Source organism: Streptosporangium sp. NPDC053982 (assembly GCF_055585205.1).
Window position 1 is genome coordinate 29,320 of record NZ_JBVJKQ010000002.1, and the last position, 55,250, is coordinate 84,569.

The 55,250-nt window shown below is 70.6% G+C and carries 55 protein-coding genes, 1 tRNA gene and 1 pseudogene; 24 read left to right on the forward strand and 33 right to left on the reverse strand.

From position 1 onward, the window contains the following. Window positions 1–103: 103 nt before the first annotated feature. Window positions 104–640 carry a peptidylprolyl isomerase gene (locus ACZ6W9_RS02915; RefSeq protein WP_470116618.1) on the reverse strand — a complete coding sequence of 179 codons (537 nt, stop codon included), beginning with the start codon at window positions 638–640 and terminating at the stop codon, window positions 104–106. Between the two features lie 262 nt (window positions 641–902). On the opposite strand from ACZ6W9_RS02915, the gene ACZ6W9_RS02920 reads away from it, so the two are divergent. Further along, on the forward strand, window positions 903–1,388 hold the full coding sequence (locus tag ACZ6W9_RS02920; protein WP_362946966.1) for a hypothetical protein: 486 nt from the start codon (window positions 903–905) through the stop codon (window positions 1,386–1,388). 188 nt (window positions 1,389–1,576) lie between these two features. Here ACZ6W9_RS02920 and ACZ6W9_RS02925 read toward each other — a convergent pair whose 3' ends face one another. From ACZ6W9_RS02925 to ACZ6W9_RS02935, 3 genes are all read right to left on the reverse strand, one after another. After that, entirely contained in the window at window positions 1,577–2,557 is a 981-nt protein-coding gene (locus ACZ6W9_RS02925; RefSeq protein ID WP_470116619.1) for a GNAT family N-acetyltransferase, read from the reverse strand. 198 nt (window positions 2,558–2,755) lie between these two features. Further along, entirely contained in the window at window positions 2,756–4,036 is a 1,281-nt protein-coding gene (locus ACZ6W9_RS02930; protein WP_389961781.1) for a hypothetical protein, read from the reverse strand. Next, the gene (locus ACZ6W9_RS02935; RefSeq protein WP_389961779.1) at window positions 4,036–4,545 is read right to left on the reverse strand and encodes a SigE family RNA polymerase sigma factor; all 510 of its coding nucleotides are present in this window, start codon (window positions 4,543–4,545) and stop codon (window positions 4,036–4,038) included. Before ACZ6W9_RS02935 ends, ACZ6W9_RS02930 begins: the two co-directional genes overlap by 1 nt. A gap of 113 nt (window positions 4,546–4,658) precedes the next feature. On the opposite strand from ACZ6W9_RS02935, the gene ACZ6W9_RS02940 reads away from it, so the two are divergent. The 4 genes from ACZ6W9_RS02940 to ACZ6W9_RS02955 all read left to right on the forward strand — a co-directional run bounded on the left by ACZ6W9_RS02940 (window position 4,659) and on the right by ACZ6W9_RS02955 (window position 8,067). After that, a complete protein-coding gene (locus ACZ6W9_RS02940; RefSeq protein WP_470116620.1) occupies window positions 4,659–5,231 on the forward strand; it encodes a GNAT family N-acetyltransferase in 573 nt (190 codons plus the stop codon). A gap of 159 nt (window positions 5,232–5,390) precedes the next feature. Then, window positions 5,391–6,086: a hypothetical protein gene (locus ACZ6W9_RS02945; protein WP_470116621.1), complete on the forward strand. Its 696-nt coding sequence runs from the start codon at window positions 5,391–5,393 to the stop codon at window positions 6,084–6,086. A 107-nt stretch (window positions 6,087–6,193) separates the two neighbouring features. Further along, window positions 6,194–7,402 (forward strand): sensor histidine kinase, encoded by a 1,209-nt coding sequence (locus ACZ6W9_RS02950; RefSeq protein ID WP_470116622.1) that lies wholly within the window; start codon window positions 6,194–6,196, stop codon window positions 7,400–7,402. Continuing rightward, the gene (locus ACZ6W9_RS02955; RefSeq protein WP_362946984.1) at window positions 7,399–8,067 is read left to right on the forward strand and encodes a response regulator transcription factor; all 669 of its coding nucleotides are present in this window, start codon (window positions 7,399–7,401) and stop codon (window positions 8,065–8,067) included. The genes ACZ6W9_RS02950 and ACZ6W9_RS02955 overlap by 4 nt, the downstream gene beginning before the upstream one ends. A 24-nt stretch (window positions 8,068–8,091) precedes the next feature. On the opposite strand, the gene ACZ6W9_RS02960 is transcribed toward ACZ6W9_RS02955, so the two are convergent. Beyond that, window positions 8,092–8,469, reverse strand: coding sequence for a VOC family protein (locus tag ACZ6W9_RS02960; RefSeq protein WP_389961771.1), 378 nt, complete (start codon window positions 8,467–8,469; stop codon window positions 8,092–8,094). Between the two features lie 154 nt (window positions 8,470–8,623). Continuing rightward, a complete protein-coding gene (locus tag ACZ6W9_RS02965; protein WP_470116623.1) occupies window positions 8,624–9,562 on the reverse strand; it encodes an LLM class flavin-dependent oxidoreductase in 939 nt (312 codons plus the stop codon). 75 nt (window positions 9,563–9,637) lie between these two features. On the opposite strand from ACZ6W9_RS02965, the gene ACZ6W9_RS02970 reads away from it, so the two are divergent. After that, window positions 9,638–10,489, forward strand: coding sequence for an MmyB family transcriptional regulator (locus ACZ6W9_RS02970; protein WP_470116624.1), 852 nt, complete (start codon window positions 9,638–9,640; stop codon window positions 10,487–10,489). A 61-nt stretch (window positions 10,490–10,550) separates the two neighbouring features. Here ACZ6W9_RS02970 and ACZ6W9_RS02975 read toward each other — a convergent pair whose 3' ends face one another. From ACZ6W9_RS02975 to ACZ6W9_RS02985, 3 genes and pseudogenes are all read right to left on the reverse strand, one after another. After that, entirely contained in the window at window positions 10,551–10,970 is a 420-nt protein-coding gene (locus ACZ6W9_RS02975) for a hypothetical protein (protein ID WP_389961765.1), read from the reverse strand. A 1,134-nt stretch (window positions 10,971–12,104) separates the two neighbouring features. Next, window positions 12,105–13,328: pseudogene (locus ACZ6W9_RS02980) on the reverse strand (RNA polymerase sigma factor); the annotation flags it as partial. Window positions 13,329–13,637: 309 nt separating this feature from the next. Next, on the reverse strand, window positions 13,638–13,970 hold the full coding sequence (locus tag ACZ6W9_RS02985; RefSeq protein ID WP_389961761.1) for a YciI family protein: 333 nt from the start codon (window positions 13,968–13,970) through the stop codon (window positions 13,638–13,640). A gap of 330 nt (window positions 13,971–14,300) precedes the next feature. On the opposite strand from ACZ6W9_RS02985, the gene ACZ6W9_RS02990 reads away from it, so the two are divergent. The 4 genes from ACZ6W9_RS02990 (at window position 14,301) to ACZ6W9_RS03005 (ending at window position 17,849) form a co-directional block, all read left to right on the forward strand. Beyond that, entirely contained in the window at window positions 14,301–15,050 is a 750-nt protein-coding gene (locus tag ACZ6W9_RS02990; RefSeq protein WP_389961759.1) for a DUF998 domain-containing protein, read from the forward strand. A 158-nt stretch (window positions 15,051–15,208) separates the two neighbouring features. Next, window positions 15,209–15,865 (forward strand): class I SAM-dependent DNA methyltransferase, encoded by a 657-nt coding sequence (locus ACZ6W9_RS02995; protein WP_389961757.1) that lies wholly within the window; start codon window positions 15,209–15,211, stop codon window positions 15,863–15,865. Window positions 15,866–16,025: 160 nt separating this feature from the next. After that, on the forward strand, window positions 16,026–16,775 hold the full coding sequence (locus ACZ6W9_RS03000; protein WP_238681319.1) for a DinB family protein: 750 nt from the start codon (window positions 16,026–16,028) through the stop codon (window positions 16,773–16,775). Between the two features lie 171 nt (window positions 16,776–16,946). Next, window positions 16,947–17,849 carry a transposase family protein gene (locus ACZ6W9_RS03005; protein ID WP_470116765.1) on the forward strand — a complete coding sequence of 301 codons (903 nt, stop codon included), beginning with the start codon at window positions 16,947–16,949 and terminating at the stop codon, window positions 17,847–17,849. A 202-nt stretch (window positions 17,850–18,051) separates the two neighbouring features. Here the strand turns inward: ACZ6W9_RS03005 and ACZ6W9_RS03010 are convergent, their stop codons facing one another. Together ACZ6W9_RS03010 and ACZ6W9_RS03015 are read right to left on the reverse strand one after the other, a co-directional pair. Beyond that, complete coding sequence (locus tag ACZ6W9_RS03010; protein ID WP_470116625.1) at window positions 18,052–19,620, reverse strand: serine/threonine-protein kinase; 1,569 nt, start codon at window positions 19,618–19,620, stop codon at window positions 18,052–18,054. 103 nt (window positions 19,621–19,723) lie between these two features. Next, complete coding sequence (locus ACZ6W9_RS03015) at window positions 19,724–20,581, reverse strand: DUF72 domain-containing protein (RefSeq protein ID WP_362940403.1); 858 nt, start codon at window positions 20,579–20,581, stop codon at window positions 19,724–19,726. Between the two features lie 418 nt (window positions 20,582–20,999). On the opposite strand from ACZ6W9_RS03015, the gene ACZ6W9_RS03020 reads away from it, so the two are divergent. Further along, entirely contained in the window at window positions 21,000–21,596 is a 597-nt protein-coding gene (locus tag ACZ6W9_RS03020; protein WP_470116626.1) for a dihydrofolate reductase family protein, read from the forward strand. 104 nt (window positions 21,597–21,700) lie between these two features. Here ACZ6W9_RS03020 and ACZ6W9_RS03025 read toward each other — a convergent pair whose 3' ends face one another. Continuing rightward, the gene (locus ACZ6W9_RS03025) at window positions 21,701–22,003 is read right to left on the reverse strand and encodes a hypothetical protein (protein ID WP_389961748.1); all 303 of its coding nucleotides are present in this window, start codon (window positions 22,001–22,003) and stop codon (window positions 21,701–21,703) included. 367 nt (window positions 22,004–22,370) lie between these two features. Here ACZ6W9_RS03025 and ACZ6W9_RS03030 point away from each other — a divergent pair, with 367 nt between their 5' ends. From ACZ6W9_RS03030 to ACZ6W9_RS03055, 6 genes are all read left to right on the forward strand, one after another. Continuing rightward, window positions 22,371–23,021: a DNA alkylation repair protein gene (locus ACZ6W9_RS03030; RefSeq protein WP_389961857.1), complete on the forward strand. Its 651-nt coding sequence runs from the start codon at window positions 22,371–22,373 to the stop codon at window positions 23,019–23,021. A gap of 366 nt (window positions 23,022–23,387) precedes the next feature. Beyond that, the gene (xynC, locus tag ACZ6W9_RS03035; protein ID WP_470116627.1) at window positions 23,388–25,088 is read left to right on the forward strand and encodes a glucuronoarabinoxylan endo-1,4-beta-xylanase XynC; all 1,701 of its coding nucleotides are present in this window, start codon (window positions 23,388–23,390) and stop codon (window positions 25,086–25,088) included. A gap of 405 nt (window positions 25,089–25,493) precedes the next feature. Next, window positions 25,494–26,123 (forward strand): thermostable hemolysin, encoded by a 630-nt coding sequence (locus ACZ6W9_RS03040; RefSeq protein ID WP_470116628.1) that lies wholly within the window; start codon window positions 25,494–25,496, stop codon window positions 26,121–26,123. Window positions 26,124–26,261: 138 nt separating this feature from the next. Next, a complete protein-coding gene (locus ACZ6W9_RS03045) occupies window positions 26,262–27,851 on the forward strand; it encodes an AMP-binding protein (RefSeq protein WP_389961742.1) in 1,590 nt (529 codons plus the stop codon). A 3-nt stretch (window positions 27,852–27,854) separates the two neighbouring features. Beyond that, window positions 27,855–28,808 carry a TauD/TfdA family dioxygenase gene (locus ACZ6W9_RS03050; RefSeq protein WP_362940388.1) on the forward strand — a complete coding sequence of 318 codons (954 nt, stop codon included), beginning with the start codon at window positions 27,855–27,857 and terminating at the stop codon, window positions 28,806–28,808. Further along, window positions 28,808–29,530 carry a class I SAM-dependent methyltransferase gene (locus ACZ6W9_RS03055; RefSeq protein ID WP_389961740.1) on the forward strand — a complete coding sequence of 241 codons (723 nt, stop codon included), beginning with the start codon at window positions 28,808–28,810 and terminating at the stop codon, window positions 29,528–29,530. The genes ACZ6W9_RS03050 and ACZ6W9_RS03055 overlap by 1 nt, the downstream gene beginning before the upstream one ends. Before the next feature lie 199 nt (window positions 29,531–29,729). On the opposite strand, the gene ACZ6W9_RS03060 is transcribed toward ACZ6W9_RS03055, so the two are convergent. Next, window positions 29,730–30,425 carry a trimeric intracellular cation channel family protein gene (locus ACZ6W9_RS03060; RefSeq protein ID WP_362940380.1) on the reverse strand — a complete coding sequence of 232 codons (696 nt, stop codon included), beginning with the start codon at window positions 30,423–30,425 and terminating at the stop codon, window positions 29,730–29,732. Window positions 30,426–30,565: 140 nt separating this feature from the next. Here ACZ6W9_RS03060 and ACZ6W9_RS03065 point away from each other — a divergent pair, with 140 nt between their 5' ends. After that, window positions 30,566–31,816: an amidohydrolase gene (locus ACZ6W9_RS03065; protein ID WP_389961739.1), complete on the forward strand. Its 1,251-nt coding sequence runs from the start codon at window positions 30,566–30,568 to the stop codon at window positions 31,814–31,816. Between the two features lie 144 nt (window positions 31,817–31,960). On the opposite strand, the gene ACZ6W9_RS03070 is transcribed toward ACZ6W9_RS03065, so the two are convergent. Continuing rightward, window positions 31,961–32,539 carry a TetR/AcrR family transcriptional regulator gene (locus ACZ6W9_RS03070; RefSeq protein WP_470116629.1) on the reverse strand — a complete coding sequence of 193 codons (579 nt, stop codon included), beginning with the start codon at window positions 32,537–32,539 and terminating at the stop codon, window positions 31,961–31,963. Between the two features lie 67 nt (window positions 32,540–32,606). Here ACZ6W9_RS03070 and ACZ6W9_RS03075 point away from each other — a divergent pair, with 67 nt between their 5' ends. Then, window positions 32,607–33,395 (forward strand): ABC transporter ATP-binding protein, encoded by a 789-nt coding sequence (locus ACZ6W9_RS03075; RefSeq protein ID WP_389961735.1) that lies wholly within the window; start codon window positions 32,607–32,609, stop codon window positions 33,393–33,395. After that, window positions 33,392–34,717, forward strand: coding sequence for an FtsX-like permease family protein (locus tag ACZ6W9_RS03080; protein ID WP_470116630.1), 1,326 nt, complete (start codon window positions 33,392–33,394; stop codon window positions 34,715–34,717). The genes ACZ6W9_RS03075 and ACZ6W9_RS03080 overlap by 4 nt, the downstream gene beginning before the upstream one ends. Window positions 34,718–34,799: 82 nt before the next feature. Here ACZ6W9_RS03080 and ACZ6W9_RS03085 read toward each other — a convergent pair whose 3' ends face one another. Further along, window positions 34,800–35,711, reverse strand: coding sequence for an RNA polymerase sigma-70 factor (locus ACZ6W9_RS03085; RefSeq protein WP_470116631.1), 912 nt, complete (start codon window positions 35,709–35,711; stop codon window positions 34,800–34,802). 149 nt (window positions 35,712–35,860) lie between these two features. Continuing rightward, entirely contained in the window at window positions 35,861–36,712 is an 852-nt protein-coding gene (locus ACZ6W9_RS03090; protein WP_470116632.1) for an SDR family NAD(P)-dependent oxidoreductase, read from the reverse strand. A gap of 321 nt (window positions 36,713–37,033) precedes the next feature. Here ACZ6W9_RS03090 and ACZ6W9_RS03095 point away from each other — a divergent pair, with 321 nt between their 5' ends. After that, entirely contained in the window at window positions 37,034–37,462 is a 429-nt protein-coding gene (locus ACZ6W9_RS03095; protein ID WP_470116633.1) for a DUF6463 family protein, read from the forward strand. 162 nt (window positions 37,463–37,624) lie between these two features. Here the strand turns inward: ACZ6W9_RS03095 and sigJ are convergent, their stop codons facing one another. Further along, window positions 37,625–38,566 carry an RNA polymerase sigma factor SigJ gene (gene sigJ, locus ACZ6W9_RS03100; RefSeq protein ID WP_470116634.1) on the reverse strand — a complete coding sequence of 314 codons (942 nt, stop codon included), beginning with the start codon at window positions 38,564–38,566 and terminating at the stop codon, window positions 37,625–37,627. A gap of 113 nt (window positions 38,567–38,679) precedes the next feature. Between sigJ and ACZ6W9_RS03105 the strand changes: the two genes are divergently transcribed. Beyond that, window positions 38,680–39,042, forward strand: a complete 363-nt coding sequence (locus tag ACZ6W9_RS03105) for a hypothetical protein (RefSeq protein ID WP_470116635.1) — start codon at window positions 38,680–38,682, stop codon at window positions 39,040–39,042. A 35-nt stretch (window positions 39,043–39,077) separates the two neighbouring features. Here ACZ6W9_RS03105 and ACZ6W9_RS03110 read toward each other — a convergent pair whose 3' ends face one another. From ACZ6W9_RS03110 to ACZ6W9_RS03125, 4 genes are all read right to left on the reverse strand, one after another. Further along, on the reverse strand, window positions 39,078–39,872 hold the full coding sequence (locus ACZ6W9_RS03110; protein WP_389961722.1) for an ArsR/SmtB family transcription factor: 795 nt from the start codon (window positions 39,870–39,872) through the stop codon (window positions 39,078–39,080). Window positions 39,873–40,056: 184 nt separating this feature from the next. Then, window positions 40,057–40,185 (reverse strand): hypothetical protein, encoded by a 129-nt coding sequence (locus ACZ6W9_RS03115; protein WP_362940346.1) that lies wholly within the window; start codon window positions 40,183–40,185, stop codon window positions 40,057–40,059. Further along, window positions 40,178–41,116, reverse strand: a complete 939-nt coding sequence (locus ACZ6W9_RS03120) for an SMP-30/gluconolactonase/LRE family protein (RefSeq protein ID WP_470116636.1) — start codon at window positions 41,114–41,116, stop codon at window positions 40,178–40,180. Before ACZ6W9_RS03120 ends, ACZ6W9_RS03115 begins: the two co-directional genes overlap by 8 nt. 71 nt (window positions 41,117–41,187) lie before the next feature. Next, window positions 41,188–42,069, reverse strand: coding sequence for a helix-turn-helix domain-containing protein (locus tag ACZ6W9_RS03125; protein WP_470116637.1), 882 nt, complete (start codon window positions 42,067–42,069; stop codon window positions 41,188–41,190). Between the two features lie 269 nt (window positions 42,070–42,338). On the opposite strand from ACZ6W9_RS03125, the gene ACZ6W9_RS03130 reads away from it, so the two are divergent. Then, complete coding sequence (locus ACZ6W9_RS03130) at window positions 42,339–42,875, forward strand: hypothetical protein (protein ID WP_389961715.1); 537 nt, start codon at window positions 42,339–42,341, stop codon at window positions 42,873–42,875. Window positions 42,876–43,510: 635 nt separating this feature from the next. Here ACZ6W9_RS03130 and ACZ6W9_RS03135 read toward each other — a convergent pair. Then, window positions 43,511–44,038, reverse strand: a complete 528-nt coding sequence (locus ACZ6W9_RS03135; RefSeq protein WP_389961713.1) for a cupin domain-containing protein — start codon at window positions 44,036–44,038, stop codon at window positions 43,511–43,513. A gap of 112 nt (window positions 44,039–44,150) precedes the next feature. Between ACZ6W9_RS03135 and ACZ6W9_RS03140 the strand changes: the two genes are divergently transcribed. Continuing rightward, entirely contained in the window at window positions 44,151–44,795 is a 645-nt protein-coding gene (locus ACZ6W9_RS03140) for a TetR/AcrR family transcriptional regulator (RefSeq protein WP_389961711.1), read from the forward strand. A 543-nt stretch (window positions 44,796–45,338) separates the two neighbouring features. Here the strand turns inward: ACZ6W9_RS03140 and ACZ6W9_RS03145 are convergent. From ACZ6W9_RS03145 to ACZ6W9_RS03195, 11 genes are all read right to left on the reverse strand, one after another. Next, window positions 45,339–45,944, reverse strand: coding sequence for a hypothetical protein (locus ACZ6W9_RS03145; protein ID WP_470116638.1), 606 nt, complete (start codon window positions 45,942–45,944; stop codon window positions 45,339–45,341). A 978-nt stretch (window positions 45,945–46,922) separates the two neighbouring features. Next, entirely contained in the window at window positions 46,923–47,585 is a 663-nt protein-coding gene (locus ACZ6W9_RS03150; RefSeq protein WP_470116639.1) for a M15 family metallopeptidase, read from the reverse strand. 161 nt (window positions 47,586–47,746) lie between these two features. Next, window positions 47,747–48,952: an ABC transporter permease gene (locus ACZ6W9_RS03155; RefSeq protein ID WP_389961705.1), complete on the reverse strand. Its 1,206-nt coding sequence runs from the start codon at window positions 48,950–48,952 to the stop codon at window positions 47,747–47,749. Further along, window positions 48,949–49,638 carry an ABC transporter ATP-binding protein gene (locus ACZ6W9_RS03160; protein WP_389961703.1) on the reverse strand — a complete coding sequence of 230 codons (690 nt, stop codon included), beginning with the start codon at window positions 49,636–49,638 and terminating at the stop codon, window positions 48,949–48,951. The genes ACZ6W9_RS03155 and ACZ6W9_RS03160 overlap by 4 nt, the downstream gene beginning before the upstream one ends. Then, the gene (locus ACZ6W9_RS03165) at window positions 49,635–50,750 is read right to left on the reverse strand and encodes an efflux RND transporter periplasmic adaptor subunit (RefSeq protein WP_470116640.1); all 1,116 of its coding nucleotides are present in this window, start codon (window positions 50,748–50,750) and stop codon (window positions 49,635–49,637) included. Before ACZ6W9_RS03165 ends, ACZ6W9_RS03160 begins: the two co-directional genes overlap by 4 nt. Beyond that, window positions 50,747–51,247, reverse strand: coding sequence for a hypothetical protein (locus tag ACZ6W9_RS03170; protein ID WP_389961699.1), 501 nt, complete (start codon window positions 51,245–51,247; stop codon window positions 50,747–50,749). The genes ACZ6W9_RS03165 and ACZ6W9_RS03170 overlap by 4 nt, the downstream gene beginning before the upstream one ends. 244 nt (window positions 51,248–51,491) lie before the next feature. Next, window positions 51,492–52,754, reverse strand: a complete 1,263-nt coding sequence (locus ACZ6W9_RS03175; RefSeq protein ID WP_389961697.1) for an ATP-binding protein — start codon at window positions 52,752–52,754, stop codon at window positions 51,492–51,494. A gap of 1 nt (window position 52,755) precedes the next feature. Beyond that, window positions 52,756–53,484 (reverse strand): two-component system response regulator CseB, encoded by a 729-nt coding sequence (cseB, locus tag ACZ6W9_RS03180; RefSeq protein WP_389961695.1) that lies wholly within the window; start codon window positions 53,482–53,484, stop codon window positions 52,756–52,758. Window positions 53,485–53,932: 448 nt separating this feature from the next. Next, window positions 53,933–54,008 (reverse strand) — tRNA-Ala (locus ACZ6W9_RS03185). 181 nt (window positions 54,009–54,189) lie between these two features. After that, complete coding sequence (locus tag ACZ6W9_RS03190) at window positions 54,190–54,906, reverse strand: HAD family hydrolase (RefSeq protein ID WP_389961693.1); 717 nt, start codon at window positions 54,904–54,906, stop codon at window positions 54,190–54,192. A 56-nt stretch (window positions 54,907–54,962) separates the two neighbouring features. Then, complete coding sequence (locus ACZ6W9_RS03195; protein ID WP_229811953.1) at window positions 54,963–55,082, reverse strand: DLW-39 family protein; 120 nt, start codon at window positions 55,080–55,082, stop codon at window positions 54,963–54,965. Window positions 55,083–55,250 lie beyond the last annotated feature (168 nt).

Here is a 55,250-nt window from a genome sequence, read left to right on the forward strand (position 1 = left end):
ACAACCGTCTCCACAACCGCGTTGGGGGGGGGGGGGGGGGGGGGTGGGGGGGGGCCGCCCCCCGGGGGGGGGGGGCCGCCGCCCGCCTCACGGTCCCGCCGGATCAGCCCTGCACGCGGTCGATGGTGACCGACTCCAGGACGACCGGCTCCGTGGGCCGGTCACGGGCGTCGGTGTCGGTCTTGGCGATGGCGTCGACGACGTTCTGGCCCTCGATGACCTCACCGAAGATGGTGTGGCGACCGTTGAGGTGCGGCGTGGGCACCACGGTGATGAAGAACTGCGAGCCGTTGGTGCCGCGACCGCCCTGGATGCCGGCGTTGGCCATGGCCAGCAGGTAGGGGCGGTTGAAGAACAGCTCCGGGTGGATCTCGTCGTCGAACTTGTAGCCCGGCCCGCCGATGCCCTGACCCAGCGGGTCGCCGCCCTGGATCATGAAGCCGTCGATGACGCGGTGGAAGACCGTGCCGTCGTAGAGCTTGTCGTTGGTCTTCTGGCCGCTCTCCGGGTGCACCCACTCACGGGTGCCCTCGGCCAGCTCGACGAAGTTGCGCACCGTCTTGGGCGCGTGGTCCGGGAAGAGCTGAACCTTCACGGTGCCGCGGTTGGTGTTCAGGGTAGCGATCAACTTCTCAGCCACGAGGGACTGCCCCCTTCGGGTCTCATTCTCAGTCTGTGCGAGGTGCTGTTTTGTGGTCTTGTGATGGCTGCGGCCGGAGCCGGTCCATCTAGCATCCTCCCACGGCCGGTAATGATTGAGCCGCCTTCGAGCGGGAAGGGGACGCAACGGGGCCCCGACGACTGGGGAGGTTGATGTGCCTCTTGAACTGCTGAGAAAGCGAAAGATCGAGAAGATCATGCCGACGGATGCACGGCTGATGACGCAGATGAAGCTGAATCAGATGAAGTCTCAGGTCGCGAGCGCCGCCGACAGGATGGCGCCGATGGCCGCCCAGGCCAGGGACGTGGCGCAGGACAGGCTCTACGTGGCGCGCGAATGGGCCGCGCCGAGGCTGGACGCGGCCGCTCACTCCGTGGAGGAGCAGCTCGCGCCCAGGGTCAGCGCGATGTTGTCCCAGGCCGCGGCCAAGGTCGATCCCGCACCCAAGGGAAAGTCACGCAGCTGGCCCGTGTTCCTGCTGCTCGCGGGTATCGCGGTCGGAGCCGCCGGCTTCGCGATGTACCGCAAGAACTCCGAGCAGTGGACCGACATGCTGAAGGAGAACGCCTCCGACGCCTCCCGCTGGATGAGTGAGAAGGCTCACACCGGAACACAGAAGATCAGCGAGATGACGGAGAAGACCACCTCCAAGACCGGCCCCGAGGCGGGCGGGCACGCCGACAAGAGCGAGGCCCAGGCGGACCAGGCTTCGAACAAGCTGCCCTGAGTGACGCGAGTGCGGCCTGCCCCCTTGTGGGGCAGGCCGCACTCGCGTTCTCCGAGCGGGCGGCCAGGCGGCGGATCCCGGTGTTCTCCGAGCCGCGGACCGCTGACGGTCTCACGTTCTCCGCCTGCGAACCGCCCACGGCGGACTTTCACGTTCTCCGAGCCGCGACCGCCGGCGGCGGACCGCGGTCAGCCGGCGGGCGTCTCCCCGACGAGCCGGCGCATGTAGGTGGTCGCGCGCTTCTCCGTCTCGAACCCGGCGCGGGTGTAGACGCCCAGGGCGCCGGTCGGGTTGTCGGCGTCCACACCCAGGGCGGCCCGCTGGTAGCCCCGCTCGCGGAACCCCGCGAGGGCGTGGGCCAGCAGTGCCCCGGCCACTCCTCTGCCCCGCCACTCGCGCAGCGTGCCGATGATCTGGATCCACGCCTCGCGGATCCCGGTGGCCCTGGTGTCCGCCTCGTAGTAGTGGGTGATCAGCACGGCCACGCTCCGGCCCGACCCGTCCTGTACGAGGTGGGAGACCTCCGGCCGGAAGGCGTGCACGCCGACGATGCTCCGCTCCCAGCTCTCCGGGGTGTGCGGGACGCTGCCCCAGTGGTCGGTGAAGGCGGCGTTGCGCACCTCGCGGGCGGCGTCGGCGAGGTCCGCGCGGTAGGGGACGATCCGCAGGCCGGCGGGCAGGGCCACCGGACGGATCTCGGCGGCCAGGTCGCGGCCCATGGTGCGGAACCATCGGACGGGGGTCATCCCCACCGCCCGCATCAGCGCGTCCGCGCCCTCGTTGCCGTCGAAGACGCTGGCGTGGAACTCGAGGGGACGCCCTGGGTGACGCCGCTCGTGCAGCACCGGCGTGTTGCGGATCGCCCAGTCGAGCACGTGACGGCCGAGACCCCGGCGGCGGTATCCGGGGTGGACCGCGCCCCACAGGTGCATCGGGTGGACCGGGTCCGCGGCGTTGGCGCACGGAGTCACGCCGAAGGCCGCCATCCGGTCACCGTCCCAGGCGGACAGGGTGCCCTCGGCCAGGTCGAGCAGGGGGTTGTCGAGGTCGTCGGCGAGGTCCTCGACCCCGTAGTTCTCCCCCGCCCGGTCCGCCTTCTCGACCTCCGCGAGCAACTCCGCCCACCGCTCGACGTCGTCCTTGGTCAGCGGTCGCCACTGGAGGGTCATGGGTCGCACCCTAAAGGACGTCATCCCGCACCGCGAGACGTTTTCCACCGTACGGCCCGCGCCGCTATACGGCCCGCACCACCGCACGGCCCGCACCGCGCACCGCCGTACGGCCCGCACCGGGGCATGCGGACCGTACGGCGAGAGCGGCCGGCTCAGTGACGGAAGAAGACCTGTCCGGCGGCGGGAGCGGCCGGCTCAGCGGCGGGAGAAGACCGGCACCCAGGCTCCGGGCCGCTGGCTGTTCTCCCGGTAGCCGGTGAGCGGCACGACCGCGCCGCCCTGGACGTCGACGAGGAGCAGCCGGTTGCGGAACTCGCTCTTCACACAGCCGTCGGTCCCCTTGAGCTCACACGCCCAGGCGATCACGTGCTCGTCGTCGGCCCAGGCGGCGAGCTGCTCGATCCAGTAGCCGTCGATCGGCTTGAGCGGCCTGACCTCGCCGGTCCTCATGTCCTTCAGCGCGGTGACCGCGGTCCGGTCCGGACTGTCGGACGCGAGCCACCGGCCGCCGGGCGACAGCCCGGCCTGCTGCCTCTGGCCTCGGCCCACCGAATCGTCCGGGGGCACGGAGCGTGGGGCACCGTCCGGGCCGTAGAACTTCCGGGGATTCCGGTCGGGGCCCCCGTCGGAGGGGGCGCCGTTGTTCCACTCCCAGATCAGGGTGCCGTCCGCGTTCCAGAAGAAGTCCCGGCGGCTCACCGACCCACTGTCCCCGGCCGCGATCGGGCGGAAGTCCTGCCGTCCGGCGGCGGGGTCGATGAGGGTGAAGCCGGTCCGGGTCGCCGGGACCACGTTCCAGCTGTCCTTCCCCGTGACCTCGACCTGGTCCGGGTCGTCGTCGTAGTTGGTGACCAGCAACCGCGTGCCGTCCGGTGACCACGACAACGCCCCCGCGGGGTGTTCGAGGTCGAACCACCGCACTTCACCGCCCCGTACGGTCACCACCCCGACCCGGTTCGCCGGGATCGACTCCAGCACCGCGGCGGACTCCCCGCCCGGCGCGGGGTCGAGCCACGCCCAGGGGGTCTTCTCGTAGGTTCCCGAGTCGCCGTCGTGGAGGTACCAGGTGAGCCGGCGTGCCTCCCGGTTGCCCACGACCTTCTCGTTCCTCCAGGTGTAGTAGGCGTAGACCGCCGTGTCCCCCGCGGCCACCAGGGTCTCCGGCGTCGCGGAGTCCGCGTCCCCCAGGGTCTCCCGGGTCCCCGCGGACGGGTCCGGCGCGGTGGACGGGTCCGATCCGGTGGCGACGGCGACGGCGGGCTCGGTGCCGTCCGGTCCCGGAACGCCTCCGGCGACCAGGCCCGGGACCGCGAACGCTCCGGCGACGACGGCCGCGGTCGCCCCCGCGACCACCGCGAACGTCCGCACCCTGGAACGCCGCCGCCTCCCCAGCGCCCGCGACGCCAGGTCGGCGGGGTCCCGCGCCTCCTCCGACCAGTCGCGGAGGGTCCGCCTGACGAGCTCGTCGATGGTCATCACTTCGCCTCCCCGAAGATCATGTACGGCTCCCGCAGCTCGGGCGCGAGCTGCCGCAACCTGGCCAGGGACCGGTGGGCGGTGCTGCGGACCGTGCCCACCGAGCAGCCGAGGATCCCGGCGACCTCGGCCTCCGGCAGGTCCTCGTAGTACCTCAGGACCAGGACGGCCCGCTGTCTCGCCGTCAGCCTCGCCAGCGCGCGCCGCATGACGATCCGCAGCTCCACCCCGTCCGAGCCGTCGGCCGCGGCCCGGTCGGGCGGCTCGGGTACGGCCGTCTCCCGGTGCCGCCGCCACCACGAGACCTGCTGGCGGTACATCACCTGGCGGACGTACGCCTCGGGCGTGTCCACCGTCCGCCACCTGGTGACCGTCCTGGCCAGCGCGCTCTGCAGCAGGTCCTCCGCCGCGTGCTGGTCGCCCCCGGTCAGCAGGAAGGCCAGGCGCATCAGCGCGGGGGATCGCGCCGAGACGAACTCGCGGAAACGTCGCTCCTCTGCGGCGTCCACGACCACCTCCACTGTTGGTTACGCCCTACAGACGCGTCCGGGACGCCCCGCTATGCTCCGCGCCGGGGCAAAACGATTGGCGGGGCCGGCTCCCGTTGGACGACGATGAGACCGTGAAGATCTTTCTGGAGACCGACCGGCTGACGCTCCGCGAGCTGACCGGGGCCGACGCGGACCACCTGTTCGAGCTCGACGGCGACCCGGAGGTCATGCGCTACCTCAACGGGGGAAAGCCCACCCCGCGCGAGGAGATCCTGGACCGGGTGCTTCCCCGGATGCTGCACCGCCACGACGTCTCCGGGCATCCCGGGTACTGGGCGGCCGAGACCCGGTCCACCGGGGAGTTCATCGGATGGTTCGAGTTGAGGCCACTGGTGGAGGAGGAGGCTCCGGAGTCCGTCGAGCTGGGTTACCGGCTGCGCCGTACGGCCTGGGGGAAGGGTTACGCCACCGAGGGGGCGCGGGCGCTGGTTCGCGAGGGCTTCGCCGGGCTCGGGGTCGAGCGCGTCGTCGCGCGGACGATGGCGGTCAACACCGGCTCGCGGAACGTGATGGAGAAGGCGGGCCTGCGCTTCGTCCGCACCTTCCACGCCGACTGGCCGGAGGCCATCCCGGGCAGCGAGCACGGCGAGGTGGAGTACGCGCTGACCAGGGACGAGTGGCTCGCGACGACCGGCAGGGCCTGACCCGGCCCGCGAACATCCCGTCGGATCCTTCTCCGGGGTCTCCCTCGAACCGGCGCTCCCCCGCGGGAGGGAGCGCCGGAATCGCTCTTCCCGGCGATCCCCTCCGGACCGCGGACGACCAGGATCGACGCAGGAAAACGCCACCGAGGAGCCCTCCCGATGAGATCCCGCACCCCTGCCCCCGCCGTCTCTGCCCCCGCCGGCTCCGCCGTTCCCGACGGGTCCGGCTCCGTCCCCGCTGCCTCCGCCGTCCCCGGCTCCTCCTTCTTCCGGGTCGCGTTCGTCGCCGCCCCGCTGCTCGTCTTCGCCTACGGGGTGATCCGGATCCTCGACGGGCTCGACGGCAGCCGCGGCCCCGGTCTCGCCTGGACCTCCGGGCACCTCGCCTTCATCGCCGCCCTCGCGCTGTTCGTCCCGATCTTCTGGCGGATGCGCCGGATGGCGGGCGGGAAAGCCCTGGCCACGGCGAGCGCGGTGACCGGGACGGCCGGCGCCCTCGCCCTTCTCGCGCAGTTCGCCATCGACATCGCGGTCGGCTTCATGTCCGCCGATCACGCGGCCATGAGCCCGCTGTTCGAGCAGGTCAAGGCGGTTCCGGGTGTCTCCCCGATGGTTTACGACGGCGGGCCGTTCCTCTTCTACCTCGGTCAGCTCGCGCTCGTCGTCCAACTCGCCGTCCTCGGCCGCGTCAAGGTCTGGACACCGCTGCTCGTCCTGCTCGACCTCAGCGTCCCGTTCGTCAGCAAGGACCTCATCCCCCTCGGTGCGGTCTTCCTGCTCGTGTCGTTCCTTCCCCTCGCCAGGGAGGCGGCCCGGCCCGTCCGTGCCGCCCGGCCCGCCCACACCCTCCCGTGAGGAACGTCCCGCACGCGGACGACGCCCCGCGCGCGAAGGAGACCCCGCGACGGCTTCGGCCGGCCGGGGTGTCCGGGCCCCGGTGGGAGAGGGCAGGATTGGGATCTGTGCCGGTTCCGTCCCTCCTCGGTCCTCTCCGTGATCGTCTGAGGTCGCTGCCGCCCCTGTGGGCGGACGCGACGCTCGCCGTAGCGGTGCTGGTCGTGCAGCTGTGGCCGCTCCTCTCCCGGGACGCCCCGCGAGGCGGGCAGTGGAGCTGGTGGGGGTACGCGGTCGTGGTGGCCGCCGTCGTGCCGCTGGTGTGGCGGCGCCGCGCGCCCATCGCCACCCTGCTGGCCAGCCTCACGGCGACCTCCCTCTACGACCTCTCGGACAACGTCGCCTCCCAGCCCATCTGGTACGGCGGGCTCGTCGCGACCTACACGGTCGCCGTCCACTCCCCCCGGTGGCCGCGCGTCGCCATCCTCTTCGGCACCCTCGTCGGGGGCGTGCTGCTGGTCGGCTCCTCGGAGACCGCGCTGCGCGGCATCGTGCTGTTCGTCGCCGCCTACGCGATCGGCCGCGCCTCCGCCACCTCCCGCGCGTACGCGGCCGCCCTGGAGGAGCGGGCCGTACGGCTGGAGCGTGAGCGCGTGGTCGAGGCCGAGCGGGCCGCCGAACGCGAACGGGCCCGGATCGCCCGTGACATGCACGACATCCTCGCCCACGCGGTCAGCCTCATGGTCGTGCAGGCCGAGGCCGGTCCGGTCGTGGTCAGGAGCGACCCGGCCCGCGCCGAGGCGGCCTTCGACGCGATCGCCGCCGCCGGGCGCGACGCCATGGTGCAGCTCCGCCGGACGTTGAACGTGCTCAAGGAGGAGGCGGGACCGCGCGCTCCGCAGCCGACCGTCGCCGCCCTGGCCGAACTGGCCGAGCAGGTCTCCGGCGCCGGGATCGAGGTGGTCTGCTCCGCCTCGGGGGAACCGGGCCCCCTGCTCCCCGACGTCGAGGTCGCCGCCTACCGGATCACCCAGGAGGCTCTCACCAACGTCGTCAAGCACGCGGGCGCCACCCGCGCCGACGTCCGGCTCCGCTGGGAGGACGACGCGCTCGTGATCGACGTCACCGACGACGGCCGCGGTTCGGCGTCGTCGTTCCCCTCCGGCGGGAACGGCCTGGCCGGCGTCCGCGAACGCGCCGAGTCCTGCGGCGGCTCGGCCGTCGCGGGACCCCGTACGGACGGTCCCGGCTTCCGGGTGACCGCGCGGCTGCCACTGGCGGCCGGACGAAGAAGAACCGGGACGCGGCAGAACAGGGAGAACGGAGTGACGGCATGACGGTGAAGGTCGTGGTGGCCGACGACCAGGAGCTGGTGCGGGCCGGGTTCGGCATGATCCTCGGCGCCCAGCCGGACATCGAGGTCGTCGCCGAGGTCGGGGACGGCGCCGCGGCCGTCGCGGCCGTCCGCGAGCACCGGCCGGACGTGGTCCTCCTCGACATCCGGATGCCCGTGATGGACGGCATCGAGGCGGCCGGGATCGTGTGCGCGGAAAGCGACTGCCGGGTGCTGATGCTCACCACGTTCGATCTGGACGACTACGTCTACGACGCGCTGCGCGCGGGCGCGAGCGGGTTCCTGCTCAAGGACGTCCGCCGCGACGACCTCGTGCACGCGGTCCGGGTGGTCGCGGCCGGGGACTCGCTGCTCGCCCCTGCCGTCACCAGGAAGCTGATCACCGAGTTCGTCTCCCGGACGGCTCCGCGTCCCGCCGCGCCGTCCGCCGAGCGGCTCTCCGTGCTGACCGCCCGGGAGCGGGAGACGCTCCGGCTGATCGCGCGCGGGCTGTCCAACGCCGAGATCGCCGGGACCATGGTGGTCAGCGAGCACACGGTCAAGACGCACGTCAGCAACGTGCTGACCAAGCTGGGCCTGCGCGACCGCGTGCAGGCGGTGATCGCCGCCTACGAGACGGGCGTCGCGGTCCCCGGCGGCCCGGCGTGAGAGGGCCGTGGTGACCGGTCCCCGCTAACGCTTCCACAGGCAGAACGGGTGACCGGCGGGGTCGAGGTAGACCCGCACGTCCTCCTGCGGCTGGTAGGTCGCGAGGGCGGCCCCCGCGGCGACCGCGTGCGCCCCGGCGATGTCCAGGTCGTCCACCTCGATGTCCAGGTGCATCATCATCTGCTGGTCACCGGGCCCCGCAGGCCATATCGGCCGGACATGGTCCTTCTCGGTCTGGAAGGACAGCCCGGCTCCGCCGCCGGGTGCGGCGAGCGAGACCCAGTCGGGCGAGTCCTCGCGGACCTCCCACCCGAGCAGCCGCCGGTAGAAGGCCGCCAGCTCCCGGGCGTCGGGCGCGCCCAGCACCGTGGCCGTCAGCGTCATCCGCAGCGTCTCCGTCATCCGGCCTCCTCATGGTCCTCCGGCCTCCGGGCATCGTGCCGATGCCCGGCCACCGGCCCGCACGAGCCGCTCGGGCCGGTCGGTGATCCGTCGCCATACCCGGGGCGGTCGACTCCTCACCTGGAACCGTACGGCTCCGCGTCCCGGCCGGTCATCACCCGGCCGGGACCGGGTGGACGATCTGGGCGACCCGTTCCAGCTGCTCGGTCTGCGTGGACATGTCCGGCGCGGCGAGGCGGCAGACCAGGTGCTCCGCACCCGCCTCCAGGTAACGGCCCAGCGTGGCGGCCACGTGCTCGGACGGGCCCGCGACCATCGCCTGGATCGTCCGCGCCACCTCGTACGGCACGCCGTACGTGGCCCGGCAGTAGGCGTCGAGCTCCCGTTCGCCCCGCGCCACGTCGTCTGTCACCAGGACCGTGACGAACAGCGCCGGGGTGACCGCATCGGCGGGCCGCCCCGCCTCCGCGGCGGCCCGCCGTACCGTGGCCAGGCCGGTACGGTAGCCGCCCGGGTCGGGCGGGTAGGGCAGCCAGCCGTCGTAGAGCCGCCCGGCGTGTTCCAGAGCCGACGGGCTCGTCCCGCCCAGCCAGATCGGCGGGCCGCCGGGCCGGTGGGAGGGAGTGGGTTCGGGCAGGTCGTCGAAGCGCAGCACCGCGCCGTGGAACGCCCGCTCACCCGACCACAGCGCCCGCCACAGCGCGACCGTGTCGTGCAACCGGCCGAAGCGGCGTTCCCAGGGCACCTCCGACGCGGCGTACTCGGTCTCGGACCGGCCGGGGAAGCCCGCGCCCACGGTGACGACCAGCCGGCCCGCCGACAGGTGGTCGACGGTGGCGAGTTCCTGTGCGGCCAGGACAGGGCGGCGGAAGGCGGGCAGCAGTGCCGCGGTGCCGAGCGTGACCCGCTCGGTCACCGCGGCGAGCGCGGAGAGCGTGGCCAGCGGCTCGGCACGCGCGCCGATCAGGGTGTCGTTGGCCCAGACCGAGTCGTATCCGAGCCGCTCGGCGCGGCGCCCGAAGTCGAGGAGCCGCCGGGCGTCCTTCCACTGGCTGTACTGGGTGGGGAGCAGGACCCCGAGTCGCGTGTTCACAGCGGGGATCGTGCTCTCCATAGGGAATCGCGGCAATTCCCCCGAGGGAATGGACGGCTTGGGCACACTGGATGTGTGGACTTCCCCCAGACGCTGCGCGCGGCACGGCGACGCCGGCATCTCAGCCAGCTCGACCTCGCCCTGCGCGCCGGCACGACACAGCGGTACCTGAGCTTCATGGAGAGCGGCCGTTCCCGGCCGGGCCGGACCATGGTGGTACGGCTCGGCGAGTCGATGGAACTGCCGCTCAGGGAGCGCAACGAGCTCCTGTCCGCGGCCGGTTACGCCCCCGTCTACCCGCGGACCCCGCTCTACGACCCGGGCCTCGCGCACGTGCGCACCGCGCTGGGGCACATCCTGGCCGGCCATCTTCCCTATCCCGCGGTCGTCGTGGACGCCGATCACGAGCTGGTGCTGGCCAACGACGCGTTCGGCCTGCTCACCGAGGGGGTCGCCGGGCACCTGCTGCGTCCGCCGGTCAACGTGCTACGCCTCTCCCTGCACCCGGAGGGTCTGGCGCCGCGCATCATGAACCTGGCGCAGTGGGCGCGGCACATCATCGACCGCGTTCCCCCGGGTGAGCTGCGCGAGGAACTGTCCGGCTACGTGCCGCACGCCGAGCCGGGACACGATCACGTGGGCTTCGCCGTACCGGTGCGGCTTCGCTCGGCGCGCGGCGAGCTGCGGCTGACGACCACGATCACGACGTTCGCGACCGCGCTCGACGTGACCGTGGCGGAGCTGAAGCTGGAGGCGTTCCTGCCCGCCGACGCGGCCACCGCGGCGGCACTGGCCGACGGCTCCCGGACGGCGCGCCGGGCCGGCGCCCCGGGGAGCGCGCACCGGCCGGAGGACTCCCGGACGGATGACTCCCGGACGAGCGGTTTCCGTACGGACGGCTCCCGGACGGACGCGCCGGCACGGTGAGCCCGCCGCCCCGCGGACCGGCGCCGGTGTCCGGCCATCCGCGAAGCCGGCGGGCCGGCCGTCACCCCGGGAACTGGTAGTCGGCGGCGATGCGGCCCTCGCCGTCGAGGACGAGGATCTCCAGTCCGCCGCCCAGCGCCTCACCTCCGCCCGCGGGCGCCATCTCCCAGGTCAGCTTGACGACGTCGTCCAGGCGGACGGACTCGCCTCCCTGCCGGAAGACGAACTCACCGGGGGCGACGAACTCCTCGTAGGCCCGGCTCACCCGGACGTCGATCTCGTCGTGTCCACGGGCCTGGAGGGTCGAGTGGTCGAAGCCCAGCTTCGCGGCGGTCTCCCGGATCTCCTGGGGCGGTTGCAGGACATGGACGCCGTCCTCGGTCCACAACTCCTCGATCATCTTGCGGCGCAGCCCGCCGTCCGGCTCGTTCCAGAGGGCGACGTAGCGTTCGGTCAGCTCCCGGACCCGGATGTCGGTCACCGTTCCTCCTCGGCTGGTGTGTCGGTGTTCTCGTGTTCCGGTCCCACCCTGCGGCCGGGGCCGCGGACCGGCAATTCCCGGCGGGGAATGAGGGAGTGGCACGGCTCGGCGAAACCGGCCGGGAGCGAGGCGGGCGACCCGTCCGGACGAACGGCGCATGAAGCGGGCGACTCATCCAGAAGACGGGCGGCTCATCCAGAAGAACGGTGCACGAAACAGGCGGCCCGTCCGGACGGACGGCACGCGAGACGGTGCGCGCCGCCGCTACCTGGCGCGGAGCCTGCCGAGGGTGTGACCGGTGGCCTGCTTGAACAGGTACTCGGCACGCTCGTAGGAGAGCCTGCGACGGCCGGTCTCGGGGCACAGGTCGCCGGGGGCGGGGGGACGGCCGGGACCGGGCCGGCGGTCGGACAGGAACAGCGGGCCGCGGCGCCGGCCCGCGACGAGCCCGGGGAGCAACTCGGCGGCGCCGTCCCCCCAGTGGATCCAGCCGGACCCGCCGGCCGTACGGGCACGTCTTCCGTGCAGGTCGAGGTCCTCGACGTTGAGCGCGAGCACCGCACCGGCGCCGGCCGCGCTCTCGTGGATCAGCAGCCACAGGGCGCGTTCCCGGGGGGCGAGATCGGCGCGCCCGCGCAGCGCTTCGACCTGCGGCCGGTCGAGGGGACGGGTGCGTCCCCGGGGTTCGAACCGGCGGGGGACCCCGGCGGCCAGGTCACCGCCCGCACCACCGGCAGGACCGGCCGCGGAGCCTCCACCGACGCCGCCCGCCGGACCCCCACCCGAGCCACCCGCCAGACCTCCGGCCGAACCTCCATCCGGATCACCGGCCGAGTCGTCGGCCGGCCGGTACCGGATCGCGGCCCAGGCGGAGAAGGAGCGGACCGCGCCGCGGTGACGGTTCCACGTCGCCGCCGCGGCGTTTCCCCAGGCCGCGGCGAAGACCTCGGCCACCCGCCCCGCGCAGACGTCCGCCAAGGGGACGTCGTCGCCGATCTCGCGGCGCAGGCGGCCCATGGTCTGGCCGTAGGAGCGGACGGTCGCGGCGTCCAGGTCCTCGCGGGCGAGGAAGGCGTCCGCCGCCGCGCCCAGCGTGACGGACCCGCCCGGAGGCACCCGCACGGCCGCCGCCGCGTCGGCACAGGCCGCCGCGCGTTCCAGGAGGACCGTGCGTTCGGGCACGTTGCGGGTGAGCGCCGCGGCGCGTTCGAACTCGTGCCGGGCCTCCTCGTGGCGACCGAGCCTGGCCAGCAGGTCACCGCGCACGCTGGGCAGGCGATGGTAGCCGCTGAACGCCGGCTCGCCGGCCAGCGCGTCGGCGGCGGCCAGGCCCGCCTCGGGACCGTACGCCATGGCCAGCGCGACCGCGCGGTTGAGCCGCACGACGGGTGTGGGCAGCACCCGGATCAGCACCTCGTACAGGGCGGCGATCTGCCCCCAGTCGGTCTCCTCCGCCGTGGCCGCCCGCGCGTGGCAGGCGGCGATGCCGGCCTGGAGCACGTACGGTCCCAGAGGGCCGCCGCACTCCCTGGCGCGCAGCAGGGCCTCGAAGCCGCGGTGGATGAGGAGCCGGTCCCAGCGTCCGCGGTTCTGCTCGTGCAGCGCGAGGGGCCGGCCGGACGGGTCGTTCCGGGCGGCCAGCCGGGACGTCTGAAGCTCCATCAGCGCGACCAGGCCGTGCGCCTCGGCCTCGCCCGGCGCGAGCCCGGCCAGCAGGCGGCCCAGGCGCAGCGCCTCGTGACAGAGGTCCCTGCGCGTCCAGTCCTCGCCCGCGGTCGCCGCGTACCCCTCGTTGAAGACGAGGTAGACGACCTCCAGTACGGACGACAGACGCGCCGCCCGGTCCGGGCCCTCCGGGACCTCGAAGGGGATCCGGAGGTCGGCGAGGGCGCGTTTGGCCCGTACGACGCGCTGCGCGACGGCCGCCTCGGAGACGAGGAACGCGCGGGCGATCTCCTCGGTGCGCAGGCCGCCGATCAGTTTCAGCGTCAGGGCCACCCGGGACTCGGTGGACAGCGCCGGATGGCATGAGACGAACATCAGGCGGAGGACGTCGTCGCCCACCTCGCCGTCGAGTGCTCCCAGGGCCTCGTCGACCCCGCTCCCACCGGTGTCCGGCCGGGTGGCGAGGTCGTGCGCGAGCAGTTCGTTGCCGCGCTCGTGCCGCTCGCCGCGCCGCAGGTGATCGACGGCACGGCGTTTGGAGACGGCCATGAGCCAGGCGCCCGGATTGTCCGGCACGCCCGACCCGGGCCACTGTTCGAGGGCGGCGAGGAGCGCGTCCTGGGCGAGCTCCTCGGCCAGTCCCACGTCGCCCACCATCCGGACGAGGCCGGAGACGATCCTCGCCGACTCCATCCTCCAGACCGCGCCGACCACGCCGTGGACGTCGCCGCCCCCGCTGCCGGCTCCGGCCCGGCTCCCGTCGCCGGCGTCGTCTCCGTACCCGTTCCCGGGGGCCGCACGCCCGTCCCCGTCCCCGTCTGGGGAGGGCACCCGCACGTCCTCGTCCCCGTCCGGGGAGGACACCCGCACGTCTCCGTTCCCGTTCCCGGACGTCATGTGCCCGATCATCGGCGGTGCCCGGTCCGGCGCGCAAGCGCGGGACCGGCAGCGGGACCTGGGCGGCCCCTCTCCGCCGGGGACGGCCGGCGCGCGGGCACGGGGTCAGTCCTCCGGGCCGAAGACCTGCTGGATGTGGCCCTCGCCGTCACCGACGATCTTCCAGAAGCGGCGGGACAGCTCGACGGCCTCCTCCACGGAGCGCGTCTCGACGAGCGCGAAGCTCACGATCGCCTCCTTGGCCTCGGTGAACGGCCCGTCGGTGACGGTGATCTTTCCGCCGGACGCCGAGATGTGGACGCCGGCCGGGTCCAGGCCGCCGGTGGCGAGCAGCACGCCCGCGCGGGTCATCTCCTCGACGAAGGCGGCCATCTCGGCCATGGTCTCCTGGGTCGGAGGAGGCGCGTCGGCGCCCTTGGTGGTCATCAGGAACCGCATCGTCGTATCTCCCTTGTTCACCGGGCTGTCGTGCCTGGCTTTCGTACCGGACTCCGCCGGGGTGACCGATTCTCTCCGGTCTCCGGCTACGCGTCGAGCGAGGCGGACGGATATCGACATCCGGTTCCCGACCTGGGGGATCGTGCGATGTGACAGGGAACGCGATGTGACAGGGAACGCATGATGCGGCAGGTCAGCGTGGGTTCGAGGCATGACGGCGCGACGGTGTCGAATCCGGGGCGCCCCGTTCGACGCGTCAGCGAGGCCGGACGGAATCCGGCCACCGGAACACCGCGGCGGGAAGCCCGCCGCAGGAGAGGAAGAAGCAGCATGACCGCCGTCCAGCCCGGCCCCTCCACCCCCGCCCGACGCGCCGCCCGCACCGACGCCTCCCCCGCCACCCGCACCGCCCGCCTCGGCACCGCCGAACAGCCCGGCACCGCCGTCCCGGCCACACGTCTCCTGCTCGCCTGCCTGGTGGCCGCCACACCCGTCTTCGGGTTCGTGTCGCTGGCCCAGGTCTTCACCCGTGAGGGCTTCGACCTGCTCCGCCACCCGCTGAGCATGCTCAGCACCGGCGACCTCGGCTGGATCCAGATCACGAACTTCCTGGTCTCCGGCGCGCTGACGATCGCCGGGGCGGCCGGGCTGCGCCGCGTCATGCGCGGCACGCCCGGCGGGACCTGGGCTCCCCCGCTGCTTGCGGTCAACGGCGTCATGCTGGTCGTCGCCGGGGTGTTCGTCATGGATCCGGGCGACGGCTTCCCGGCCGGCACCCCGCTGGGACAGCCGACGACGATGAGCTGGCACGCCATGGCGCACATGGCCGCCGGGTCCATCGCGTTCGCCGCGCTCATCGCCGCCTGCTTCGTGCTGGGCCGCCATTTCTCCCGTGCCGGCCGTACCGGTTTCGCCGTGGCCTCGCGGATCAGCGGCGCCGCCCTTGTCCTCGGCAACGGCTGGGCGATGTCGGGCGGCCGGGCCGGCTCCCTCACCCTGTGCGTCGGCGTGCTGGTCGCGATGGCATGGACCGGCGTGGCCGCGGCGGACCGGCTGGCCGCGCTCCGGCGAGTCGTCTGAAGCGGAACCCAGGGACCGCCGGCCGTACCGGGGCCGGGATCCGGGACGTCCCGGATCCCGGCCCCGGTACGGCCGGCCCATGTCCGAACGACCCGTATCCGGCCGATCCGAGTACGGCCGGCCCGCGCGGGCGGGGGGCGGGGCTACGATGGCCGACCATGATCGAGCCGAGCTTCCTGAGCGCCACCCGCACCGCCTACGACGCGATCGTCGACCGCTACGCCGAGTTCGCCGGCGCGAAGTTCGCGGAGATGCCGCTGGTCCGTGCGATGCTCACGCCGTTCGCCGAGCTGGTCGGGGCCTCCGGCGGGCGGGTGGCCGACCTCGGCTGCGGACCCGGCCACGTGACGGCCCACCTGAGCACCCTCGGACTGGACGTCCTCGGCGTCGACCTGTCACCGGAGATGGTCGCGCTGGCCCGCCGTACGTATCCGGGCCTGCGGTTCGAGGAGGGGTCGATGTTCGCCCTCGACCTGCCGGACGGCGCACTCGGCGGCGTCCTGTCCAACTACTCGATCATCCACACCCCGCCGGAGCGGATTCCGGAGGTGTTCGCCGAGTTCTCCCGGGTGCTGGCTCCGGGCGGTCATCTGCTGATCGGCTTCCAGGCCCACGAGGACCCCTCGGCGTCGCCGGAGGCGTTCGACCACGTCGTGGCACTCGCCTACCGCTGGCCGCCCGACCGCATCGCCGGCCTGCTGCGCGAGGCCGGGATCGCCGAGGTGGCCCGCATGGTGATCGCCCCGGAGGAGGACGAGAAGCGGGGGTTCCCGCACGCGTTCGTGCTGGCCCGCAAACCGGCCGCGCTCCCCTAGATCGTTGACCGGTATTTCTCCTCTTCACTCGTGCCACTACTATCTCCTCCGCTCCCGGTCAATGGTCCCGAATGGAAGCCCTGTCCGGAAACCTCCGGGCAGCCCAATGCTGGGATCTTGATTTGGTGGTCTTGTCGTACCGGGCCCCTACGATGTGCCGATGACGCGATTCGTGCAGCAGCCCGACTACGAGGGTGCGGAGTTCATCGACCTGTCAATGGCCAGCGCAACCTTCCGCGAGGTGGATCTCAGCGGCGCCCGGATGCGTGGCGTGCTGCTGTTGGACGCCGACATCGACGGGGCGATCGACGGCCTGCGCGTCAACGGCGTGGAGGTCATGCCATTGATCGAGGCCGAGCTGGATCGCCTGCACCCCGAACGGCTTCGACTGCAGCCAACCACACCCGAGACGATGCGCGATGCGGTGGATGTCATCGAGGAGCTGTGGCAAGCGACGCTGCGACGCGCAAGCGTGCTGCCAGAGGAAGCCGTCCACAGATCAGTGAACGACGAATGGTCGCTCGCCCAAACCCTGCGCCACACGATCTTCGTCGTGGACGCCTGGTATGGCCACGCGGCGGCCCTTCGCCCGAACCCGTTCCATCCGATCGGCGTACCCGCATCGTTCACCACCAACGGCACCGAGTTCGGCATCGACGAGTCGGCCGCGCCCACCCTCGGCGAAATCCTCGCCGTGCGCGCCGAGCGGATCGCCGATCTGCGCGCATATCTGGCGCAGGTCACGCAGGAGGAGCTGGACCGCGTGCGGGGGCCGAACACCGCGATCGGCTGCCCGCCGCCCGCCGAACGTACGGCGGTCAAGTGCCTGCAAGTCATCTTCAGCGACCAGTGGGCGCACGTGCAGTTCGCCGACCGCGACCTGGCCATCCTGGAACAGGAGTATGCGTGATGCTCCGGGAGGTCCACTGCTACACCGTCCGCGTACTCGTTTGATAGGCCAAACGCAGAATTCGCCGGTGGTGTTGATGTGGTAGGTGTGACACGTCGCGGTGGTTGCGCGACAGACGGATGAAGGGTGTCCAGGATCGACGTTTCCACACACGTCGACCGTGAGGCCTACATGATCGCCGACCTGGACACCCTTCTCATCGCACTGTACGTGGAACTGGTCGATCACATCATCCCCGCCCACCAGCCGCGCCGGTCGGGACCGGGCCGCCCACCTCAGGTCACCGACGCCGAACCGGTCTGCCCGGCGGTCGCGCAGGTCCTGCTGCGGTACAACGATGAACGGCACTGGCTGCGGGCAGCGTCGGCCCGGGTGGGCCACCTGTTCCCCCGGCTGCTGGCGCAAAGCGAGTACAACCAGCGTCTCAAGCAGGCCGCCACGCTGATGGAGGCCGCGCTGCGGTGGCTGGCCGAACACACCGATGCATCCGCTGAACCGCTGCGCCTGATGGACGCCACCCCGATCCCCTGCGGGCAGTCACGCACCACCAGCCAACGCTCGGATCTGTTCGGCTGGGCCGGCTACGGCTACGAGTCGGCGCACAGCCGCTGGTACTGGGGGGTCAAACTGTTGCTGATCACCACCGCCGACGGCACCGTCACCGGGTTCGGCCTGGCCAACCCCCAACTGTTCGGCGAACGCGAAGCGACCCGCCAGATCCTGACCCGCCAGCCCGCTAACCAGCCCGCCCCGGGCACCACCGTGGTCACCGACAAGGGCTTGTCCGGCCAGGGCAGCGAGCAACTGTTCACCGACCTGGGCCTGCTACTGATCCGCCCGGCCCGCAAGGACGAGAAAACCCCCAGACCCTTCCCGAACTGGCTACGCCAACGCATCGAAGCGATCATCTGGACGTTGAAGAATCAACTCGGCCTGGAACAACACGGCGGGTGGGTACCGGCCGGCCTATGGACCCGTGTCCTGCAACGCCTGCTCGCCCTCAACGCCGCGATCTGGCACAACTGGACCATCGACGCACCCGTCAAACGCTCCTTGATCGCCTACGACCATTGATGACCTGCCCAGAATTACCGGTCAACGATCTAGGCGGATCTTTTCGTCTGCTGCGGTCGCCCAGGCGAAGATCCACGAAACAGAACCTGGGGACGACCGGGTACGACGCCTCCACGGGCCGGGCGCCTCGCGAGGGGACCGGCCCGGTCCGTGTTCCCTGGCCCATGCTCCCCCGCCCGTTCCTTCGGCCGGTGCTCCCCGGTCAGTCCCGCGGCGTCATCCGCAGCACCTTGCCCTTCGCGCTCGCCGCCAGGTAGGCGCCGCCGTAGTCGTCGGAGACATAGACGAGGAGGACCGGTTCGCCGCCCGCGAAGACCCAGCCGCCCTCCGCTATCACGTAATGGCCGGTCGGACGGGTGATGCCGAGTTTCCGGTCCGCCGTGCGCAGCAGCGCCGGAAGAGCCTCCCAGCGGAACGACTCCGGCCGCACCGGCTTCTGGAGCGGTGTCACGGTGCTTCCCTTGACCTTGCTGACCTTCCCATCCCGATAGGTGTAGATGTCGTAGAGCTTCTTCTCACCGGGGACGAGGGCCTGGGCGACCACGTAATCGTCGTACACGACGAATCCCACGAAGTCGGTGCCGCCCGTCGCCTTCCTCAGCACCTTGGTCGCCTCCCTGACCCGGGCCGGGTCCAGCAGCGTTCCGGAGCCGGCGTTCGCCTTCGGTTCCGGGGCGGTGCTCTCCTTGGGCTCGGGGGCCGCGCTCTTTCCCGACCGCTTCGCGCCGCCGGTGACCGAGGCGCTCGCGGAGCCGCCGGTGGGCTGCGACGCCCCCGGCGTCGTGCCGTCTCCGAACACGCCCGGAACGTTGAGGAGGACCACGGCGGTGAGGGCCACGCTGAGCGTGACGGTCCCGGCGACCGTCGCGGCACGGAACCGGCCTGAGCCGCCGCGCCGGCCTGAACCGCCGCGCGGCACCGGACGCCCGGGGTTCGTGTCCGAGGCAGGGTGGGCCGCCCAGCCCAGCATCCGGTCGAGTTCCACGGCCGGCGGGCGGGCGGCGGGATCCTGCGTCAGCAGGGCCGCCAGGACGGGCGCCAGCGGTCCGGCCCGGCGCGGAGGCGGGACCTGGCCGTTCAGCACGGCCGCGAGCGTGGCCATGGTGGTCTCGCGGCGCAGGGGGTGGTACCCCTCCACCGCCACGTACAGCAGCATGCCCAGCGACCACAGGTCCGAGGCCGGATCGCCCTCCCGTCCGCGCAGCCGTTCCGGCGCGATGTACTCGGGCGAGCCGACCAGCTGACCGCTGGCCGTGAGACTGGGCGCGTCGTGCAGCGCCGCGATGCCGAAGTCGGTGAGCACCGGGCTGCCGTCCTCGCGCAGCAGGACGTTCGCCGGTTTCACGTCGCGGTGGCAGATGCCCGCCGCGTGAGCGGTCCGCAGAGCGGCCAGGACGCCTCTCCCCAGGTGCGCCGCCTCCGCCGGCGTCAGCGGCCCCTCCGCCAGGCGGTCCTGCAGCGAACGGCCGCGCACCAGTTCCATGACGATCCACGGGTGCTCCGTCTCGCCCGTGTCCACGATGTGGTGGATGGTCACCACGTTGGGGTGGCTGAGCCGGGCCAGCGCCCGCGCCTCGCGCAGCACCCGTTCGCGCAGCATCCGCGCCCTGCCCGGATCGTCCTCCGCCGCTCCCGACGGACGGACCTCCTTCAGGGCGACCTCCCGGTGGAGGGCGAGGTCGTGGGCGCGCCACACCGTGCCCATTCCACCGCTCCCCAGCCGCTCCAGCAGCTCGAAACGGTTGTCGATCACAACCCGCCCGGACGTCACGGCAGACAGCCTAGAGCCCCTGTAAGCGGTCGGAAGGGGCGAATGGTCGCTGTCGCCGTGCCGGATCCGCCGACGGGCACGGGCGGCGTGGGAGGTACGGCGGTCAGAAGAGGGTCAGCGGCTCCGACGGCATGGGCTCGGGGAGCGGCTCGACCTCGGGCAGGAGGGCCCGTACCTCGTCGTGGAAGCGGCGGGCGAGCATCAGCGCGTCGGCGTTGTCGGGCGTGTGGATGAACACGGTCGGCGAGCGGCCTTCTCGCAGCCATTCGACGACCGCGCCGACCCACGGCCGCCAGCCCTCGACCGTGTGCCCGGCCGAGTCCCGGCCGAGGTAACGGATGATCGGACGGTCGGTGAGGGCGGCCGCCCGGCGCGGCAGACGCGGTTTCCTCGTCCACGCCTCCCGCTCGGCATCGCTGGTCGGCGGGCTCCGGAACAGGACGGTCGTGTCGAACGGGACCCACTCGGCTCCCACGCCGCCGAGGACCCTTTCGAGCAGCCGCCCGGCGCGCTCGTCCTCGAAGAACGCGCGGTGCCGTACCTCGACGGCGTATCGGTGCGAGCGGGGGAGCCCGCGGAGGAAACCCGCCAGGACGCCGAGGTCGGCGGGGCCGAAGGACCCGGGAAGCTGGACCCAGAGTGCCTCGGCCCGCGGCCCGAGCGGCTCGATCGCCTCCAGGAACGCCCCCAGCTCCTCGTCGGCGCCGGGACCGGTGAGGCGGCGCTCGTGCGTGATCGACTTGGGCAGCTTGACCACGAAGCGGAAGTCCGGGGAGGTCTGCCGCGCCCACGACTCCACCGTGCTCCGCGCCGGGGTCGCGTAGAACGTCGTGTTGCCCTCCACCGCGTCACACCAGGTCGCGTAGGCCCGCAGGCGCTCGCCGGGCGGAAGCGGGTGGGGCAGGAAGCGCCCCTGCCATGGCGCGTGGGTCCACATCGCGCATCCCACATGAAGCCGCATGCCCCGACGCTATCCGAGATGCGTCCCGGGAACCGGGCCGGGGCGGGGAAAGGGAGGCGTCGGCGGAGGTCTCCGGACGTGTGGGAGGCGGCCGCCGCCGAAACCGTCAGAAGTGACGGTACGGTGCGGCCCGGCCTCCGCCTCGACGCGTGGACCCACGGCCGCGCATCCGCACGAGGCCGCGTGCCCCGGCACGCTCCCGGCCCGGCGCCGTCCCCCGGGACTACCGACAATCATTTCCTCCTTGACAATAAAAATTGTCGGCCTTAGTCTGAGATCACGCGGAACGCCGCAGCCGGGAAACCGGCCGACGGGGCTCCGCCGGACCCACCGGGCCGGACCTCGCGACCGGAACGGCCGCGGCCCATCCGGCGGAGAACCCGCCATCCGGACGACACAACCCGAAGGAGCACCTCCCATGCGCATCCTGGTCAGCGAGTTCATCAGCCTCGACGGCGTCGTGCAGGCACCGGGCGGACCCGACGAGGACACCGACGGCGGCTTCGCCCACGGCGGCTGGACGCACCCGTTCTTCGACCCGGAGGTCGTGGGCGGCTTCTTCGACGACACGATGAGCAACGCCGACGCCCTGCTGTTCGGACGCCGTACCTGGCAGACGATGGCGGCGGCGTGGCCCGGTCAGGCCGGCGACCCGTTCGCCGACCGGATGAACTCCGTCCGGAAGTACGTCGTCTCCGGCACGCTGGGCGAGGACGACCTGACGTGGAACAACACCACGCTCCTCCCCGGCGGCGAGGCCGTCGCCCACCTCAGGAAGCTGCGTGAGACCGAGGGCGGCGACGTGGTCGTCATGGGGAGCGTCACGCTCGTGCGCACCCTCCTGAGCGAGGGCCTGGTCGACGAACTCCGGCTCGTGGTCATGCCGGTCATCCTCGGCGGCGGCAAGAAGATCTTCCCGGACGACGGCGTGCTGCGCACGTTCGAACTGGCCTCCACGGCCACCAACGCCGCGGGCACGAACGTGTGCGTCTACCGGGCCGTCACCGCGGGGTAGACCGGACCGGACGGCGTCCGCTGAAGAAACCCGGGAGAGGCGACCGCGCCTCCCCCGGGTTTCTCATGTCCCAGGCGGCGCCCGGGCGGGAGACCCGCCTTCGCTCAGTCCTCGCCGCGGTAGGCGCGCAGCTCGCGGCGGGCCAGACGGCGGTTGCGGCGGCGCTCCTGACGCCGGAAGCGGTACCACTCCCGGTTGCCGCCCTTGGTGAGGTTGCCGAACACGTAGGGGACGGGAGCACCCCAGTGGCAACCGCTCGTAAGGCGGTTCAGGGACGCGCTCCCGGGGGTGATCTCCTCGGGCAGCGTGCAGGGCCCGAACCGGTGGTCGTGCACGGGGAGGCTGGTCGCCATCGGCGCGTCGGCCATCCGCACCCACCAGGGCCGGGTCTTGTCGGTCTTGCTCATACGGTCACCTTTCGGCTCCGTGACGCCCCGGGATGGGGCCGTCACAAGACCGGATGCACCGTGATCACCTCCGAGGTCGTGCATGACGCGGCGGAAGCGCGCCCTTCCCGCGACGCGCCGGACGTGGAACCGGCCGAGCCGGCCGCATCGGTCGAGGCGACGGCGACGGCCGATGCGATGTACGACGTCCTGGAGCCAGGCTACATCCGGCGTCCCGACCTAGTTCAGCCTTGCCTTATATAAGCCTTGGGTGAGACCGTTGGCCCCGTACGCGCGATCGATCCGTGGCGGGGCGGATCCCGCACGGGACGGACAGGAGACCGAGGTGGCCGAGACGACGCCGACCGGGACGACGGTGGCCGAGGTGATGACCGAGCTGGCCGGGCTGGAGGACCCGCGGGCACGCGAGGTGAACGAGAGACACGGTGACGACCACGGCGTGAACCTCGGCAGGCTGCGCGCGCTCGCCAAGAGGCTGAGGACGCAGCACGAACTCTCGCGCCGGCTATGGGACACGGATGACACCGCGGCGAGGCTGCTGGCCCTCCTGATCTGCCGCCCGAAGGCGTTCGGGCGCGACGAACTGGACGACATGGTGCGCCAGGCCCGCACGCCCAAGGTGCACGACTGGCTCGTGAACTACGTGGTGAAGAAGAGCCCGCACTCCGAGGAGCTGCGCCTGGCCTGGTCCGCCGATCCGGATCCGGCGGTCGCGGCCGCCGGCTGGGCCCTGACCGCCGAGCGGGTGACGAAGAACCCCGGGGGCCTCGACCTGGCGGGACTGCTCGACGTCATCGAGGCGGAGATGAAGGACGCCCCGGACCGCCTGCAGTGGGCGATGAACGACTGCCTGGCCCGGATCGGGATCGAGCACGCCGGGCATCGCGCCCGGGCGATCGGCATCGGTGAACGTCTGGGGGTGCTCAAGGACTACCCGACCTCCCCGGGCTGCACGTCTCCGTTCGCGCCCGTCTGGATCACCGAGATGGTGCGGCGGCAGGGCGGCGAGGCGTCGTGAGCGGGGCCATCGGGGCGGCGGCCCGCGCCGATGGCCGCGGCGGGCGAGGCGATCCACCGGCCGGAACCCGGGCCGCGGGTTCCCGAGGTGAAATTTTCACGGTCCGGCGGGCCGTTCACGCAGTTCGCCCGCCCGCCGGGCCGTCTCCCGCTTGACCCCCGCCGAGGGCCGGAACCACACTCCGCCGGAGCGTCACCCTCCACGCGACCACGTGAGCGGTCCCCGCCCTCCTCGTTCTCGCGTGCCGGGCCGCCGAAGTCCTGTTAACGCTAACAACAGCGGGAGCCGATCAGAGCCGGAATGCCGTCCGCGACGCCGGCCGGGCCGGGAGACGCGGATCGGCGCCGGCAGCCAGGAGGAGAAGACATGACGCAAGGCCAGAACGAGCCCGTGAGCGGCGAACGAAGACTGCTGAGCAGAAGAGCCGTCCTGGCCACGATGGGAGCCCTGCCGGTCCTCACGGCCACGGCGTCGGTCCTGGGGGCGTCGGAGGCCGCGGCCGCGACGGCGGTCATCGACCCGTCGGTGCGGCGGCAGACCATCCGGGGCTTCGGCGGCATGGCCCACGCGGCCTGGATCGGCGACCTGACGGCCGCCCAGCGGGACACGGCGTTCGGCACCGGCGAGGGCCGGCTGGGGTTCTCCGTACTGCGGATCCCCGTCGGCGAGAGCCAGTCGGACTGGAGCCGCGACCTGGCGACGGCGAAGCGCGCGGCCGAACTCGGGGTGACCGTCTTCGCGTCGCCGTGGAACCCGCCCGCGAGCATGATCGAGACCTTCACCCGCGGCAGCCAGACCAACGCGAAACGCCTGCGGTACGACCAGTACGCCGCCTACGCCCAGTACCTGAACTCCTTCAACGCCTACATGCGGGACAACGGGGTGAACCTGTACGGCATATCCGTGCAGAACGAGCCCGACTACGCGCACGACTGGACGTGGTGGACGCCCACGGAGATGGTGCGGTTCCTCCGGGAGAACGCCGGTTCGATCAACACCAGGGTCATCGCCCCCGAGTCCTTCCAGTACCTGAAGAACATGTCGGACCCGATCCTCAACGACCCCGTGGCGCTCGCCAACGTGGACATCATCGGGGCCCACCTCTACGGCACGGCGTACTCGAACTTCCCCTACCCCCTCTTCCAGCAGAAGGGCGCGGGCAAAGAGCTCTGGATGACCGAGGTCTATCACCCCAACAGCAGCGACTCGGCGGACCTGTGGCCCCAGGCGCTCGACGTGGGCGAGCACATCCACCACGCCATGGTGGACGCCGAGTTCCAGGCGTACGTCTGGTGGTACATCCGGCGCAGCTACGGCCCCATGCGGGAGGACGGCCAGATCAGCAAGCGCGGTGCGATGATGGCGCACTTCGCCAGGTTCGTCCGCCCCGGATACGTGCGGATCGGCGCGACGGCGAACCCGGCGTCGAACGTCTACGTCTCGGCGTACCGGGGCGGCGACACGATCGTCATCGTCGCCGTCAACAAGGGGACCTCCGCGGTGAGCCAGCAGTTCACCGTGGCGAACACCGCGATCTCCGGCGCCTCGTCCTGGCTGACCGACGCGAGCAGGAACGTCGCGCCGCAGGGCGCGGTCCCCGTGTCGAACGGCTCCCTCACCGTCACCCTTCCCGCCCGGAGCGTGACGACCTTCGTGACCACCGTGAACGGCGGCGGCCCCTCACCCAGCGCGACGCCCACCGTGACCCCCACGGCGACCCCGACCGTGACGCCCACCGGCGACCCCGGGACGGGACCCCGGGTCGCCTACACGATGAGCGCCTGGGGCAACGGCTTCACCGCGAACATCGCCATCACCAACACCGGCACCTCGGCGATCAACGGCTGGACGCTGGCCTTCACCCTGCCCTCCGGGCAGTCCATCACCTCGGGCTGGAACGCCACGTACTCGCCCTCCAGCGGTCAGGTGAGCGCCCGCAACGTCGACTACAACGGCACGATCGCCCCCGGGGCCACCATCGAGATCGGCTTCCAGGCCACCCACAACGGCAACACGTCGAAACCCACCGCCTTCACCCTCAACGGCGTTCCCTGCACCGTGGCCTGACCGGCGCACAGGACGGCGCCGAAGCCCGGCCCGGCGCGGGGACGGGCGCGGCCCCGCCGTGCGCCCCTCCGGCGCGGAACAGCCCCGTACGGACGACCCTCCGTGCGGGGCTGCTTCATGCCGGTCGTACGCCCGCTCCATGCCGGTCGTCCGCCGGCGGGTGCCTGTCCCCGCCCCCACCTGCGTGTACGGAGATCCCCTGGAGCCGCGGCATCGTCCCGCGCGGGGCCGCACGGCATGTCAAGCGCCGGTCATTGGCAGAAAACTGCAGCCCTGGGCAGTTTGCTGCACCCGAAACTCCTGTCCCGGCGACCCGGGGTCACGCAGAGTTGTGCATGAGCAAGCAGATCGGCACTTCGAGATGAGGATGAGGAAATGGCAAGACCTGGCATCACGTCCGACTCCTTGTCCGTATCCCTGCCGTCGCTGGAGGCGGTCCGGCCGGGCCCGCTTCTGCGGACGGGGTTCGCGAGTCCCGGCACGCCGAACTACCGGTTCTGCGTCGACAGCGTGAAGCGCAAGTACCTGGACCGGTACGGCGCCGTCGTCACCCCCGGCCCCGACCTGTTCGTCACCGCGTGGGACGGCGCCCGCGACTCGCCGACCTCCGGCCGCATCCTGGGCGTCGCGGGGCTCACCACCGCCGCCGGGCGCAGACTGCTCTCGGAGGACTATCTCGACGTCCCGGTCGAGCGGGCCTGCGCCGACCTGGCTCCCGGGACCCGCGTCGACCGCCGCCGCGTCGTGGAGATGGGCCCGATCGCGTCGTTCCACCCCGGCGCCGGTCTGTTCCTCATGCGCGCCCTGCCGGGGATCGCCCTCCACCTGGGGTACGACTTCCTGCTGTCCACGCTGACCGAGAAGCTCCACGGCGTGGCCAGGGCCGCGGGCTGGGAGTTCCACACCCTCACCAACGCCCGCCGCGCCGACCTCACCGGGGCCGGTGAGGTCGACTGGGGCACCTACTACTCCGCGAGGCCCCGTACGGGAATCCTCCGCTGCGGGCGGGACGCGGTCCCGCGGGCCGCCGGCTGACGGCGTCTCCTCCGGCCGGGCTTTCGACCCGGAATTCCAGCCGGGCTTTCGGCCGGGAACTCCAGCCGGGCTTTCGACGACACCGCGATCCGAACGCACAGAAGAACGCACAGAAGAACGCGTAGAAGGAGTCCGCTCATGCGTTGGCTTGACCATGCCCTCAACCGCCTCGGCTCACTGGAGAAAGTGGCCGTCGAGGAGATGAGGTCGTCCGGGCCGTCCCGCCCGTACACCTACGGGACCGTGCTCGGCGCGGCGATCCGTACCGGTGACGCGGTCGTCGCCGCGGCCGAGGGGCGGGACACCGGCAGCAGCACGATCGGCCTGCTCACCGGCAACGGCGTGGAGGGCGTCGTCGGTGACCTGGCCTGCCTGCTGACCGGCGTGCGGTCGGTGCCCATCCCGATCGCCTTCGGCCGGGACCAGGCCCGCCACCTGCTGTCGCACTCGATCGTCTGCCTGGTCGACGAGCAGGGGCGCAAGCGCCTGGCGGAGTGGGGCGGCGAGGAGAGGATCCTCCCCGAGGGGTGCGAGGTCATCACGATCACGGTCGGGGAGGACGGGTACGCCCCGGAGGAGATCGCCGCCAGGGTCCGGGCTGCGGCGACGCTGGACGAGTCCGCCATCTGCAAGATCGTCCACACGTCCGGCACGACCTCCACCCCGAAGGGCGTGATGCTCCGCCGCGGCGCGGTGGACGACCTGATCGACTCCGTCACCAGCCGGGTCGGCGTCGAGGCGTGGCAGCGCTACGTCTCCGTCGTGCCGACGAGCCTGCTGGTGGAGCAGGTCTTCGCCGTCTACCTGACCTTCCTCGCCGGCGGCACGGTCGTGTTCCTGCCCGAGGAGGCCAAGCCGCTGGGCACCGCCGGCGGTGACGTCGAGCAGGTCCGCGGGCTGCTCGCCGAGGCCCGGCCCACGGTGTCGCTGGTGCCGCCGTCCCTCGTGGAGTCCATCGCGGCGCACGCCAGGACCCTCCCGGACGCGACCACCCGCGAGCTGTCGCTGGCGGTGTACGGCAGGGAGGACCCGATGCTGCTGTTCAGCGGCGGCGCCCCGGTGTCCGACGAGGTCCTGCGCGTCATGTGGGACCGCGGCCTGCCGGTGTACGTCGCGTACGGCCTCAGCGAGAACGGCTCCGTCGCCACGCTCAACGGCCCCGGCCTCGTCCGGCTCGGCACCGTCGGCAAGCCCCTGCGCCACTGCGAGGTCAAACGGTCCGACGACGGCGAGCTCCTCATCCGCAGCTCGTCCCTGCTCACCGGCTATCTCGGGTCGGACGACCCGACCGCGCTCCCGCTGGACACGGAGGGCTGGCTGCACACCGGTGACATCGCCGACATCGACGACGACGGCTACGTCACCATCACCGGCAGGCTCAAGAACATCATCATCACCTCCAACGGGCGCAACGTCAGCCCGGAATGGGTCGAGGCGCAGTACAAGAGCCGGCCCGGCATCGAGGCCGCCGCCGTGTTCGGCGACAACATGGAGCGGCTGATCGCGGTCTTCGTCGTCAGCCGCGGCGCCGACACCGCCACCGCGCTCGCCGACGTGCGCCACGTCAACGCCGAGGTCCTCTCGGAGATCGAACAGGTCGGCAGCGCCGCGTTCGTCGAGGCCGACGAGACGTTCTACGCCGAGTTCTTCACCGTCACCGGACGCCCTCGCCGCAAAGAGATCAAGGAAGCACTCACCACCGGCCGTTTCGGCCTGACGGAGGTCTGAGAAATGCTGAGCGACTTCACCACCACCGACCACATCGACGGCAAGGGCCTGGTCGTCACCGCCGCCGACCGCGCCGGACTCGACACCGTCGACCGCGTCGAGCTGATGACCGCGCTGGCCGAACACGGCTACGTCCTCCTGCGCGGCTTCGACACCGACCCGGCCACCTTCTCCACGCTCATCCAGAGCGTCTCCTCGAAGATCACCCTGGACCCGGCGCGCAAGTTCGCCGGAGGCAACGTCGCGCAGAAGATCGAGGCGGGGCTGGTGCCCCAGGGCCTGCACGTGGAGAACGGCGCCACGCCGTGGGTGCCGGACCTGGTGTGGTTCTACTGCGAGACCCCGGCCAAGGTCGGCTCGCAGACCACCATCTGCGACGGGCTGCACGTGTGGGACCGGCTGCCGGCGCGCACCCAGGAGCTGTTCCTGTCCACCCGGATCACCTTCGCCAGGCCGATGCCCGAGGACAAGTGGAAGAACCTCGTCGTCCGCCTGCTCGACGGCGCCAAGACCGCCGACGAGGTCGTCTTCGACGACCTGCTCGCGGTGACCGACGACGACGTCGACGTCAAGTACCGGCTGCGCCCCGACGGCTCCGTCCACTACAAGTACTTCACCTACGCCGCGCACACCACGCTGTTCGGCGGGGACGTCGTGTTCACCAACAGCATCCTGACCCCGTCGGTCAACTACGAGCCCCCGGTGATCGAGTTCGAGGACGGCCGTCCCCTGGACGCCATGCTGATGCGCCAGATCATCGAGGCGACCGAACTGGAGACCGAGGAGATCGACTGGCACGCGGGTGACGTCGCGCTGGTCGACAACAGCCGGCTCATGCACGGCAGGCGCAGGATCCGCGACCCTCTCCGCTCCCTCTACAACGCCCAGAGCTACGCCAGGGAGGACGTCGTCGCCGCCGTCCGCGAGCGGGTGGCCCCCGTGGGCAGGGCGGCCTGATGCGGACCCAGTACGACGAGATCGGCCGATCCTACGAGCGGCTGAAGCGGGAGATGCCCCTGGCCAGGGGCCCCGAACGGGCCACTGTCGAGGCCCTGACCGGCGCGGTGGCGGGCAGGTCCGTGCTGGACCTGGCGTGCGGCACCGGTTGGTACAGCAGGATCATCGCCCGCGCCGGCGCGGCCTCGGTGCTGGGGGTGGACATCTCCGAGGAGATGGTCGCCGTCGCCGAGCACACCGAGGCCCGCGAGCCGCTCGGCATCTCCTACAAGGTCCACGACGCCCGGACGCTCGGGGCCGTCGGCCGGTTCGACCAGGTCAACGCGGTGTGGCTGCTGTGCTACGCCCGTGACCGGTCCGACCTCGCCGCCATGGCCGGCACCATCCACGACAACCTCGCCCCCGGGGGCGTCTACACCGGCCTGGAGATGAACCCGAACTTCGACTGGGACGGCCCCCTGGCCACCAAGTACGGCCTGACCCACCGGCCCGACGCGGACTTCCCCGGCGGAAAGGAGCTGACGGTCACAGCGCACGTGAACCCGCCCATCTCATTCCAGGCCTGCTTCTGGGAGGAGGAACCGGTGGTCACCGCCCTGCGCGACGCGGGGTTCCGCTCGGTGGAGATCGTTCCTCCGGTGCTGCCCGCCGACCGCGACGACCCGTTCTGGGATGACTTCCGGACCAACCCCGCCATCGTCGGCATCCGTGCGGTCAAGTAACGAAAGGAGCCCGTACGGTCGGGAAACGAAAATCGGGCCGCTCGGACGGCGGAAGGAGCGCCGGACGGAACGAAGATCGAAGCCCAGGTGAGGCGGCAACGCCTGACCTGGGCTTCTTCGCGCCGGGAGGGCGGTGGAGCCTGGGCCCGGACCCCTGACGTCCCGCCCGCGAAAGAACACGGACCGACTGCGTCCTCGTTCAGCCACCGTCGTCGTGACGCCGGTCGCGACGGCGGCGCACCGGACGGACGGCCTTGCCGAGGACGTCACGCGCCTCCCACTCCCTGCCGGCGGGCAGTTCCCACCCCCGCCGGTAGGCGACCAGCCGCAGCGCCGTACCCGCGACGACCCCCAGGGACGTGCCCACCACCATGGACACGCCGAACGCCGAGCAGACCACCTGCACCGCGGCGACCAGGGCGGCGACCGACGCGTACAGGCCGTTCCCTCCGAACACGACCGGAACGCGCTGCACCAGCAGGTCACGCGTGGCCCCGCCGCCGACCGCGGTGATGGTCCCCAGCAGGATCGCCGGGAGCCAGCCGAGCCCGGCGGCCAGCGTCCGCTGCGCCCCCGCGACGGCCCACACGCACAGCGCGATCGCGTCCAGCACATAGAAGAGCCGGTTCCATTCCCGCTCGGTGAACTTCAGCAGAAAAGCGACCCCGGCCCCGGCCAGCGCGATCGGGATGTAGAGGGGGTTGGTCAGGGCGAGCGGCGGCCCGTGCTGCAGCAGAACGTCACGGATCAGTCCGCCGCCCAGGCCGGACACCACCCCGATCACGACGTACCCGAACAGGTCCAGCTCCCGGCGGCGTGCCACCGAGCCGCCGAGCAGGCTGTTGATGAACACTCCGACCAGGTCCAGCACCGTCGTGATCGTCTCGACCCGCACAGGCAGGAAGCTTAGGGACGCTCCCGGAGAACCGGCGCCGGCCCGCTCACCGGCCGGCCGAACGTTTGCCGCCGTTTGGAGTAGTAGGGATTCATACCCGGAAAGCATCCCCCGCAGGGGAAGCTTGAGGGGAGCGGTCGATGTCCGTCGACACGGTGCTGGCCGGACTGGACGCCATCAGACCCGGCCTGGAGGCGTACTACCGTGACCTGCACGCCCATCCCGAGCTCGGGCACCAGGAGAGACGGACCTCGGCCCGGGTGGCCGAGCGGCTGCGGGCGTACGGCTACGACGTGCAGGACCAGGTCGGCGGCACCGGCGTGGTCGGCGTACTGGCCAACGGAGACGGGCCGGGCGTGCTGTTCCGCGCCGACATGGACGCCCTGCCGATCGAGGAGCGGACCGGCCTGCCGTACGCCAGCACGGCCACCGGCGACGACGGTCATCCGATCATGCACGCCTGCGGGCACGACACCCACGTCACCGCCCTGCTGGGCGCGGCCCGGCTGCTGTCGCGGGCCAGAGAAGCCTGGAAGGGCACGCACATCGCGCTGTTCCAACCGGCGGAGGAGCCGGGCGACGGCGCCCGCGGCATGATCGCCGACGGGCTGGCCGACCGGATTCCCAGACCCGACGTCTGCCTGGCCCAGCACGTGCTGCCCTACCCGGCGGGCCAGGTGCTCACCCGGCCGGGGTCCGCGCTGTCGGCCGCCGACGACTACCGCATCACCCTGTACGGCCGCTCGGCCCACGGCTCGTCTCCCGATCGGGGCATCGACCCGGTGGTGATGGCCTCGATGCTCGTGGTCCGCCTGCAGACGGTCGTCTCCCGCGAGGTCGGCCCGCTCACCCCGGTCGTGCTCACGGTGGGCAGCATCCACTCCGGAGCCAACCCCAACAACATCCCGGAGACGGCCGAGATCCAGCTGAACGTGCGCACCTACCGGGAGGACGTGCGGCAGCGCGTCAAGGACGCCATCGCACGTATCGCCCACGCCGAATGCGCCGCCTCGAACGCCCCCAAGCCCCCCGATATCGACCATTTCGGCGCCTTCCCCGCCACGATCAACGACGAGGACACCACCCGGAAGGTCGCGGCGTCCTTCGCCGCCTTCTTCGGCGACCGGGCCGGGGCCCTCGATCTCCAGACGGCCAGCGAGGACTTCAGCGAGATACCGAAGGCGCTCGGCGTGCCGTTCACGTACTGGGGCTTCGGCGGCACGGACCCCGCTCTGTACGCGAAGGCGGCCGCGGAGGGCACGATCGCCACCGATGTCCCCGGCAACCACAACGCCGCCTTCGCCCCGGTCATCCAGCCCACCCTGGACACCGGCGTGCAGGCGGCCGTGGTCTCGGCGCTGGCCTATCTGGGGGACGGCGCCGGCCGTTGAAGGGCCCGCGGGCTGAGACGTACTGCGGATCAGCACAATTTGCCTAGGGTTCCCAAAACGGTGCAAAAAGAAGCGCCTCGCTCTTCAGCGGCCCATGATCGCTGCCAGCGACGACGGCTGTCCGCCTCGCCAGGAGCCCCGCCGTCAGCGGCGGTCGCCGGAGCCGAGGCCGGCAGCGGCGAACCGCTCCGCCGTCGGCGCGTGTTCGGGGTCGGTGAGCCATTGCGCGGCGAGCCCGACGAGCAGGGCGAGATAGTGTGATCCGGCCGCGTAGACCGTTTCCGGATCACTGTCCGGCCCCAGGCCGGCGAACGCCCGCGCCAGCGAGGCCCTCGCGAGCTTCTGGCCGTCGGCGATCATCCCCCGGATCTCGTCGTCCTGCCGTACGGACGCGACGGATTCGAAGTTGACGAGCCACAGTGATCGATTGGCCTGGATCGAGTCGATGATCCGGCTCCACAGGTCCACCTGATCGCCGGGCCGGGACCGCGTCTCGCCGGCGGGGCCGGATTCCTCGAGCACCGTGAACAGCAGCTCGCCCCACTCCGTGTTGAGGTCGCGCAGAGCCCGCGTGAGCAGCTGCTCCTTGGACCCGAAGTGGTAGTTGATCGACGCCTGGTTCGCCCCCGACGCCGCGACCAGGTCCCGCACGGTCGTGTGCGCGTACCCCTTGGCCAGCAGGCAGTCCCGCGCCGCCAGCAGCAGCTTGTCCTTGGCACTCACATGCCCTACCGTATCAAATAAACATTCGTATGAAACGATCGTTTAAAACGATGCTTCAGGGGGCTCCATGACTCCGTACGCCACCGCCGCGTCCACGCCGCCCATACTGCGCATCCGCGCGCTCAGCTGCGAATATCCAGGGGAGGCCGGCCCCGTCCACGCCCTGCGCTCCGTCGACCTCGACGTCGCCCGGTCGTCCTTCCTGGCGATCATGGGGCCGTCGGGATCCGGTAAGACCACCCTCCTGCACTGCGCCGCCGGATTGCAGAATCCGACGTCGGGCTCCGTCGAGCTCGACGGCCAGGACCTTCGCGGGCTCGACCAGGCACAGCTCGCGCGGTTGCGCCGGCGCCGCATCGGATTCGTCTTCCAGTCGTTCAACCTTCTGCCCGCGCTCTCGGCCGTCGACAACATCGAACTCCCCCTGCGCCTCGACTCCCGGAAGACCGAATCCGCGCGCACGACTCGGCTGCTCACCCGCGTGGGGCTCGGCAACCGGGGCGGCCACCGCCCGCATCAGCTGTCGGGCGGCCAGAGGCAACGCGTCGCGGTCGCGCGAGCGTTGATCGCCGATCCCGACATCGTCTTCGCCGACGAGCCCACAGGCGCCCTCGACATCCGCAGCGCCAGGGAGGTCCTGCGACTGATGCGTGAACTCGCGGACCACGGCCAAACGATCATCATGGTCACACACGATCCGGTCGCCGCCTCCTACTCCGACGCCGTCCTCTTCCTCGCCGACGGCCGGATCGTCGACCACCTCCCGCGTCCCACCGCGCAGCAGGTCGCCGGCAGAATGGCCGTCCTGGTCGAGTCGGCGGAACAGGCCGTCCACGACGCGGCGGCGCACCGGTGATCAGGATCGCCGCGCGCTCTCTCGCGCATCACCGCACCTCCGCGGTCACCACCGGCCTGGTCGCGCTCGTCGGCACCGTCCTGGTGACGGGCATGATGTGCCTGCTCGGCACCGGGCTGGCCGCGAGCACGGTCGCCGCCGACCGCCCGTTCCTGGTGCAGTTCCCGCTCATCATGGGCGGCTGGGCGGTCTCGATCGTCCTGTTCGCCATGGTCTCGACGATCAGCGTCGCTCTCACGGGCCGCGCCGCGGAGATCGCGGGCATCCGTCTCATCGGCGCGAGCCCCCGGCAGGTGCAGCGGATGCTCGTCATCGAGACGGCGGCCGTCACGGCCATCACGGCGCTCCCGGGACTCGCCATCGGCTACCTCGTCGGCTGGATCGTCACACGGAGCATCCACTCCGCCGGACTCACCGACGCGGCCTCGGTCTTCGCACCCGGCGTGCTCCTCCCGGCCCTCGGTGTGCTCATCGTTCTGGCCGCGAGCGTACTCGCGGCATGGGTGGGCAGCCGCTCCCTCGCCCACCGCAGCCCGGTGGCCGATGCCTCCCCGCCCCCACGCCGCCGTACGGGACGGCATCCGGGACGGCGACGCCGGATCGCCGCGGCGATCACGATCGCCGCCGGTCTGACCTCATCGGCCGCGGTATTCGCCATGGATCCGGCCGACGTGCTCACCACCGCGATGACCGGGCCCGGCTGCGTGCTCGTCGCCGTCGGTCTGTGCGTCCTCGCCCCGGAGCTCATCGCCACGGCGAACACCACGCTCAACGCCCTCCGCTCAGCACACGCCGCCGCCCCCTCCCATCTGGCCGCGATCAACCTCTCCGCGGCCCCGGACCGGATGCGACCGGCCGTGACCTTCCTGACCCTCTTCGTCAGCGTCGCCGCGGGCACCCTCAGCATGCAGGGCATCGAGAACGGCGCCGGCATGGCGAACAGCACGGCCCAGGTCCTCGCCACGATCAACTACTTCGTCGTCGCCCTGATCGCGGCGTTCATGGCCATCGCCCTCACCAACAACCTCGTCGCCTCCATCACCCAGCGCCGCCCGGAGTTCGCGGTCATGTCCCTCATCGGCTCGACCGACGCCCAAACGCAGCGGATGCTCGTACGCGAGGTCGGTGCGGCCACCGCCGTCAGCGTCATCGCCGGAAGCACGGGAGCGTTCATCACCGTCCTGCCCTTCGCCATCGTCAAAACCGGTGATCCCCTGCAGGCGGCGGCGCCCCTGCCCTACGCGGTCACCATCGTGATCGGGGTCGGCGTCACCTTCGGCGTCACCTCTCTCGTCGGGAGGCGCTCCATCCGCACGGCGTGAGGTCCCGGCAGGCAGGAGTGGCGGCCCCGCCCTCCTCCGATCACACATGCCCGACGAACCGCACGGAGCACGGCGGCCCGCATCAACGCGATACCGGTCGCACAGCCGGGTCCAGGTCCTCCCGCGTCCACGGTCGCAGCTTCTCCGGGTTGCGGACGTAGTAGAGGCCGGTGATGCGGGCGTCCTCGACACGGATCGTGACGACGCCGTCGATCTCGCCGTCCACGCGGATGAGGAGCGCCGGGCCGCCGTTGACCACGATGGGCTCACCGGTGAGCGAGACCTCGTTCTTGCCGATGCCGCCGACGATGAAGCGGGCGACCTTGCCGGCGCTGACGACGGGCCGCGGCGCGGCCTGCCTGAGGCCGCCGCCGTCGCTCACCAGGACGACGTCGGGGGCGAGCACGTCGAGCAGGCCCCGCAGGTCCCCGGATTCCAGCGCCTTCCGGAACGACTCCAGGACCGCCCTGGTCTCTCCGGAGGAGACCGCTTCACGAGGACGGCGGGCGTCGACGTGCCGGCGGGCCCGGTAGGCGATCTGGCGGACGGCGGCGGGGCTCTTGCCGACGGCGGCCGCGATCTCGTCGTAGCCGACGTCGAACGCCTCATGCAGCACGAAGACGGCGCGTTCGGTCGGCGACAGCGTCTCCAGCACGAGCATGAGCGCCATCGACATGCTCTCGGCGAGTTCGACGTCCTCGGCCACGTCCGGCGCGGTGAGCAGCGGCTCGGGCAGCCAGGGGCCGACATACGCCTCCTTGCGGCTCCTCATGCTGCGCAGCCGGTTGAGCGACTGCCGGGTGGTGATCCGGATCAGGTAGGCGCGCCGGTCGCGCACCCGCGCCAGGTCGGCCCTGACCCATCGCAGCCAGGTCTCCTGGAGGACGTCCTCGGCGTCGGCCGCCGAGCCGAGCATCTCGTAGGCGACGGTGAACAGCAGGTTGCGGTGGGCGAGGAAGGTCTCGGTCGCCTCGTCGGCGGCATGGTCGCTCATGTCTCGGTCCTTCTCCTCGGTGGCCGGCCCCGGCGGCCGGGGACGTCCGGACGCGCGTCCGCGGCGGGGTCCTTCATTCGATCCGGACGCGCGTCCGCGGCGGGGTCCTTCACTCGATCCGCCCCACCGCCCGGCGCGCCGGACCGGTGTCAGCGATCGCTCTGGTCGCGGTCGCCGTGAGCCTCCGCCGACAGGTCCTGCCAGTCGTCCCAGGTTCTGAGCCGGTCCGCGTAGGCCTGCTGGATCACCGGGTAGAAGCCCCGGCCGAAGAGCACCCGCAGGGGCGGGTTGCCGGAGTCGACGAGCTTCAGGAGCGCCTGGGCCGCGGTGGCCGGGTCACCGGCGGGCTGCTTCCCGGTGAACGCGCCGAGACGCCGGCGCAGACCGTCGTAGGCCGGATCGGTCTCGGCCATGTGGCCGTTGGCCAGCGGGTCGGGGTTCCTGCCGTCCCTGGTGGCGAAGCCGCCGGGCTCGACGATGGTCACCTTGACGCCGAAGTCGGCGACCTCGCCGGCGAGGGCCTCGTTCAGACCCTCCAGGGCCCACTTGGAGGCGTGGTACGCGCCGCCGAGCGGCATGGCGATGACCCCGGCCGCCGAGGACAGCTGGATGATGTGTCCCGAACGCTGCTCACGCAGGTACGGCAGCGCGGCCTGGACCACCCACACCGCGCCGAACAGGTTGGTCTCCATCTGGTCGCGCAGTTCCCGCTCGGTCAGCTCCTCGACCGCGCCGACCTGGGCGTAGCCCGCGTTGTTGACGATGACGTCGAGCCGGCCGAAGTGCTCCCTGGCCCGCTTCACACCCTCGAAGACGGCGGCCCTGTCGGTCACGTCCATCGCGAGCGGGAGCACCGCCTCGTCGTAGGCCGCGACCAGCCCCTCCAGGCTCGCGGGGTTCCGGGCGGTCGCGGCCACCCTGTCACCGCGGGACAGCGCGGCCTCGACGAACTCACGGCCGAGGCCGCGCGACGAACCGGTGACGAACCAGACCTTGCTCATGATGTCTTTTCCGTTCTTCGCGTGGTGCGGCGTTCCGGGACCGGCGCCGCCTTCCTGCTGTTCCACCCCCTAGGACACGCGACCCGGCGAAGACATAACACCCATTGAATGTGACCTGTGTCTCTCCTGCCTCCACGGCGCGGCCTACGGCGTCCGTGCGCGTGCGCGCGGGTCTTCCTGGAGGAACGGCCTCCGTCATCGACCGGCGGGCCTGGCTGCGGCGGTGGGCGCCGCACCCGTGCTCCGCTCCCCGGAGCGAGGGAGCCACACCCCTCCCGCGGGGGAATACGCCGGGACCGCCGCCTGGAGAGACTGGCCACCATGAGCACCGCACCCGTCACCCGCCCGTCTGAACCGTCCGCGTCCCCGAGCCTGCTCACCGTATGGGCCGGCCGGACCATGATCCTGATCGCCGCGCTGCACACCGTCGTATTCGTCCGTCTCGCCCCCTGGGGTGACTGGCTCGCCGGGAGCCTCCGCGACCGTTCCGCGGACAGCGACTCGGTGGCGACGTTCTGGGCGCTGCCCGGCGGGTTCGTCGTGGTGCTGATCCTGCTGGGACTGCTGGTGTCACGGGCGGGCCGGCGGGGGCAGCACGTCCCCGGGTACGTCGGATGGGTGATCCTCGTCTGGGCGGCGCTGGCCGTCGGCCTGATCGGACCGAGTGGCTTCCTTTTCGCGATCATCCCCGCCGGACTGCTCATCGCGGCGGACATCACCGCCAGGCGAAGCCCCCGCAGCCGGTCCTGAACGAGTCCCACCGCCTCCCGGGACCAAGGCGTCCCCCAACGCGGGAATCGATCCGGGCTGCATGGACGGCCGGTGAGACACCGAGGTACGGCGGGCATGCGCCGAGCCCGCCCTTCCGATCCCGACATGTCCGATGAACCGCACGGAGCACGGCGGTCCGCGTCAACGCGACGCCGATCGCACCGCCGGGTCCAGACCCTCCCGCGTCCACGGTCGCAGCTTCTCCGGGTTGCGGACCACCCAGATCCGGGTGACGCGGCCGTCGGCGACGTCGAACGAGGCCACGGTCGTGACGACGCCCGCGACCCGGGCCACCAGGCCCGGCGTGCCGTTGACCGACCGCTCCAGGAGTTCGAGCCCCGGAGCCCTGCCGGCGATGGCGGCCATGTACCGGGCGATGCGCGCGCCGCCTTCGATCGGATGCGGAACGGTGCCGGCCCTGCCGCCGCCGTCGGCGGTCATCACGGCGGCCGGGTCGAGGAGGCTGACGAGGGCCGCGATGTCCTTCGTCTCCCATGCCTGCTTGACGCGCCGCACCACGTCGGCCCGCCCGGCCGCCGTCACCGGGGCGCGCGCGTCCTCCGCCCGCCGCCGGGCGGAGGACGCCAGCTGTTTGCAAGCCGAAGGGGTCCGGCCGAGGACGGCGGCGATCTCGGCGAAGGGGTAACGGAAGACGTCGTGCAGGACGAACGCCACGCGCTCGGCGGGCGTCATCGACTCCAGGACGACGAGGAAGGCCATGGTCACCGACTCGTCCAGGACCATCTGATCGGCGGGGTCGCCGGGGTTGCCGAGGCCGGCGCCGTACCCCTGCCCGGCGCGGTCGGGCAGCGGCTCGGGCAGCCACGCGCCGACATAGCGTTCACGCCGGGCCCGCGCCGAGCCGAGCGCGTCCAGGCAGACGCGGCCGGTCACCGTCGTCAGCCAGGCGCCGGGGGACACGATCTCCTCCCGCCGGCTCCGCGGCAGCGCGTACCAGCGCGCGTAGGCCTCCTGTACGGCGTCCTCGGCCTCGGCCAGCGAACCGAGCAGCCGGTAGGCGACGTTGATCAGCCGGCGCCGCTCACCGGCCGTCTCGTCGGTGCCCGTCCCGGTCGTCACCATGCTCCCGGCCGCCTTCCCGCCTTACCTTTCGCAGGCCCCCGTCGTCAGATCGGTGAGACCTTATCGATCCACCGCCCCCGGGGGCGGAACAGGGGGCCCGTGACATGGCCGGCATGACCACCCAGGCGACGGCACGACGCCGCTTCTCGTTTCTGCGGATCGCGATCGCCCTGCAGACCCTGACCATCTTCCTGCAGGCGGTCTCCGCCGGGCTGCTGCTGACCGCGCCCTACGGAGAGGCCCTGCACAGCGCCGGAGCCCGCGTCATGTACGGGGCGTCGGTGCTGTACGTGCTCGCGGCGGTGCTGGCGTGGAAGCCGGGCGGCGGCTCGCCCCGGCCCGTCCTGCACGCGTCCGGCTTCCTCGTCCTCGCCTCCGCCCAGGTTCTGCTCGGCATCATGCACGTGCCGTCGGTCCATCTCCCCCTGGGCGTCCTAATGTTCGGGCTGAGCGTGCTGGCGCTGGTGCGGCGCTGAGTCCTCCAGCGGAGTCTCCGGCCCCGGCAGGGAGGTCACGCGTCGGCCGGCAGCGGTTCACCGGTCTCCAGCAGTGACTTCAGGCTCGCCACCACGTTCGGCCAGCCGTGGCTGAGCATCTCGACCATGCTCGATCCGGCCTCGAAGCCGTCGTGCACGACGGTGAGCTTCACGACCTGCCCGGAAACCTCCTCAAGCGTGAAGGTGACCTTCGAGCGGGCTTCGCCGGACAACCGGGCGAGCGTCTCCTCATCCCAGCCGAAGCGCTTGGCGAGTTCCGGGGTGACGGAGTGCCAGGTGTAGGAGAGCCGGTTGTAGGGATCGGCCTCCAGCACGACCTGCTCCGGGTCTTCGATCACCACGCCGTGGTTGTCCCAGGTCATCGGCGAGCCGGTGGACCAGTCCGTGATGAACTCCGTGGCCCAGTAGCGGCGGGTGAAGGCGGGCTCGGTCAGCGCCTGCCAGAGCTTCTGCGGGGTGGTGCGGATGTAGGTGGTGTAGACGAAGGTCGGCGCGTCCATCGGGGGCTCCTCCAGGGCGAGTTTCAGATCCGCCAGGGCTTGGACCCTGGCCCGGTCGTAACGGCTGATCCACCGGTGGGCGATCTCGTGCACGGGCGCGGCGTTGAGGTAGTGCAGCTTCTCCCGGCCCCGCCGCACGGTGGTGACGAGCCCGGCCTCCTCCAGTACCGCGAGGTGCTTGCTGACGGACTGTCTGGCCATGTCGAGCCCGGCGCACAGCTCGCGCAGCGTCTGCCCGTTGCGGGCGTTGAGCGAGTCGAGCAGCGCGCGCCGGCTCGGATCGGCCAGTGCCTTGAACACCTCGTCCATGCCCGCCCTCGTATCCGGGTCGCCGTCCGCCGATATGCAGCCTTTCGGCTGCCTATAAATTAGGCAGCCATATGGTTGCCTGTCAAGGCGGGTGACCACGATGGGCGGGCGCGCTCAAGGACATGGGCGCCTTCGCCGGTCCCGCCGTCCCGCCGCGAACGGCGGGACGGCACGGACGGCACGGTCAGTGGCGGCTGAAGGGTGCCCACTCCCTGACCGGCAGGTCCGGGAAGAAGTCCCTGGTAGGCGTGATCGGGCCGTGGGTCTCCTCGACGCGGGTGACGGTGACGTCGCCGAGCTTGATCTCATGCATGGGGCGCTCCGATGGTGGCCAGGATCAGGTTGGGGTCGGTGCCGGTGAGGTAGGCGGCGCTGAGCACGTAGAGGGTCCGGCCGCGCACCGCCACCGAGGTGGGGTTCTGGAGTCCGGCGGTGAGAAGGGTCACGGCACGGCCGTCCGTGTCGATGCGCACCACCTTGTTCGGGGCGTTGAGGGCCGCGATGACCTGGTCGTCCCCGTCGCGGGTGAAGGCGATGTCATCGATGCCGACCAGGCCGGTGGCCTTGACCTGGACGGGTCCGGGGCGGCCCTGTCCGATCGGAATCCTGAGCAGGGTGCCCTGGTCGAGATTGGTGGCCCAGACCGCGCCGTGCCGTACCTTGATGCCGTTGGCGCCGAGGAATCCGGCCGCGGCGAGCTCCGGTGCCGACGACCAGGTCCGGGCGGGGCCGCCGTGCAGGGGCACCGTGGAGATGGAGCCGAGGACCGAGTCGGTGAGGTAGAAGGTCTCCGCCGGTTCGTCGTAGGCCAGGCCGTTGGGCAGGCCGTTCGCCGGGAGCGCGGCGATGCGCTGCGGTCCCCCGCCGGGGCGCAGCCGGTAAAGGCCGGTGGTCGCGGCGTCGCCGCTGGCGTACAGGAAATAGAGCGTGCCGTCGGCGGTGCGGACGATGCCGGTGGTCAGGGCGAACCCGAGGGCCGGTGCGCCGCCGTCAGCCGGGGCGGGGAGGGTCGCCAGGATCCGGACCGTGCCTTTCGGGCTGATCGCGGCGACCTGGCGGGCGGCGGCGAAGGTGACATAGGCCGTGCCGTCCGGGGAGAGGGCGATGTTCTCCGGCTGCCGGCCCTTCGTCACGTCGAAGTGCACCGCTATCCGGGACGTCGCCGCGTCCGAAGGGGATGACGGGGATACGGTCGTCAGGCCGATTCCGGCGGCGATCGCGAGGGCGAGCAATCTGGTGCGCATACCTGGTCCTGTCTGAATGAGGGCGTGCGACATCGGGCGCTCCGGTCGAAGCGCCTGGGGAACGTGCGGGGTCAGCTGGTGATTCGGGTGCGCCGGGACGACCGACCCGTCAGGGCGCTGTGGACGAGCAGCGTCATCGCGGAGTGCGAGGGCGAGCCGGGTTCGGTGGTGGCGACGACCACCGTCTGGTCATCGGTGGTCCGAAGGGTCTGCTGGGTCACTCGCATGGCGCCCACCAGCGGGTGCCGCATCTCGTAGACCGTGTCGCCTCCGGTCTTGACGCGGTGGTCGGCCCACATCGTGACGAACTCCGCGCTCTTGACCGTCAGCTCTCCGACCAGCGAAGTCAGCAGTGGGTCGTCCGGATGACGGCCGGAGGCCATGCGCAGGGTCGCCACGACGCCCCGTGCCTTCGCGGGCCAGTCGGTGTACAGGTCGCGGGTGTGCGCGTCCAGGAACACCAGGCGAGCCATGTTGGGCCGCTGCCGGGGTGTCTCCGGACCCTCCGGGGCCAGATGGCCGGCGTACAGGGCATGGCCCGGCGTGTTCCACGCCAGCACGTCACCGCTCCGGCCGAGCACCAGCACGGGCACGTCACCGAGCACCGCGACCAGTTGACGTGTCGCGGGGCTGACCCGTTCGGCCGCGGCACGGCGTACGGTGCCCCGGCGGCGGCCACCGGCGGCCAGTTCATGCAGGTGCAGGCGCTCCGCGTCGTCCAGGCGCAGGGCTCGGGCCAGCGCGTCGAGTACGTCGGGCGAGGCGTTGGACGCCTGGCCCTGCTCCAGCCGTGAGTAGTACGACGCGCTCACGCCCGCCAGCAGTGCCAGTTCCTCCCGACGCAGCCCGGGGACCCGGCGCCGGTCACCGTAGGTGGCCACCCCCACGTCCTCGGGTCGCAGCTGAGAGCGCCTTGTCTGAAGGAACGCCCCGAGCTGTCGTCTGCTGTTCATGGCTCACAGTATTCGCGACCGGTTCGCGGGCCAGCCACACTCTGCCAGGGATAGGCACGGTAGGAGCAGGCTCATCTCGTCGACATGCAGCCCTTCGGCTGCCTTGCCCCGCCTCGTCGAGCACGCAGCGCACGCGCGCCCACGGGTCAGCAGAGGAATCCCTGGACCGGACCCGGCGGCTCGGCCACGATGAGGACATGACCGGAAGGGGATCGGCGCGGCCGTCGGCAGCGGGCGGAGGAGCAGGCTCGCGACTGAACTGGACGGCGGTGAGCGCTCTGGCGGGTGCGATCGCCACCGTGATCGCACTGGTCGCCTACCTGATGCCGCCGGCCCCGACTCCGCAGCCCCAGCCCGGCACGGTGGTTCCCACTCCGGTCCCGCAGTCATCGTCACCGGATCCGGTCACCGCCCGGCATGAACCGCCGGCCTCGAGGTCATCGCCCGAGTCCAGCGCGCCCCAGCCACCGCGCCCCACGCGGGCGGCCCCGGTCTCCACCCCGCTGCTGCCGGCGGCCCGGCCCGGCGGCTGCGACGAGGCGGCGACGGCGCTGACCGCGTACAGCCGCAACGCCGGGACCGTCCGCAGCAGCCAGGCGGCCGCGGCCCAGCAGACGTACCGCGACCTGATGGGCGCGGCCCTCGACGCGCAGGGGGTGGTGGGGGCGAAGATCAGTCGGCTGGCCGCCGAGTTCCAGGAGCTGAACTTCCGCCTGACCGGCATGACCGGCGGCGACCCCGACCAGGTGATCGCGGATATCAACACGGACGTCGCGGAGCTCGACAGGCTGTGCGGATCCACCTGACCTGACGACACGTCACCACCCGGACCGATAATCGAAATCCAGGGGAGGAGACAATTCCCGACCCGAACTTCTTCGTGTCGTGAGGGTGGTGGAGCCCAGGAGATCCGAACTCCTGACATCCTGCCTGCAAAGACGCATGCCATTCTTGCCCGACCTGCGAATGCACAGCTCACGGCACTGGCCGTATTCCCTGCGACTTCCCGATGTTCCCCGCGGTATTCTCACTGAGACGGTCTCCGGAATTGCGCCGCGCCTCACCGCATGGGTACGGCTTGCCGTAGGCGATCGGGCACGATGCCGGGGATGCTGGACAGCACCGGAGACCGTCACCACCCTTTGCCCCAGGGAGATAGGGCGACCCAGAAACCTGTGGATTAAAAGTAGTCGATTCGATCAAGGACAGAGGCCTTGACCTTTGAGAATGGTGTCTTTGGGCGTCCGTCGAGTTCCGCTGTCATTCGCTCTCTTGGCTGTACTCGTGGCTGTACAGCCAAGAATTCTGAGCCGCTGCCTGTCAGTCGACTCGCACGGCGAACGGACCGAGGCCGTCGGTCGGCCGATAGCCCTCACGTTGGTAGAACCGGACTGCCTCCGGTTGCGCCGTGCCGGTGGCCGTCGCCGGTCGCCCGGTGGGGTCAGCTCGCGAGACCACCCTGATGCCCGGTCAGAAATTCTTCGGGGATCATCTCGTCGGCGGCCAGCGGCGGCCTGAGCACCGTCTGACCGGTGGCCGCGGCAGCCGCCGCCATATCAGCCGGCGTGATCTGCCAGCCGTACGGCTTGGGACGAGACAGGTCCCAACCGGCCGCCCGGAAGAAGTTCTCGGTTCCGGCCGGTGTGCACACGGCGAGCATGTCGACGACCTCGGACGTGAACCGGTACGCGTGAGGGAGCCTGCGCGGCAGGAATGCGACCCCACCTTCGGAAAGCTCGAAGCGCTTGTCGCCGACCCAGAAGATGCCGCTGCCGCTCAGAAGCACGATCACCTCGTCCTCGTCGGCGTGGACATGCACCGGCGACGCCGATCCTCCCGCCGCGTCGGACCGAATCATCGCCAACTGGCCGTCGGTCTTCGCGCCGTCGAGCAGTATGCGCATGACGCCACCGCCGAGCCACTCCAACTGCTCGTGGTCGGCGGCTCGCGCCACATACGGCAGGCTCATCTCAACCTCATCACTCGGCATCACTCGGCGCCGGGCTGGCGCCGATGTGACGCTATTGAATAGAGGATCCTCTAGTCAAGTTAGTGCACTGCGGATATAAGGTCTGAACATCATGGGAGGTCGATATCACTCACCGCGGCGCGAGGACGCTGCCGCTGAGACACGCGCGGCGATCCTGGCGTGCGCCCGCGAGCTGTTCCTCGAACGCGGCTACGGCGCCACCACGGTGCCCGAGATCGCCCGCGCCGCACAGGTGGCCACGCAGACGGTCTACACGAGCGCCGGCGGCAAGGCGGCGATGTTCGCGGAGCTGCTGCGACCGGCCATCAACGACCCGGCAGCCGCGGCCGCCGGCACCGCGGCGCGGTCGGCCGACGATCCGGTACAGGTGCTGACCCTGTGCGCGCGGGCCGCCCGCCACGGTCAGGAACGATACTGGGACCTCATCTACAAGCTGATGCGATATCCGCCTGACGAGGCGCTGGCCCAGCAGGCGATCGCCAACATCACGGCCAAATGCCTGGAGGCGCTCACCGCGATCGCGCGCCGGCTGTGGGAACTCAACGGCCTCCGGCCTGAGATCACCGTTACCGACGCGGTGGACGTGCTGTGGTTCCACTTCGGCCAGAACGCCTGGTGCAGTCTGGTCGGCGACCGCGGCTGGACCTTCGATCGAGCCGAACGATGGCTGCTGCGCGCGGCCGGCCATGAACTGCTGACCGAGTCGCACGTGGCGATGCTGGACGGTCCTGCGTAGGCACCGTCACCCGACCATCCCGCTCCGTCATCGCAGCCGGGTCGGCGGGTGTCAATCGTCACTGTCTCGGCGCCCACGCCCGGACCCTCAATCGAGCTCGCCGGGGCTCAAGTCCGCGCTCGGGGAACTTCCGTTGCCCTCTGACACGCACTGATCGTACAGATCTTGCTCAGGACTCAAGACCCAGCGGCGAGACCCCGGTTCATGGGGTGGATCATCCCAGCGGGAGATGAGGTGAGCCCGATGCGCGTCCCGTGGGAGCAGCCACACATAGGCGAGATGATCAGGGCGGGAGCACATGACAGCCACTGTCGCCGTGGCTGTACTTTGCTGCTGTACAAGATCAAAAAGGCCACTTCCTGATCTTGGGAAATGGCCTCTGATGTGGGGTGGAGCCCAGAAGATTCGAACTCCTGACATCCTGCTTGCAAAGCACCTCGGGTGGGGGCGGGGCCATGGCGAATACCCGCTCCCACCTGCGCATATGGTCCACGGCGATCCGTGGTCGTCCGGCATCGTCCGTGGTCGTCGTCACTCAGCTGGTCACCCAGGGCTGGCGCTCTCGGCGCGCTCTTTCGGCTCCTCCGCCCAGACGTTCCGGCCGTTGGTCCACAGCTCGGAGGCGTGGTAGCCGAACCGGTCGAACAAGCCGTCATCCTGGTAGCGGCGCAGGTGCAGCATCGGCGAATCATGCCCGACCAGCTTCGCCAGGTGCGGCGTCACCAGCATCTCGGAATCGAACCGGAAGACGCTCATGGCGATGTGCTCGTCACTGAACCTCGCCTCGATGCCGGGCACCCTGCGAACCTGCTCGATCTCGGACAGGGTGATCCGGATACGAGTGGAGACGGTCAGCGGGACGTTCTCCACCTCCTCACGGCGACGGGTGACCTCACTGTCCGGGTCACCGACCAGGAAGCGGACCTTGCAGCCCTGCTCGGCCTTGCGCTTGAGGATCTTGGCGAGGTTGGGGTGTTCCAGCCACAGGAAGTAATTGGTGTACCCGGCGAACACGATCTCGTTGCGGGCCGACGTGATCAGACCACGCCAGACGGACTTGGGGCAGGCCGACCGGTAAGGGTAGACGGTCAAGATCTCCCTGTCGGGACCGGTCTTCACGGTGTTGCGGATCGCCTCTGGCCACAGCACTGCCGAATCAACTCCCAAGATCTCAGCGGCGGCCCACTGGTGTCGGAGATGCGGGATGCGTGTCTCGTCCTGCAACCAGCGTGCCACAGTCTTGACGTCCACCCCGCAATGATCCGCGAGGCGCTGGTCGTTCACTTTTGCGTCCAGCATTGCGCGGCGCAAAGCGACATTAGCCACTGTTCACCTCATGGAATCGAGGACGTCAGGGACGTTTTCGACTCTAATATTGAAGCGTCCTAGACGTCTCTGGAATGAGGTGGGTACGTCACTCCCGCCGAATGACTCTTAATCCATGTCGGCTCCCGTGATTCTGGAAGATCTTCAGGCGGTCTTCCCCGGCTGGTGCATCTGGCGAAGTTTCGAAGGCCGATTGTGGGCTACCCGGAATGGCCGGCACCTCACGGATGAAGAGGTAAGCCGTGGTCTCTGTCAGACGATCGATGCCGACAACGTTCCCGAACTCGCTCAGCAGCTCCGTGGCCAGGAGGGCTTGGAGCCATGAACGCAATGCCCGTGGGCACACCCGTCGGCGTTGGAGGCGGCTCAGCTGCGAGTTCCCGGCGGGCGATTCCCTGGTGACCACCGTGCTCAGTGACGCCCTGGTGGTGATGGAGCCCCGGCGTTCCCCCCGCGGGATCCATCGGCGTCACTGCTGACGGTGCGGCGGCGCGGTCTCTTCCCCGTGCCCGCGCCGCCGCACCCGTCTCGCGACGCCGTGATCAGGTCAGCCATGTCGCAGGCGGGATGATCAGGCTTCCAGCTCAGTAACCTGCGGCCCTGGCACTCCGCACGGTGATCACCCCTGATTCGGAATCCCTCGCTGGAAGCACATCTTCGCGTCCTGTGATCGTGATGTTGACCGGAGGCCTTGCCGTCACGCCGGCCTTTCGGGGTCACCACTGACCTCGTCCTCAATGAGCCCTCCGGCGGCTTGGGCACGAGCCGGTTGGGAGCCTGTCCCCGGACAGCGCGGCCGGGCTATCCGTTGCTCGCGTCGGAGCGCATCTCGGGGCAGACACCTCGGGGCGTCGTGGCGAGTTCGAAGTGCCACATCTCATTCGCGTAGATCTGACATAGCCCGTAGTCGGTCCCGTGCTGGCTGAGCCAGCTGTCCGCGTCGGTCGGACCGATGTCCACCGCATCGCCGGTGACGTGGTGCGACTGTTCGGGGGTGCCGACGTAACGGCGGGCCTCGCGCTCGCTGCCGTATTCGACGACTGCTTCGTCGAACAACCGCTGCTGGTACACCTTGCTCCGCCAGCCGGCCGTCAGGAACATGTCGATGCCGTCGTCGGCCGCGTCATCCGCCGCCTGCCGTACGGCGTGCAGGAGCTTCGGGTTCAAGCTTGCGATCGCGGGCTGCCCGGTGTCGTGGGGGGAAAGGCGCCCGCCGTCCGGAATGACTCCGTCCTTGAGGCCGACGGTATGGTCGGTGCTCCCCCGCGGGACGGAAGTACCTGAGCTGTCCGAGGGTGAAGCGGTGTCCGCCCATCGGGTACCGAAGACGAATGCCGCCGAACCGAGACCGATGATGACGGTGATCGCCGATACGGCGATGAGCATGCGCTTGAGCCGCTTCCCACGCGCGACGGCGGGGTTCCGGCGGATCAGGGTGGGGCGTGTACCGAATTCCTCATCCATGAGAGATCCCATTTCTGATCGGCGTCGGGGGCGGATACCTGCGTTCGGCGGACCGAATCGCATGGCGATGAAATTCGCTTGACCCTGGAAACGGAGGGACGCGATGCGTCCACTCCATTTCTCCGCATTTCGGTTGGAGCGGGTTCCTGCCGATGGTGCGATCAACCGTTCAGGGCGACCGTTGGAGGCGTCTTCGACGCCCGGATCGCCGGGTAGAGGCCGGCGACTGCTCCGATCAGCATGGTCGCGCCGATGCCACCGGCGAACACGACGGGAGGCACCGAGATGGGCCAGCCGTTCGTCACGGCGAACACCGCGATGACTCCGAACCCGATGGCCGTCCCGGCAAGCCCGCCGAGCGTGGACAGCAGGAGGGCTTCGGCAAGGAACTGGGTCCGAATGTGTCCTTGGGTGGCGCCGAGAGCACGCCGCAGCCCGATCTCCTTGCGACGTTCGAGGACGGAGATCACCATTGTGTTGGCGACGCCGATCCCTCCGACGAGCAGCGCGACGGAGCCCAGCCCGATCAGAAGGCCGGTGAATGCGAGGTCCGCGGCGTTCTTCGCCGCCAGAGCGTCGGAGGGCCGCGAAACGCTCACACCCTCGGGATTCTCCGGGTTCACGGTGCGAGGCAGGAGCTTGCGCACTGTTTCCACCTCCGCGTCGGCCGAGCGCTCGAAAATGGTGGTCGGTTTGCCGTCCCAGTCGAACCGCGCGGCGGCGAACGCCTCACCGATGAACGCGGAGGTGTCCAGTTCCGGGACGAGAGGCAGGGCGTCGAGTATCCCGATGACCGTGAACCGGGTGTCGCCGAGCCAGATCTGGCTTCCCGGACTCACGATGCCGAGCCGATCGGCGGAGATGCTGCCGAGCACGACGGTGGGGTAGTTCGCGGTCGCCTTGGTGAGCCATGCTCCTTGGCGGAGCGTACCGTCGAGGAGGCCGAGGAGATGCGGGTCGGCGGCCTGCACGACGAGGCCACTGGACTTGTCCGCGTCGATGAGCCGGCTCCTGTACACCTTGACGTCCGGCAACGTCGCGATCGCTCCGGCGATCGAGACCCCTCGGATCAGCCTGACCTTACCGGTGGATTCGGCGGGCAGAGTGGTGTCCTGGCCCGTGAGCGACGTACCCGGCTGGACGGTGAGCAGGTTCGTGCCCAGCGACGCCAGCTGGGCGTCCAGCTTCGCCCGGCTCGAGGTGGAGATGCCCACGACGGCGATCATCGCTGCGATGCCGATCGCGATGCCGAGCGCGGAGAGGACGACCCGGGTGGGCCGTGATCTCAGCCCCGATACGCCCAACCGGTAGACATCGGAGCGGAGCAGGCGCGACCGGCGTATCTCGGTCTGGTTGCCACGACTCATGCCGAAGCTTCCTGATCGTCATCGACGACGCGACCGTCGCGGATGGTGATTCGTCTCGGAACCTGTTCGGCGAGCTGCACATCGTGCGTGATCACGAGGATGGTGGTGCCCATGGCGTTGAGCTCGTGGAGCAACTCCATCACGCTCGCGCCGGAGCGCTGGTCGAGGTTGCCAGTGGGCTCGTCCGCCAGCAGCAGCGTCGGATCGGACACCGTCGCCCGGGCGATGGCGACGCGCTGCCGTTCGCCGCCGGACATCTGGTGGGGCTTGTGGTCGAGGCGGTGTGCCAGGCCGACGCGAGTAAGGCTCGCCGCCGCCCGGCGCCGCCGCTCGGCGCGGGATGTTCCCGTGTAGATGAGACCGTCCGCGACGTTGTCGAGCGCGCTGACCCCGTCCGTGAGATGGAACTGCTGGAAGACGAACCCGATTCGGTACGCGCGCAGCGCCGAGAGTGCCGCGTCGCTCATCGTGTCGACGTCATGGCCGTCGATGGTCGTACGTCCACTCGTGGGCCGGTCGAGGGTACCGATGATGTTGAGCAGGCTCGACTTGCCCGAGCCGCTGGGGCCGACGATGGCGGCGAATTCGCCGCGAGTGACCGACAACGACACATGGTCGACCGCTCGCACCGGTGGACTGCCGTGATCGCGGACCACCTGATCGAGTTCGATGACGGAATCACTCATAGGGTCGGGACCACGACTTTCTGCCCCGCGTCGAGTCCGTTGCCGGTCACTTCCACGGAGCCGCCGGCGAACAGTCCGGTCTTCACCGCGACCGCCTGGGTCGTCACGGCGTCGCGAACCACCTCGACGCCGTACCCGCCGTCAGGCAGGGCGATGAGAGCGGCGACGGGCACGGTCAAGACGTCTTTGCGACTGGCGGTGGGGAAATCGATCGACACCGAGACCTCTTGGAGGGAACCGGCGGCGGCAGGACGGTCGAGGGTGATGTCCACCGGGACGATGATCTTCTTGTCGCTGCCGTCTTCCCGTTGCCTGGGAGCGCCGACTTTGGAGACGGTGCCGGTCGTCGCCTTGCCGCCGGGCAGGTTCACGGTCACCTTGCCGCGCACCTTGGCGACGGCCCGGTTCGCCGCCTTGAGCTCGGCAGTAACGATCTTTGTGAGCCCCGACAGTTTCGCCACAGCGGTACCCGCTGCGACCTGGTCGCCGAGGTGCACCACGGTCTCCGCGACACGCACTTCGCGTGGGGCGAAGAGGATCTGCCCGTGCTTGATCGACCCGGTCTCCTTCATGCCGATGGCATCCTGCCAGCGCAGGATCGCGACCTTCGTGTACCAGTCGAAATGGGCGTCGGGCCTCCCGGCGAAGTGGCCCAGGGTTTTGAGGTTCCGCTCCAGTTGCCGCACATCCGGCCCGTTGCTCATGCCGCTCTCAAAGGACCGCCACGCGGGAAGCCTGCCGCGCAGCAACACCACTGGCTGGTTGTCGATCGAGTGCAGCACACCGCCGGGCTTCACCTTGCCGCCTTCCCGCGGTAGGCGGGTGATGGTGCCGGCGCGGCCGGCGACGAGCCGACCCGACGCGCCGTAGCTCAGCGATCCGGGCGAGGTAATGGTCTCTCGAAGCGTCCTCCGTTCCACGACAGCGGTGTTCGCCACGTGTTTCCGCTCGATCTCCTCGGCAGCGCCGCCCCCGGACCGGCTCACCGTCAAGGTCGCGACCGCGCCGACGGCGATGGCGGCGAGGGATGCGATCACCGGCAGCCACGTGCGGCCATGTCCCCGCGGCACAGGCCCATCTCCTGACTTTCCGGAGGAATGCTCGGACGTCATTCGCCGTAGCACTCCTTCAAGCCGTCCTGCGAGACGCCATCAGGCACCTCGACCTGGGCGGCCTCCCCGGGGGCAGGATCTTTGACGTTGTACCCGTGGTCGCGGAGGCACTGGAGGGTCTTGAGCTCCTTCTCCTTTGCTTCTTCGTCGGACATGGCGGGCTGGTCGTCAGCGGCCGTCGGCGGCTTGCCGATCTTCTTGATACAGGCTTCCCTCGCTACCTCGTACGCGTCCTGCCGGTCACCGAAGTCGATTTTTCCGGCCTCCTTCGGAAGCTCGAAGCCCTTGTCGCTCAGGCACGACCGAAACTTGGCCTCCCATTCGGTGTATTTCTGGTCGGCCGTACCGGCGGAATCGGAATCAGACGCGGCACCCGACGAGTTGTTCGGCGTGCCGCTCGACTCGTCGGCGTTACCGCAACCGGCCAGCAGGCCCGCGAGGCAGGCGAAGGCCGCGAGTGCGACGCGAGTACGAGGTAGGTGAAGTGTGCTCGGCATGGTCTTCTTTCGTTGCCAGGGTCGACCTGCGATCGGAACGAGTGGTGGGCAGAGCACATGGAAAGCTCTCGCTCCGAGAGGTCGGTACGCCGCGGTAGCGCACGTCAGCCACCATGCGCGGTGCGGTTGTCCGCGCTGTCACGGTCGCGTATCCGCGGCCGCTTGGACAGGTATCGGGTGTGTGTCAGCCCTCGGCCGCGGATCGCCCGGCTTTCAGCGGTCTTCGGGGAGCATCAGACATGTATCAGCCCTCGGAGCTGGCATCGCCCCGCAGGTGAAGCGTGGCGACCGCGCCGCCGTCCGGAGCGTTGGCGAAGGCGAGCCCGGCGCCGATCACCTGGGCCTGGCCAAGGGCGATGATGAGGCCCAGGCCGTGGCCCCGGCCGCGTTCGGCCGCACCGGTGCGGAAGCGCTGCGGTCCGTCCGCCAGCAGCTCGTCGGGGAATCCGGGGCCGTGGTCGCGTACGACGATCACCGTGCCGTTCACGATGACCTCGACCGGAGAGCGTCCGTGGCGGTGGGCGTTGATGATCAGGTTGGCGATGATCCGGTCGAGGCGCCGCGAATCGGTGTCGGTAACCGGATCACCGGCCACCGTTAGCTGGACCTGCAGCCCCGTCCGGCCTACGGACTCCTCGACGACCCGGCCCAGCGGCACCCGAGCGCTATCGGCCCGCTCCACGCCCGCGTCGAGGCGGGAGATCTCCAGCAGGTCCTCCACCAGCGTCCGCAGCACCCGCACCCGACCTCTGACCAGCTCGGTCACCTCGCTCTCCGGGAGCAGTTCGGCCGAGGTGACCAGGCCCATCAGCGGGGTACGCAGCTCATGGGCGACATCGGCGGTGAAGCGCTGTTCACTGAGCAGCCGGTCCCGCAAACTGTCGGCCATCGAGTCGACGGTGGCCGAGATATCGGTGATCTCGTCGCCGCCCCGGCCGCCCACCATGCTCCGGGCATCCAGGTCGCCTTCCGCGATACGCCGCGCGGTCCGGGCCACCCTCCTCAGCCGCCGGTTGGGCAACTCGGCGACCAACGCCGCCAGGGGCACGACAATGGCGAGCACAGCCAGCGAGGCCATCACGATGTGCCGGTCCAGGGCCCGTAGACTGCGCATCTCGGCCCCCATGTCGATCTTCACAGCCAGCGCTTGGCCGTCGACTGGCTGCATCGCCCACATCCAGGGGATGTCCGGCCGACGATCGTCGTACCAGGTGATGTACTGCCCGGCGCTCCCGGCCTGCTGGAGCAGTACGGGCGGAATCTCTGCGGGATCCGCATCAGCCGACGTCCTGCCCGTACGCCGGTAGCCGTCCACCTCGACCAGTAGTTTGCTGAAAGCCCGATCCCTGCCCAGGGTCATGGAACGCTCAAAGGTGCTCTGGTGGACCAGCACCCCGAGGGCCAGCGCGACCGCGCAGGACGCCATGGCCACCAGCGCGGCGATCTTCCAGCGTAGCGACCTCCAGTTCAGCAGCCCACGTGCCGCCCGGGCGATGGTGTGTCCCACCTCAGCGCCGCAGCTTGTATCCGAAGCCGCGGACCGTCTCGATCCGGTCGGAGCCGATCTTCTTGCGCAGCCGCTGCACACACAGGTCGACGACGCGGCTGTCCCCGTCCCAGCCGTAGTCCCAAACGTTGCGCAGCAGCGTCTGCCGGTCCAGCACGATCCCCGGATTCGCCGCGAACTCCAGCAGCAGGCGCAGCTCGGTGGGAGCCAGCGCGACCGGCTCACCGGCCCGGTGCACTTCCAGACCCTGGGGATCGATGGCCAGATCCCCGAAGACCAGGTCGGTGCCACCGCCGGGAGCGGGCTCCGGAGTGCGCTCAGGGCCTGGGGCGAAGGAGGCTCGGCGCAGCAGGGAACGGATCCTGGCCACCAGTACGGAGGTGTCGACCGGCTTGACGACGTAGTCATCGGCTCCCGCCTCCAGACCCGACACCACGTCCAGAGCGTCACCACGCGCGGACATCATCAGAATCGGGTCCATGCTGGACTCCCTGACCTTCCGGCACAGCCCGATGCCGTCCAGTCCCGGCAGCATCACATCCAGCAGCAGCACGTCGTGCCGCTGCTCCCTGAACAGTTCGAGGCCGGTCAGACCGTCGCCCGCCGTGCTCACGCGATAGCCGTAGCGCTCCAGCGCCATCGCGACCGTCTTGCGGATCACCTCGTCGTCCTCGACGAGCAGCACGGTGACAGGGGTCGACGGTTTGCTACCGACATCTGAAACCGACATTTCTCCCCAAATACTGTCGATAGTTGATAAATAACTATAAAAGGACTCTCTTCGTGGAGGTACGAAAGACGTCGTCGGCCCTCTCTGACGAGGAGTACGCCGCGATAGCGCGCCTCGGCCGCCCTGCGGCGCAGGTGTCCATGGTGCCGATGCCGGACCTCCACGACGGCTCAGCCGTGTATCAACCGTGAATCAACGCGCGCCGGTCCGCCGTACGGACCCAGAAGCGTCCTGCATCTTGGATTTGCTCGTGCTCGACCCGCCTCCGCTCTTTCAAGGGAGGCCGCGCAGTGAGATGTGCGGTACACGGCCCCAGCCCGTCGGGCTTTGCGAACCGAATCTGCACCTGGGTGTACGCAATGGGCACGAGAGCGGAAGAAGGCCGGATGAAGATCGAAGCCCGGGTGAGGCGACCATGCCTGACCTGAGCTTCTTCGTGTCGTGAGAGTGGTGGAGCCTAGGAGATTCGAACTCCTGACATCCTGCTTGCAAAGCAGGCGCTCTGCCAACTGAGCTAAGGCCCCCGGTGAGCCGTCGGGGTCGCCGGATTCTTCCGGGACGCGGCTCGCTTCCAGTCGTACACCGTAGCAACAGGACCCGCTTCGGCGCCACTCGGCTACGGCCCCACGGCGGAGCCGTACGGCGGAGGCCAGCCGTACCTTCCGGACGGTCGGAGGGCGAAGGCCCGCCGTGCCTTCCGGACCGTCAGAGGGCGGCGGAGGCGGTGGCGGTGGGCTGGAGCGGCCTGCCGCCGAGGAGCAGGGCGGGGAGGTCGGCGACGGAGCCGATGAGATGGGTGGCTCCGCCCTTGAGGAGGCGCTCCCTGCTGTGGGCCCCGGTCAGGACGCCGGCGACCACTGAGGCGCCCGCGCGGCGGCCGCAGATCATGTCGCTCTCGGAGTCACCGGCCACCGCCACCTGCCGGACGTCCTCGATGCCGAGACGCATGACCGCGGCGAGGACCATGTCGGGCATGGGGCGGCCGCGCCCGACGTCCTCCGGGCTCAGGACGAGGTCCGCCTTGCCGGACCAGCTCAGCGCCTCCAGGACGCCTCCCAGCATCACCCGGCTGAAGCCGGTGGTGAGGCACACCTTGATGCCCGCGTCGCGGAGGTCGTCCAGCGCCTCGGCGACACCGGGCGCCGGGACCAGGCCCGCACGGCCGATGGCACCCTGGTAGGAGCGCTCGAAGGTGAGGTCGGCCGCCCGCGCCTGGGCCTCGTTGTCGGGGAAGATGCCACGGAAGACCTCGATGGTCGGGCATCCCCGGGACCGGTGCACGTGCACCATGGCGCGCGCGTACGCACCGGTCCCGGGAACGATGCCCTGAGTGGCGATCGCGTCGGCGAACGCCCGCTCAACCATGGCGATATCACCGATCGTGGTGCCTGCCAGATCCAGACAGGCGAGCCTGATGGGCATTGCTTCCCCATCGCGGGCAGGGATCATGAAAGCACCCAAATCGGTAGCCGCGTTGATCAGTTCTCTCCGCCGGTGGCCTCGGTCCACAGGTCGAGCTCGGCGCGATCAGCCTGCACCTTCCGCCAGACCAGCAGTCCCCCAACGGCGACGAGCACCAGAACGAGCAGCTTCTTCACGGTGTGACCCCACTTCTCGACGGTCTCACCTGCCGGGGTGAGACAACGCCCGGTTCAAACGGTTCCCTGCAGCCTAGCAAGGGATCGGGCCATGATCTGGTTCACACGGTAAGCCCACGTGGCAAACCCGCATCAACCAGGTGATTTACAGTCATGACGTACGGCCGC

Bases quoted from the DNA above. Each gene is read 5' to 3' on its own strand.
- ACZ6W9_RS03170 (WP_389961699.1), bottom strand. From the start codon at position 51,247: ATGCCGAGCACACTTCACCTACCTCGTACTCGCGTCGCACTCGCGGCC.
- sigJ (WP_470116634.1), bottom strand. From the start codon at position 38,566: ATGGTGACGACCGGGACGGGCACCGACGAGACGGCCGGTGAGCGGCGC.
- ACZ6W9_RS03125 (WP_470116637.1), bottom strand. From the start codon at position 42,069: ATGAACAGCAGACGACAGCTCGGGGCGTTCCTTCAGACAAGGCGCTCT.
- ACZ6W9_RS02920 (WP_362946966.1), top strand. From the start codon at position 903: ATGAAGTCTCAGGTCGCGAGCGCCGCCGACAGGATGGCGCCGATGGCC.
- ACZ6W9_RS03140 (WP_389961711.1), top strand. From the start codon at position 44,151: ATGGGAGGTCGATATCACTCACCGCGGCGCGAGGACGCTGCCGCTGAG.
- ACZ6W9_RS03090 (WP_470116632.1), bottom strand. From the start codon at position 36,712: ATGAGCAAGGTCTGGTTCGTCACCGGTTCGTCGCGCGGCCTCGGCCGT.
- ACZ6W9_RS02990 (WP_389961759.1), top strand. From the start codon at position 14,301: ATGACCGCCGTCCAGCCCGGCCCCTCCACCCCCGCCCGACGCGCCGCC.
- ACZ6W9_RS03095 (WP_470116633.1), top strand. From the start codon at position 37,034: ATGAGCACCGCACCCGTCACCCGCCCGTCTGAACCGTCCGCGTCCCCG.
- ACZ6W9_RS03005 (WP_470116765.1), top strand. From the start codon at position 16,947: ATGATCGCCGACCTGGACACCCTTCTCATCGCACTGTACGTGGAACTG.
- ACZ6W9_RS03050 (WP_362940388.1), top strand. From the start codon at position 27,855: ATGCTGAGCGACTTCACCACCACCGACCACATCGACGGCAAGGGCCTG.
- ACZ6W9_RS03165 (WP_470116640.1), bottom strand. From the start codon at position 50,750: ATGACGTCCGAGCATTCCTCCGGAAAGTCAGGAGATGGGCCTGTGCCG.
- ACZ6W9_RS02985 (WP_389961761.1), bottom strand. From the start codon at position 13,970: ATGCGGTTCCTGATGACCACCAAGGGCGCCGACGCGCCTCCTCCGACC.
- ACZ6W9_RS03065 (WP_389961739.1), top strand. From the start codon at position 30,566: ATGTCCGTCGACACGGTGCTGGCCGGACTGGACGCCATCAGACCCGGC.
- ACZ6W9_RS03120 (WP_470116636.1), bottom strand. From the start codon at position 41,116: ATGCGCACCAGATTGCTCGCCCTCGCGATCGCCGCCGGAATCGGCCTG.
- ACZ6W9_RS03030 (WP_389961857.1), top strand. From the start codon at position 22,371: ATGACCGAGCTGGCCGGGCTGGAGGACCCGCGGGCACGCGAGGTGAAC.
- ACZ6W9_RS03025 (WP_389961748.1), bottom strand. From the start codon at position 22,003: ATGAGCAAGACCGACAAGACCCGGCCCTGGTGGGTGCGGATGGCCGAC.
- xynC (WP_470116627.1), top strand. From the start codon at position 23,388: ATGACGCAAGGCCAGAACGAGCCCGTGAGCGGCGAACGAAGACTGCTG.
- ACZ6W9_RS03055 (WP_389961740.1), top strand. From the start codon at position 28,808: ATGCGGACCCAGTACGACGAGATCGGCCGATCCTACGAGCGGCTGAAG.
- ACZ6W9_RS03105 (WP_470116635.1), top strand. From the start codon at position 38,680: ATGACCACCCAGGCGACGGCACGACGCCGCTTCTCGTTTCTGCGGATC.
- ACZ6W9_RS03190 (WP_389961693.1), bottom strand. From the start codon at position 54,906: ATGCCCATCAGGCTCGCCTGTCTGGATCTGGCAGGCACCACGATCGGT.
- ACZ6W9_RS03160 (WP_389961703.1), bottom strand. From the start codon at position 49,638: ATGAGTGATTCCGTCATCGAACTCGATCAGGTGGTCCGCGATCACGGC.
- ACZ6W9_RS02925 (WP_470116619.1), bottom strand. From the start codon at position 2,557: ATGACCCTCCAGTGGCGACCGCTGACCAAGGACGACGTCGAGCGGTGG.
- ACZ6W9_RS03115 (WP_362940346.1), bottom strand. From the start codon at position 40,185: ATGCATGAGATCAAGCTCGGCGACGTCACCGTCACCCGCGTCGAGGAG.
- ACZ6W9_RS02960 (WP_389961771.1), bottom strand. From the start codon at position 8,469: ATGACGGAGACGCTGCGGATGACGCTGACGGCCACGGTGCTGGGCGCG.
- ACZ6W9_RS03155 (WP_389961705.1), bottom strand. From the start codon at position 48,952: ATGAGTCGTGGCAACCAGACCGAGATACGCCGGTCGCGCCTGCTCCGC.
- ACZ6W9_RS03085 (WP_470116631.1), bottom strand. From the start codon at position 35,711: ATGAGCGACCATGCCGCCGACGAGGCGACCGAGACCTTCCTCGCCCAC.
- ACZ6W9_RS03020 (WP_470116626.1), top strand. From the start codon at position 21,000: ATGCGCATCCTGGTCAGCGAGTTCATCAGCCTCGACGGCGTCGTGCAG.
- ACZ6W9_RS03000 (WP_238681319.1), top strand. From the start codon at position 16,026: ATGACGCGATTCGTGCAGCAGCCCGACTACGAGGGTGCGGAGTTCATC.
- ACZ6W9_RS02995 (WP_389961757.1), top strand. From the start codon at position 15,209: ATGATCGAGCCGAGCTTCCTGAGCGCCACCCGCACCGCCTACGACGCG.
- ACZ6W9_RS03045 (WP_389961742.1), top strand. From the start codon at position 26,262: ATGCGTTGGCTTGACCATGCCCTCAACCGCCTCGGCTCACTGGAGAAA.
- cseB (WP_389961695.1), bottom strand. From the start codon at position 53,484: ATGTCGGTTTCAGATGTCGGTAGCAAACCGTCGACCCCTGTCACCGTG.
- ACZ6W9_RS03135 (WP_389961713.1), bottom strand. From the start codon at position 44,038: ATGAGCCTGCCGTATGTGGCGCGAGCCGCCGACCACGAGCAGTTGGAG.
- ACZ6W9_RS02930 (WP_389961781.1), bottom strand. From the start codon at position 4,036: ATGACCATCGACGAGCTCGTCAGGCGGACCCTCCGCGACTGGTCGGAG.
- ACZ6W9_RS03150 (WP_470116639.1), bottom strand. From the start codon at position 47,585: ATGGATGAGGAATTCGGTACACGCCCCACCCTGATCCGCCGGAACCCC.
- ACZ6W9_RS02945 (WP_470116621.1), top strand. From the start codon at position 5,391: ATGAGATCCCGCACCCCTGCCCCCGCCGTCTCTGCCCCCGCCGGCTCC.
- ACZ6W9_RS03075 (WP_389961735.1), top strand. From the start codon at position 32,607: ATGACTCCGTACGCCACCGCCGCGTCCACGCCGCCCATACTGCGCATC.
- ACZ6W9_RS02955 (WP_362946984.1), top strand. From the start codon at position 7,399: ATGACGGTGAAGGTCGTGGTGGCCGACGACCAGGAGCTGGTGCGGGCC.
- ACZ6W9_RS03110 (WP_389961722.1), bottom strand. From the start codon at position 39,872: ATGGACGAGGTGTTCAAGGCACTGGCCGATCCGAGCCGGCGCGCGCTG.
- ACZ6W9_RS03015 (WP_362940403.1), bottom strand. From the start codon at position 20,581: ATGCGGCTTCATGTGGGATGCGCGATGTGGACCCACGCGCCATGGCAG.